The 55645-nt window shown below is 73.8% G+C and carries 48 protein-coding genes, 1 other RNA gene, 1 pseudogene and 1 riboswitch; of the genes and pseudogenes, 6 read left to right on the top strand and 44 right to left on the bottom strand.

From position 1 onward, the window contains the following. Positions 1 to 97: 97 nt before the first annotated feature. The 16 genes from ftsZ to rsmI form a co-directional block, all read right to left on the bottom strand. Complete coding sequence (gene ftsZ, locus ACFO3Q_RS14335; protein WP_377005425.1) at positions 98 to 1324, bottom strand: cell division protein FtsZ; 1227 nt, start codon at positions 1322 to 1324, stop codon at positions 98 to 100. A 121-nt stretch (positions 1325 to 1445) separates the two neighbouring features. Next, positions 1446 to 2681 (bottom strand): cell division protein FtsA, encoded by a 1236-nt coding sequence (ftsA, locus tag ACFO3Q_RS14330; protein ID WP_377005424.1) that lies wholly within the window; start codon positions 2679 to 2681, stop codon positions 1446 to 1448. Further along, complete coding sequence (locus ACFO3Q_RS14325) at positions 2678 to 3487, bottom strand: cell division protein FtsQ/DivIB (protein WP_377005423.1); 810 nt, start codon at positions 3485 to 3487, stop codon at positions 2678 to 2680. Before ACFO3Q_RS14325 ends, ftsA begins: the two co-directional genes overlap by 4 nt. Before the next feature lie 277 nt (positions 3488 to 3764). Further along, positions 3765 to 4718, bottom strand: a complete 954-nt coding sequence (locus ACFO3Q_RS14320; RefSeq protein ID WP_377005421.1) for a D-alanine--D-alanine ligase — start codon at positions 4716 to 4718, stop codon at positions 3765 to 3767. After that, positions 4715 to 6145: a UDP-N-acetylmuramate--L-alanine ligase gene (gene murC, locus ACFO3Q_RS14315; RefSeq protein ID WP_377005420.1), complete on the bottom strand. Its 1431-nt coding sequence runs from the start codon at positions 6143 to 6145 to the stop codon at positions 4715 to 4717. The genes ACFO3Q_RS14320 and murC overlap by 4 nt, the downstream gene beginning before the upstream one ends. Further along, positions 6142 to 7224, bottom strand: coding sequence for an undecaprenyldiphospho-muramoylpentapeptide beta-N-acetylglucosaminyltransferase (gene murG, locus ACFO3Q_RS14310; RefSeq protein ID WP_377005419.1), 1083 nt, complete (start codon positions 7222 to 7224; stop codon positions 6142 to 6144). Before murG ends, murC begins: the two co-directional genes overlap by 4 nt. Continuing rightward, complete coding sequence (ftsW, locus tag ACFO3Q_RS14305; RefSeq protein WP_377005418.1) at positions 7221 to 8498, bottom strand: putative lipid II flippase FtsW; 1278 nt, start codon at positions 8496 to 8498, stop codon at positions 7221 to 7223. Before ftsW ends, murG begins: the two co-directional genes overlap by 4 nt. Next, a complete protein-coding gene (gene mraY, locus ACFO3Q_RS14300) occupies positions 8498 to 9580 on the bottom strand; it encodes a phospho-N-acetylmuramoyl-pentapeptide-transferase (RefSeq protein WP_377005417.1) in 1083 nt (360 codons plus the stop codon). The genes ftsW and mraY overlap by 1 nt, the downstream gene beginning before the upstream one ends. Continuing rightward, complete coding sequence (locus tag ACFO3Q_RS14295; protein ID WP_377005416.1) at positions 9570 to 10943, bottom strand: UDP-N-acetylmuramoyl-tripeptide--D-alanyl-D-alanine ligase; 1374 nt, start codon at positions 10941 to 10943, stop codon at positions 9570 to 9572. The genes mraY and ACFO3Q_RS14295 overlap by 11 nt, the downstream gene beginning before the upstream one ends. Next, positions 10940 to 12412, bottom strand: coding sequence for a UDP-N-acetylmuramoyl-L-alanyl-D-glutamate--2,6-diaminopimelate ligase (locus ACFO3Q_RS14290; RefSeq protein WP_377005449.1), 1473 nt, complete (start codon positions 12410 to 12412; stop codon positions 10940 to 10942). Before ACFO3Q_RS14290 ends, ACFO3Q_RS14295 begins: the two co-directional genes overlap by 4 nt. An 8-nt stretch (positions 12413 to 12420) precedes the next feature. Beyond that, complete coding sequence (locus ACFO3Q_RS14285) at positions 12421 to 14310, bottom strand: peptidoglycan D,D-transpeptidase FtsI family protein (RefSeq protein WP_377005415.1); 1890 nt, start codon at positions 14308 to 14310, stop codon at positions 12421 to 12423. After that, on the bottom strand, positions 14307 to 14576 hold the full coding sequence (gene ftsL / locus ACFO3Q_RS14280; protein ID WP_377005414.1) for a cell division protein FtsL: 270 nt from the start codon (positions 14574 to 14576) through the stop codon (positions 14307 to 14309). The genes ACFO3Q_RS14285 and ftsL overlap by 4 nt, the downstream gene beginning before the upstream one ends. Beyond that, the gene (gene rsmH, locus ACFO3Q_RS14275; protein ID WP_377005413.1) at positions 14573 to 15508 is read right to left on the bottom strand and encodes a 16S rRNA (cytosine(1402)-N(4))-methyltransferase RsmH; all 936 of its coding nucleotides are present in this window, start codon (positions 15506 to 15508) and stop codon (positions 14573 to 14575) included. Before rsmH ends, ftsL begins: the two co-directional genes overlap by 4 nt. A 15-nt stretch (positions 15509 to 15523) precedes the next feature. After that, the gene (gene mraZ, locus ACFO3Q_RS14270) at positions 15524 to 15970 is read right to left on the bottom strand and encodes a division/cell wall cluster transcriptional repressor MraZ (protein WP_377005412.1); all 447 of its coding nucleotides are present in this window, start codon (positions 15968 to 15970) and stop codon (positions 15524 to 15526) included. A gap of 360 nt (positions 15971 to 16330) precedes the next feature. Beyond that, positions 16331 to 16696: RNase P RNA component class A (rnpB, locus tag ACFO3Q_RS14265), an RNA gene on the bottom strand. A 190-nt stretch (positions 16697 to 16886) separates the two neighbouring features. Next, positions 16887 to 17717: a 16S rRNA (cytidine(1402)-2'-O)-methyltransferase gene (rsmI, locus tag ACFO3Q_RS14260; protein WP_377005411.1), complete on the bottom strand. Its 831-nt coding sequence runs from the start codon at positions 17715 to 17717 to the stop codon at positions 16887 to 16889. Positions 17718 to 17877: 160 nt separating this feature from the next. On the opposite strand from rsmI, the gene ACFO3Q_RS14255 reads away from it, so the two are divergent. The 3 genes from ACFO3Q_RS14255 to ACFO3Q_RS14245 all read left to right on the top strand — a co-directional run bounded on the left by ACFO3Q_RS14255 (position 17878) and on the right by ACFO3Q_RS14245 (position 21512). Next, entirely contained in the window at positions 17878 to 19470 is a 1593-nt protein-coding gene (locus ACFO3Q_RS14255; protein ID WP_377005410.1) for a penicillin-binding protein activator, read from the top strand. Continuing rightward, the gene (locus tag ACFO3Q_RS14250; RefSeq protein WP_377005409.1) at positions 19448 to 19825 is read left to right on the top strand and encodes a YraN family protein; all 378 of its coding nucleotides are present in this window, start codon (positions 19448 to 19450) and stop codon (positions 19823 to 19825) included. The genes ACFO3Q_RS14255 and ACFO3Q_RS14250 overlap by 23 nt, the downstream gene beginning before the upstream one ends. 295 nt (positions 19826 to 20120) lie before the next feature. Further along, positions 20121 to 21512 carry an FAD-binding oxidoreductase gene (locus ACFO3Q_RS14245; protein WP_377005408.1) on the top strand — a complete coding sequence of 464 codons (1392 nt, stop codon included), beginning with the start codon at positions 20121 to 20123 and terminating at the stop codon, positions 21510 to 21512. A 21-nt stretch (positions 21513 to 21533) separates the two neighbouring features. On the opposite strand, the gene ACFO3Q_RS14240 is transcribed toward ACFO3Q_RS14245, so the two are convergent. From ACFO3Q_RS14240 to creD, 11 genes and pseudogenes are all read right to left on the bottom strand, one after another. Next, entirely contained in the window at positions 21534 to 22067 is a 534-nt protein-coding gene (locus ACFO3Q_RS14240; RefSeq protein WP_377005407.1) for a phosphatidylglycerophosphatase A family protein, read from the bottom strand. After that, positions 22064 to 23041 (bottom strand): thiamine-phosphate kinase, encoded by a 978-nt coding sequence (gene thiL / locus ACFO3Q_RS14235; RefSeq protein WP_377005406.1) that lies wholly within the window; start codon positions 23039 to 23041, stop codon positions 22064 to 22066. Before thiL ends, ACFO3Q_RS14240 begins: the two co-directional genes overlap by 4 nt. A gap of 124 nt (positions 23042 to 23165) precedes the next feature. Next, positions 23166 to 23624, bottom strand: a complete 459-nt coding sequence (gene nusB, locus ACFO3Q_RS14230) for a transcription antitermination factor NusB (protein WP_377005405.1) — start codon at positions 23622 to 23624, stop codon at positions 23166 to 23168. Then, positions 23621 to 24118, bottom strand: a complete 498-nt coding sequence (ribH, locus tag ACFO3Q_RS14225; protein WP_377005404.1) for a 6,7-dimethyl-8-ribityllumazine synthase — start codon at positions 24116 to 24118, stop codon at positions 23621 to 23623. The genes nusB and ribH overlap by 4 nt, the downstream gene beginning before the upstream one ends. Before the next feature lie 325 nt (positions 24119 to 24443). Further along, positions 24444 to 25562: a 3,4-dihydroxy-2-butanone-4-phosphate synthase gene (gene ribB, locus ACFO3Q_RS14220; RefSeq protein ID WP_377005402.1), complete on the bottom strand. Its 1119-nt coding sequence runs from the start codon at positions 25560 to 25562 to the stop codon at positions 24444 to 24446. Between the two features lie 35 nt (positions 25563 to 25597). Further along, positions 25598 to 26200 carry a riboflavin synthase gene (locus tag ACFO3Q_RS14215; RefSeq protein WP_377005401.1) on the bottom strand — a complete coding sequence of 201 codons (603 nt, stop codon included), beginning with the start codon at positions 26198 to 26200 and terminating at the stop codon, positions 25598 to 25600. 19 nt (positions 26201 to 26219) lie between these two features. After that, positions 26220 to 27339: pseudogene (gene ribD, locus ACFO3Q_RS14210) on the bottom strand (bifunctional diaminohydroxyphosphoribosylaminopyrimidine deaminase/5-amino-6-(5-phosphoribosylamino)uracil reductase RibD). A gap of 78 nt (positions 27340 to 27417) precedes the next feature. Further along, a riboswitch (FMN riboswitch) is annotated at positions 27418 to 27579 on the bottom strand. 109 nt (positions 27580 to 27688) lie between these two features. Next, on the bottom strand, positions 27689 to 28222 hold the full coding sequence (nrdR, locus tag ACFO3Q_RS14205; protein WP_377005400.1) for a transcriptional regulator NrdR: 534 nt from the start codon (positions 28220 to 28222) through the stop codon (positions 27689 to 27691). 45 nt (positions 28223 to 28267) lie between these two features. Further along, positions 28268 to 28633: a four helix bundle protein gene (locus ACFO3Q_RS14200; protein WP_377005399.1), complete on the bottom strand. Its 366-nt coding sequence runs from the start codon at positions 28631 to 28633 to the stop codon at positions 28268 to 28270. Positions 28634 to 28705: 72 nt separating this feature from the next. Further along, a complete protein-coding gene (gene glyA, locus ACFO3Q_RS14195) occupies positions 28706 to 29959 on the bottom strand; it encodes a serine hydroxymethyltransferase (protein WP_377005398.1) in 1254 nt (417 codons plus the stop codon). An 86-nt stretch (positions 29960 to 30045) separates the two neighbouring features. Continuing rightward, positions 30046 to 31368: a cell envelope integrity protein CreD gene (gene creD, locus ACFO3Q_RS14190; RefSeq protein ID WP_377005397.1), complete on the bottom strand. Its 1323-nt coding sequence runs from the start codon at positions 31366 to 31368 to the stop codon at positions 30046 to 30048. A 218-nt stretch (positions 31369 to 31586) separates the two neighbouring features. Here creD and ettA point away from each other — a divergent pair, with 218 nt between their 5' ends. Further along, a complete protein-coding gene (gene ettA, locus ACFO3Q_RS14185) occupies positions 31587 to 33248 on the top strand; it encodes an energy-dependent translational throttle protein EttA (protein WP_377005396.1) in 1662 nt (553 codons plus the stop codon). A gap of 134 nt (positions 33249 to 33382) precedes the next feature. Here the strand turns inward: ettA and pncB are convergent, their stop codons facing one another. Continuing rightward, the gene (gene pncB, locus ACFO3Q_RS14180; RefSeq protein ID WP_377005395.1) at positions 33383 to 34558 is read right to left on the bottom strand and encodes a nicotinate phosphoribosyltransferase; all 1176 of its coding nucleotides are present in this window, start codon (positions 34556 to 34558) and stop codon (positions 33383 to 33385) included. 284 nt (positions 34559 to 34842) lie between these two features. Between pncB and pyrF the strand changes: the two genes are divergently transcribed. Both pyrF and ACFO3Q_RS14170 read left to right on the top strand, forming a co-directional pair. After that, complete coding sequence (gene pyrF / locus ACFO3Q_RS14175; protein WP_377005394.1) at positions 34843 to 35670, top strand: orotidine-5'-phosphate decarboxylase; 828 nt, start codon at positions 34843 to 34845, stop codon at positions 35668 to 35670. After that, positions 35667 to 36419 (top strand): acid phosphatase, encoded by a 753-nt coding sequence (locus ACFO3Q_RS14170; protein ID WP_377005393.1) that lies wholly within the window; start codon positions 35667 to 35669, stop codon positions 36417 to 36419. The genes pyrF and ACFO3Q_RS14170 overlap by 4 nt, the downstream gene beginning before the upstream one ends. Before the next feature lie 13 nt (positions 36420 to 36432). On the opposite strand, the gene def is transcribed toward ACFO3Q_RS14170, so the two are convergent. The 16 genes from def to ACFO3Q_RS14090 all read right to left on the bottom strand — a co-directional run. Next, positions 36433 to 36957: a peptide deformylase gene (def, locus tag ACFO3Q_RS14165; RefSeq protein ID WP_377005391.1), complete on the bottom strand. Its 525-nt coding sequence runs from the start codon at positions 36955 to 36957 to the stop codon at positions 36433 to 36435. Positions 36958 to 37063: 106 nt separating this feature from the next. Further along, positions 37064 to 37936, bottom strand: a complete 873-nt coding sequence (locus ACFO3Q_RS14160) for a glycosyltransferase family 2 protein (RefSeq protein ID WP_377005390.1) — start codon at positions 37934 to 37936, stop codon at positions 37064 to 37066. After that, complete coding sequence (locus ACFO3Q_RS14155) at positions 37920 to 38804, bottom strand: glycosyltransferase family 2 protein (protein WP_377005389.1); 885 nt, start codon at positions 38802 to 38804, stop codon at positions 37920 to 37922. The genes ACFO3Q_RS14160 and ACFO3Q_RS14155 overlap by 17 nt, the downstream gene beginning before the upstream one ends. Before the next feature lie 7 nt (positions 38805 to 38811). Beyond that, the gene (gene gspD, locus ACFO3Q_RS14150; RefSeq protein ID WP_377005388.1) at positions 38812 to 40974 is read right to left on the bottom strand and encodes a type II secretion system secretin GspD; all 2163 of its coding nucleotides are present in this window, start codon (positions 40972 to 40974) and stop codon (positions 38812 to 38814) included. 9 nt (positions 40975 to 40983) lie between these two features. Continuing rightward, the gene (locus tag ACFO3Q_RS14145) at positions 40984 to 41802 is read right to left on the bottom strand and encodes a hypothetical protein (protein WP_377005387.1); all 819 of its coding nucleotides are present in this window, start codon (positions 41800 to 41802) and stop codon (positions 40984 to 40986) included. Further along, complete coding sequence (gene gspM / locus ACFO3Q_RS14140; protein WP_377005386.1) at positions 41792 to 42421, bottom strand: type II secretion system protein GspM; 630 nt, start codon at positions 42419 to 42421, stop codon at positions 41792 to 41794. Before gspM ends, ACFO3Q_RS14145 begins: the two co-directional genes overlap by 11 nt. Continuing rightward, the gene (locus ACFO3Q_RS14135) at positions 42402 to 43547 is read right to left on the bottom strand and encodes a PilN domain-containing protein (protein ID WP_377005385.1); all 1146 of its coding nucleotides are present in this window, start codon (positions 43545 to 43547) and stop codon (positions 42402 to 42404) included. Before ACFO3Q_RS14135 ends, gspM begins: the two co-directional genes overlap by 20 nt. 43 nt (positions 43548 to 43590) lie before the next feature. Then, complete coding sequence (locus ACFO3Q_RS14130) at positions 43591 to 44460, bottom strand: type II secretion system minor pseudopilin (protein ID WP_377005384.1); 870 nt, start codon at positions 44458 to 44460, stop codon at positions 43591 to 43593. Further along, positions 44457 to 45110 carry a prepilin-type N-terminal cleavage/methylation domain-containing protein gene (locus ACFO3Q_RS14125; protein WP_377005383.1) on the bottom strand — a complete coding sequence of 218 codons (654 nt, stop codon included), beginning with the start codon at positions 45108 to 45110 and terminating at the stop codon, positions 44457 to 44459. The genes ACFO3Q_RS14130 and ACFO3Q_RS14125 overlap by 4 nt, the downstream gene beginning before the upstream one ends. After that, positions 45107 to 45574, bottom strand: a complete 468-nt coding sequence (locus tag ACFO3Q_RS14120) for a type IV pilus modification PilV family protein (RefSeq protein WP_377005381.1) — start codon at positions 45572 to 45574, stop codon at positions 45107 to 45109. Before ACFO3Q_RS14120 ends, ACFO3Q_RS14125 begins: the two co-directional genes overlap by 4 nt. Continuing rightward, positions 45571 to 46053 carry a type II secretion system protein XpsH gene (gene xpsH, locus ACFO3Q_RS14115; protein WP_377005380.1) on the bottom strand — a complete coding sequence of 161 codons (483 nt, stop codon included), beginning with the start codon at positions 46051 to 46053 and terminating at the stop codon, positions 45571 to 45573. Before xpsH ends, ACFO3Q_RS14120 begins: the two co-directional genes overlap by 4 nt. A gap of 10 nt (positions 46054 to 46063) precedes the next feature. Further along, the gene (gspG, locus tag ACFO3Q_RS14110) at positions 46064 to 46486 is read right to left on the bottom strand and encodes a type II secretion system major pseudopilin GspG (protein WP_377005379.1); all 423 of its coding nucleotides are present in this window, start codon (positions 46484 to 46486) and stop codon (positions 46064 to 46066) included. A 5-nt stretch (positions 46487 to 46491) separates the two neighbouring features. Continuing rightward, entirely contained in the window at positions 46492 to 47709 is a 1218-nt protein-coding gene (gene gspF, locus ACFO3Q_RS14105; protein WP_377005378.1) for a type II secretion system inner membrane protein GspF, read from the bottom strand. Positions 47710 to 47869: 160 nt separating this feature from the next. Then, the gene (gene gspE / locus ACFO3Q_RS14100) at positions 47870 to 49579 is read right to left on the bottom strand and encodes a type II secretion system ATPase GspE (RefSeq protein ID WP_377005448.1); all 1710 of its coding nucleotides are present in this window, start codon (positions 49577 to 49579) and stop codon (positions 47870 to 47872) included. 149 nt (positions 49580 to 49728) lie between these two features. Further along, positions 49729 to 51627 carry a S8 family peptidase gene (locus ACFO3Q_RS14095; protein WP_377005377.1) on the bottom strand — a complete coding sequence of 633 codons (1899 nt, stop codon included), beginning with the start codon at positions 51625 to 51627 and terminating at the stop codon, positions 49729 to 49731. Positions 51628 to 51743: 116 nt separating this feature from the next. Then, on the bottom strand, positions 51744 to 55645 hold a 3902-nt coding region (locus ACFO3Q_RS14090), incomplete at its 5' end, for a YadA-like family protein (RefSeq protein WP_377005376.1).

The following is a 55645-nucleotide window of genomic DNA, read 5'->3' as shown; positions in this document are numbered from 1 at the left end:
CGACATCTCTTTCCTGCTGGGGACCGGATGTTACAAAAGAGTTAACCCTCCTGCCACCGTGCCGTACGTTGGCGTTCGGCACGGTTCAGGCGGTCGCTCAGTCGGCCTGGCGACGCAGGAACGCCGGGATGTCCAGGTAGGCGTGCTTGCTGTCGCTGCCGGTGTCGGCGCTGGCGGTGCTGCTGCCGGCGTCGGCGTCGGGCCGGGCGCGCAGGCCCATCGGTGCCGCCGGCTGGGCGTGGCCCATGGCCGGGTTGGCGCCCAGCGGGTACTCGACCATGCCGGTGGTGGCGTTGCGCACCAGCTTGACCTGCGCCCGCTGCGGCTCCTTCTCCGGGGTGCGGAGCGGCTGGCGGGCGGCGGCGCGGTTGAGGCCGGTGGCGACCACGGTGACGCGCACCTCGTCCTGCATGTCCGGGTCGAGCACGGTGCCGATGACCACGGTCGCGTCCTCGGCGGCGAACTCCTCCACCGTGCGGCCGACCTCGTCGAACTCGGACATGGTGAAGTCGGGGCCGGCGGTGATGTTGACGAGGATGCCGTTGGCGCCCTGCAGGTTGATGTCGTCCAGCAGCGGGTTCTGGATGGCGGCCTCGGCGGCGGCCTGCGCGCGGTCGTCGCCGCGGGCCGAGCCGGTGCCCATCATCGCCAGGCCCATCTCGCTCATGACGGTGCGCACGTCGGCGAAGTCGACGTTGATGAGGCCCGGCCGCACGATCAGGTCGGCGATGCCCTGCACCGCGCCGAGCAGTACGTCGTTGGCGGCGCGGAACGCCTGGATCATGGTGGCGTTGCGGCCGAGCACGGTGATGAGCTTCTCGTTCGGCACGGTGATGAGCGAGTCGCAGTGCTGCGACAGCTCCTCGATGCCCTTGAGCGCCACCTGCATGCGGCGGCGGCCCTCGAACGGGAAGGGCTTGGTGACGACGGCGACGGTGAGGATGCCCATCTCCTTGGCGAGCTGCGCCACCACCGGCGCCGCGCCGGTGCCGGTGCCGCCGCCCATGCCTGCGGTGATGAAGACCATGTCGGCGCCTTCCAGGGCGGCGATGATCTGCTCGCGATCCTCGAGCGCGGCCTGGCGGCCGACCTCCGGGTTGGCGCCGGCGCCCAGCCCCTTGGTGACGTTGCCGCCGAGCTGCAGCTGCAGCTTGCTGCCGCAGTTGCGGATCGCCTGCGAGTCGGTGTTGGCGGTGATGAACTCCACGCCCTCCACCGCGCTGTTGACCATGTGCGAGACGGCGTTGCCGCCGCCGCCGCCGACGCCGATGACCTTGATCACCGCGTTGGGGGCGATCTTCTCGACGAGTTCGAAGTGAGCCATGAGTTGTCCTCCAGAGTCCTAAAGCGCTGAGTCGATGTCTGTTGCCGGTGTTTCGTGTGTTGTTGTTCTTGGTGTTACAGCCCGCGGCTCCCACAACGCCGCGGACGCGTACCGCTAAAAATCAGAATTCCCCGCGATACCAATTCCGAAGCTTGTTCCAGAGCGTTCCCGCGCGACCCGCCGGCACGACCGGGCGGCGCGGATGCTCCATCTGCGATCCCCAGAGCAGCAGGCCGACGCCGGTGGCATGCACCGGGTTGCCCACCACTTCCCCGAGGCCGGTGACGTGCTGCGGAATGCCCACGCGGACGGGCATGTGCAGCATTTCCTCGGCCAGTTCGACGACGCCTTCCATCTTCGCGGCGCCGCCGGTGAGCACCAGGCCGGCCCGCACCAGCTCCTCGAAGCCGGAGCGGCGCAGTTCGGCCTGGACCATCTCGAAGATCTCCTCGTAGCGGTTCTGCACCGCCTCGGCGAGCGCCTGCCGGGCCAGGCGACGCGGCGCGCGGTCGCCCACGCTCGGCACCTGGATCGACTCCTCGGCGGTCGCCAGCTGCGCCAGCGCGCAGGCGTAGCGCACCTTGATCTGCTCGGCCTCGGGCGTCGGCGTGCGCAGCAGGTGGGCGATGTCGTTGGTGACCTGGTCGCCGGCGATCGGCAGCGAGGCGGAATGGCGGATCGCGCCCTGCACGAACACCGCGATGTCGGTGGTGCCGGCGCCGATGTCCACCAGCACCACGCCCAGTTCCTTCTCGTCGACCGTGAGCACCGCGGTCGAGGACGCGAGCGAGGCCAGGATCAGGTCGTCGACCTGCAGGCCGCAGCGCTGCACGCACTTGGAGACGTTCTGCGCCGCGCTCATCGCGCCGGTCACCAGGTGCGCCCGCACCTCCAGGCGCACGCCGGACATGCCGACCGGGTTGCGGATGCCCTCCTGCGAGTTGTCGACGATGTACTCCTGCGCGATGGCGTGGATGATCTTCTGGTCGGCCGGGATCGCCACGGCCTTGGCCGCCTCCAGCACCCGGTCCAGGTCCGCGTAGCTCACCTCGCCGTCGCGGATCGGGACGATGCCCGGGGAGTTGCGGCACTGGGTGTGGCTGCCCGACATCGAGGCGTAGACCGAACGGATCTCGCAGCCCGCCATCAGCTCCGCCTCCTCGACCGCACGCTGGATCGACTGCACGGTGGACTCGATGTCGACCACCACGCCGCGCTTGAGCCCGCGCGACTCGTGGCTGCCGATGCCGATCACCTCGATGGGGTTGCCCGGCGAGTACTCGCCCACCAGCGCCACCACCTTCGAGGTGCCGATGTCGAGCCCGACGATCAGCGACTTGTCGCCCTTGCGGTTCATGTGCGTGCCTGTGCCTGCATGGAGGTGACGCGCGCTGCGGCGGCGGCCACGCGCGACATCGGAGTGGAGCGGAGCGGCGCGCGGCCTGCGGCCGGCGCCTCGGGATCGGGCTCGCCCCAGACCAGGGCGAAGCCGTTGGTGTAGCGGAGGTCGGCGCGCAGCAGCGGGCGCTGCTCGGCGGCGATCACGTGCGGCAGGAGACGCGCGAAGCGCTCCATGCGCGGCTGCGGATCGGTCCGCCCGAGCACCACCTCGGTGCCGGTGTCGAGCGTGAGCGTCCAGCTGCCGCGCGGGCTCAGCAGGACGCCCTCGACACGCCGCCCGCTGACCGCGAACAGCGGCTGCGCGCTGCGGTAGAGCGCGACCACGTCGCTGATGCGCGACTGCGGCCCGAAGAGCTGCGGCAGGCCCTCGGGGATGGGCGTCTCGCCGGGCGTGCTGAACAGCCTGCCCTGCTCGGACAGCAACTGCTCCTCGCCCCAGCGCGCGAACGGGCGGTGCTCGCTGATGGCGACCTCGAGCACGTCGGGCCAGCGCTTGCGCACCTCGACCGTCTCGACCCAGGGCAGCGCCGCGACCGCCGCGCGCACCGCCGCCGGCTCGACCGCGAAGAACCCGCTGCGCGCATGCGGCAGCACCGCCGCCCGCACCTGCTCGTCGCTCACCCGCCCGAACTCGGCGGTCACCAGCAAGCGCCGCATCGGCCAGCGATCGCCCGCGACCCAGCCGTTGAGCACGGCGACCACCGGCAGCGCCACGAGCGCCAGCGCGATGGTCCAGGCGAGGATGCGGACGAGGGCGGTCATGGGGTGTTGCCGGGAATTGGGAAGAGGGAAGCGGGACCTGCCGGCTGCCGCAATCCGGTTGCGCGTGCGCTACCGCCGCTGCGCGCCGACAGCAGGCCAGGCCACCTTGTGGGGCGGCCGGGAATCGGGAGGCGGGAAGCGGGACCTGCGGGCTGCCGCAATCCGGTTGCGCGTGCGCTACCGCCGCTGCGCGCCGACAGCAGGCCAGGCCGCGATGTCATCCGGACCCACGGGTCCCGATTCCCGATTCCCGCTTCCCGCTTCATGAGAGCGACCATCACGACCGCCCCTCCGCCGCCAGCGACGTCTCCAGCACCGCCCAGCAGAGCGCCTCGAACTCGATCCCGACCGCACGGGCGGCCTTGGGGACAAGGGAGTGGCTGGTCATGCCGGGGGCGGTGTTCACCTCGAGGAGCCAGTCGCGTCCCTGGGCGTCGCGCATCAGGTCGACGCGGCCCCAGCCGGTGCAGCCCGCCGCATGGAATGCGGCCAGCGCCAGGGCGCGCATCGCCGCCTCCGCCTTGCCGTCCAGGCCGGGGCAGAGGTAGGTGGTGTCGTCGGCGACGTACTTGGCGTGGTAGTCGTAGTAGGCGCCGGCGGGGACGATGCGGATCGAGGGCAGCGCCTCCTCGCCCAGGATGCCGACGGTGTACTCGCCGGCGTCCGGACCGTCGGTCTCGATCAGCTGCTCCATGAGCAGCTCGCCCGGGTAGCGGGCGGCCAGCGCGACGGCGGCATCGAGGTCGGCGTCGTCGAACACGCGGCTCACGCCCACGCTCGACCCTTCGCAGGACGGCTTCACGATCACCGGCAGGCCCAGCGCACGCGCGGCCGCGTGCACGTCGTCGCCGGGCGCCAGGCGCACGTAGCGGGGGGTGCGCAGGCCCAGCGACAGCCACACCTGCTTGGTGCGGATCTTGTCCAGGGTCAGTGCCGAGCCCAGCACGCCGCTGCCGGTGAACGGCACGCCCAGCGCCTGCAGCGCGCCCTGCAGCACGCCGTTCTCGCCGTCTCCGCCGTGCAGGATGTTGAACACGCGGTCGACGCGACCGGCGCGGATCTCCTCCAGCAGTGCCGGGATGCCGTCCACCGCATGCGCGTCGACGCCGCGCGCCGCCAGCGCCGCGAGCACGCCGCGGCCCGATTCGAGCGAGACCTCGCGCTCGCTGGACGTCCCGCCCATGAGGACGGCGACGCGGCCGAAGGCGGCGGGATCGGTGACGCGACTCATCGCGAGACTCCTGGGAAACCGTTGACGCCCAGCTCGGGCGCGATCTGTCCGATGTCGCCCGCGCCCATGACCAGCAGCAGGTCGCCGTCGGCGAGGACGTCCACCAGCACCTGCGGCAGTTCGGCGGCGGCGCCGACCACCACCGGCTCCAGCCGTCCGCGCGAGCGGATCGCGCGCGCCAGCGCCCGGGCGTCTGCATTGGCGATGGGCGCTTCGCCGGCGGCGTAGACCTCGGTCAGCACCACCGCGTCCGCCTGCGAGAGCACGGCGGCGAAGTCGTCGAGGAGGTCGCGGGTGCGCGAGTAGCGGTGCGGCTGGAAGGCCACCACCAGGCGGCGCTCCGGCCAGCCGGCACGGGCGGCGGCGAAGACCGCGGCGAGCTCGCGCGGGTGGTGGCCGTAGTCGTCCACCACCAGGGCGCGACCGCGCCCGAACTCGATCTCGCCCAGCGCGTTGAAGCGGCGCCCGACGCCCTGGAAGGACTCCAGCGCGCGGCCGATGGCCGCGGCGTCCACGCCGAGCTGCCAGCCGATGGCGGCCGCGGCCAGCGCGTTCTGCACGTTGTGTTCGCCCGGCATGGCCAGCACCACCTCGGCGCACTCGCCCTCGGGCAGGCACAGGCGGAAGCGGGTGCGCCCGCCGGCCTGGCGCACGTCCTCGGCGCGCACGTCGGCCTCGGCGGCGAAGCCGTAGGTCATGGTGTGGCGCGGCATGGCCGCCGCCAGCGCTGCGACCTCGGGGTCGTCGATGCACAGCACCGCCAGCCCGTAGAACGGCAGGCGGTGCAGGAATTCCGAGAACGCCGCGCGGACCCGCGCGAAGTCGCCCCCGTAGTTCTCCAGGTGGTCGGCGTCAATGTTGGTGACGACGGCGATCAGCGGATTGAGGCGGAGGAAGCTGCCGTCGCTCTCGTCGGCCTCGGCGACCAGCCACTGGCCGGTACCGAGCCGGGCGTTGGCGCCGGCGGCGAGAAGCTGCCCGCCGATCACGAAGGTCGGATCCACCCCGCCCTCGGACAGCACGCTGGCGATGAGGCTGGTGGTGGTGGTCTTGCCGTGCGTGCCCGCCACCGCGATGCCGCGGCGAAAGCGCATCAGCTCGGCCAGCATCTCCGCGCGCGGCACCACGGGGATGCGCTGCGCACGGGCGGCGACCAGCTCGGGGTTGTCGTCCCGGATGGCGCTGGAGACCACGACCACGTCGGCCCCGGCGAGGTTGGCCGCGTCGTGGCCGCGGGCGACCCGCACGCCGAGGCTGGCGAGGCGCCGGGTCGCGCGGCTGTCGGCCATGTCCGAGCCGGACACGCTGTAGCCCAGGGTGCACAGCACCTCGGCGATGCCGCTCATGCCGGCGCCGCCGATGCCGATGAAATGCACGCGCGAGTGCGCGCGGGCGAGGTCGCCGGTCTGCTGCAGGCGGCGGCTCACGGGCGCGCCTCCTGGAGGATGCAGGCCACGACGTCGCCGGCCGCGTCCGGCCGCGCCAGCGCGCGCGCGGCCGAGGCCATGCGGCGCAGCGTGGTGCGGTCGCCCAGCACCTCCTCCAGCACAGCGGCCAGGCGCGCCTCGAACGCCGCGCCCTGCGGAAGCAGGCGGGCGGCGCCGCGGTCCACGAGGAACTCGGCGTTGCGGGTCTGGTGGTCGTCGGTGGCGGCGGGGAACGGCACCAGCACGCTGCCGACGCCGGCCGCGCACAGCTCGGCCAGGGTCAGCGCGCCGGCCCGGCAGACCACGAGATCGGCCCAGGCATAGGCTTCGGCCATATCGGCGATGAAGGGCTCGACCTGCACCGGACGGCCCGCCGCCGCGTAGGCGGCGCGCGCCTCCTCCACGAACTTCTCGCCGCACTGGTGGCGCACCTCCAGGTCCACCCGGCCGTCGAGGGCGGCGAGTGCGAGCGGGACGCCCTGGTTCAGCGCGCGCGCGCCCTGGCTGCCGCCGAGCACGAGCACGCGCAGCGGGCCGTCGCGGCCGACGAAGCGGTCCTCGGGCGGCGGCAGGGCGGCAATGGCGTCGCGCACGGGGTTGCCGACGACCACTTCCTCGCAGCGCCCGGCGAAGCTGTCGGGGAAGCCGGTCAGCACGCGACGCGCCAGGCGCGCGAGGACGCGGTTGGTGATGCCCGGCGCGCGGTTCTGCTCGTGCACGAGCAAGGGCCGGCGGAGCAGCCAGGCGGCGAGGCCACCGGGCCCCGCGGCGAAGCCGCCGAAGCTCACCACCGCGCGCGGGCGCAGGCTGCGGATCGCCGCCATCGCCTGCCAGACCGCGCGAGCGAGCCTGAACGGCGCCAGCAGCAGGGTCGCCGCGCCCTTGCCGCGGACGCCGGCGATCGAAATCGTGCGCAGCTCGATCCCGCGCGCCGGGACGAGCCGCGTCTCCATGGCGCCGGCGGCGCCGAGCCAGACCACCGGCACGTCGCGCGCGCGCAGGGCCTCGGCGACCGCGAGCCCGGGGAAGATGTGCCCGCCGGTACCGCCGGCGAGGATGAGCACGGGCGCGCCGCTCATGCGAGACCTCCCAGGGTCGGGGGCACGCGCTCGCGCAGGCCGCGCGCCGGTGCGGGTGCCGCGGTCGGTTCGGGGTCGGCGGCGGGCAGCTCCGGCTCGCCCTCCTCCCCGCGCGCCCGCGCCACCTGGCGCGCGGCGCGCTCGACCTCGTAGCTCACCCGCAGCAGCAGGCCGATGGCGGCGCAGGTCATCAGCACGCTGGAGCCGCCGGACGAGATCAGCGGCAGGGTGAAACCCTTGGTCGGCAGCAGGCCGAGGTTGACGCCCATCGAGACGAAGCTCTGCAGGCTCATCCACATCGCCACGCCGAACGCGCAGTAGCCAGCGAACCAGCGCCGCATCTCGATCGCGCGCAGGCCGATGGCGAAGGCGCGCCAGGTGAACAGGGCGAACAGCGCGACCACCAGCAGCACGCCGACGAAGCCCAGCTCCTCGGCGATCACCGCCATGATGAAGTCCGTGTGCGCCTCGGGCAGGTAGAACAGCTTCTGCACGCTGGCGCCCAGGCCGACGCCGAACCACTCGCCGCGGCCGACCGCGATCAGCGCCTGGGTGAGCTGGAAGCCGTCGCGGAAGGGGTCCTCCCACGGATTGAGGAAGGACGTCAGGCGCCGCACGCGGTAGGGCTCGGCCCAGGCCACGGCCGCCATGACCGGAATCACGATGGCGACCGGCGCCATCAGCCGCGGGATGCTCGCGCCGCCGAGCATCAGCATGCTGCCGACCACCGCGATCATCAGCACGGCCGAGCCGAAGTCCGGCTGCAGGAGCAGCAGGACGGCCAGGGCGCCGACCACGAGCACCGGCTTGAAGATCGCGCGCCACTGGTACTGCACCTGGTCGCGGTAGCGCACCAGGTAGCTCGCCAGCCAGACGATGAAGAGCAGCTTGGCCGCCTCGACCACCTGGAAGTTGGACACGCCCAGGGTGATCCAGCGCCGCGCGCCGTTCACGGTCTTGCCCAGGCCCGGCAGGAACACCAGCAGCAGGGCGACGAAGCACAGCAGCAGCGCGAGGTGGGCGTGCTTCTCGACGAACTTGAGCTCGGTGCGCATGAAGCAGATCGCCAGCGCCAGCCCGCCGCAGAGGAACATCAGGTGCCGGGTGAGGAAGTAGAACGGCCCGACCGACAGTCCCTCGGCGATGGCGATGGAGCTCGAGGCCACCATGACCACGCCCAGGCTCGCGATCGCGAGCACGATGGCGATCAGGCCCGGGTCGTACCGGCCCTGGATGGCGTCGAGGCGGAGCGCCTGGCTGGCGGCGTCGTGCATCAGCGCACCTTGAGCGTCGCCAGGCCCACGAGGACCAGCACCACGGTGATGATCCAGAAGCGGACGATCACGCGCGGCTCGGGCCAGCCCTTGAGCTCGAAGTGGTGGTGGATCGGCGCCATCCGGAAGATGCGCTTGCCGGTGAGCTTGAAGCTCGCCACCTGGGCCATGACCGAGAGCGTCTCGATCACGAAGATGCCGCCCATGATCACCAGCACCAGCTCCTGGCGGACGATGACGGCGATGGTGCCGATGGCCGCGCCCAGGGCGAGGGCGCCGATGTCGCCCATGAACACCTGTGCCGGATAGGTGTTGAACCACAGGAAGCCCAGGCCCGCCCCGGCGATGGCCGCGCAGAAGATGGCGAGCTCGCCGGCGCCGGGCACCTGCGGGATCTGCAGGTAGAGCGAGAACTCGGCGTGGCCCGAGAGGTAGGCGAACACGCCCAGCGCGCCGGCGACCAGGACGCTGGGCATGATCGCCAGCCCGTCGAGGCCGTCGGTGAGGTTCACCGCGTTGGAGAAGCCGACGATCCAGAAGTAGGCGACGACGATGAAGCCCAGCCCCAGCGGGAACACCGCGTCCTTGAGCAGGGGCAGGAAGAACTGCGTGTTGGAGGGTGCGTCCGCGCTCAGGAACAGGAACACCGCCGCGGCGAGGCCGAACAGCGACTGCAGCGCGTACTTGCTGCGCGAGCGCAGGCCGTTGGGGTCGCGCTTGGCGATCTTGATCCAGTCGTCCAGCCAGCCGATGGCGCCGAACGACACCAGCACCGCGAGCACGACCCACACGTAGCGGTTGTGCAGGTCGGCCCACAGCAGGGTCGACAGCGACACCGCCAGCAGGATCAGCGCGCCGCCCATGGTCGGCGTGCCCGCCTTGGAGAAGTGCGACTGCGGGCCGTCGGTGCGGATGGGCTGGCCGCCCTTGAACTGCGCGAGCCGGCGGATCACCGGCGGCCCGAGCCACAGCGACAGGCCGAGCGCGGTCAGCGCACCCAGGATCGCGCGCAGGGTGATGTAGTTGAACACCGTGAAGAAGCTGTCGAGCTCCTGCAGCCAGCGCGCCAGTTCAAGCAGCATGCGTCGCGTCCTCGGGTTGGGCCGCCGGCAGCAGCGCGGCGACGACGCGATCCATCGCGCTCGAGCGCGAGCCCTTGACCAGGACGCGCGGTGGGGTGGCGGCCGCGGCGAGGTCGGCGCGGAGCGCGGCGACCAGGCTCTCGCGGTCGTGGAAATGGCGCCCCTGCGGGCCGAAGGCGGCCACCGCGGCCGCCGAGAGCGCCCCGGTGGCGTAGAGGCGGGCGATGCGGCGCGCGCGGGCGCGGGCACCGCACTCGGCGTGCAGGGCCTCGGCCTCGGGACCGAGCTCCTTCATGTCGCCCAGCACCAGCCAGGCCTCGCCGCCCTGGTCGGCGAGGGTGTCGATGGCCGCGACCAGCGAGGCGGGGTTGGCGTTGTAGCTGTCGTCGACCAGCACCGCCCCGCCCGACAGCGCATGCGCGACCTGGCGCCCCGGCACCGGCGCCGCGCCGGCCAGGCCAGCGGCGACGTGGTCGAGTCCGGCGCCTGCCGCGAGCGCGCAGGCGGCCGCCGCGAGCGCGTTGCGTACGTTGTGGCGGCCCGGCAGCGGGAGGGCGATGGCGCGTTCGCCCTGTGGCGCGCGCAGCAGGAAGCGGCTGCCCTCGGCGCCGGGGACGATGTCCGTCGCCACGACGTCGGCGCTGGCCTCGATGCCGAAGCGCAGCACGGCATGCGCGCCGGCCTGCGTGGCGAACCAGGGCGCGAAGGCGTCGTCCGCGTTGATCACGGCGGTACCGCCCGGGCGCAGCGCCCTGTAGATAGCGGCCTTGGTGTCGGCGATGCCGAGCAGGGAGCCCATGCGCTCCAGGTGCGCCGCCGCAACGTTGTTCACCAGCGCGACGTCGGGCGCGACGATGTCGGTGAGGTAGGCGATGTCGCCCGGCTTGCCCGCGCCCATCTCGTAGACGGCGAAGTCGGCCTCGTCCGGGGCCTCCAGCACAGCCAGCGGCAGGCCGATCTCGTTGTTGCGGTTGCCGGGATTGGCGTAGGTGCGGCCGGCGTGGGCGAGGATGCCCGCGAGCAGGGTCTTGACGGTGGTCTTGCCGTTGCTGCCGGTCACCGCCAGCACGCGCGTGGCGCGGTCCGCCTGCACCCCGCGCGCGATGCGGCCGAGCGCGGCCTGGGTGTCGCCGACCACCAGCTGCGGCACGCCGGCCTCCACCACCCGCTCGACCAGGGCCGCGGCCGCGCCGGCGGAGGCCACGAAGTCGTGGCCGTCGGCGCGTTCGCCGCGCAGCGCCACGAACAGGCTGGCGGGACCGGCCGCGCGCGAGTCGATGGCGACGTCGCTCACCCGCACGTCCTCGCCGTGCAGACGGCCGCCGCACCAGGTCGCGAGCCGGGACAGGGACTGCGGCCTCATGCCGGCACCTCCAGCAGGCCGCGGGCGACCGCCGCGTCGTCGAAGCGGTGGCGCACGCCGCCGATCTCCTGGTAGGGCTCGTGCCCCTTGCCGGCGATGAGCACGGCATCGCCCTCGCCGCCCTCGGCGATGGCGGCGGCGATGGCGCGCGCCCGGTCGCGCTCGACCCGCACGTGCGCGGTCCCGGCGACGCCGGCGAGGATCTCGGCGACGATCAGGTCGCCGTCCTCCCCGCGCGGATTGTCGTCGGTGACGTAGACCAGGTCGGCGAGGCGTCCGGCGATGGCGCCCATCTGCGGGCGCTTGCCGCGGTCGCGCTCGCCGCCGCAGCCGAACACGCACAGCAGGCGGCCGCGGGTATGCGCCCGCATGCTGCGCAGCGCCTGCTCCAGCGCGTCCGGCGTGTGCGCGTAGTCGACCACCACCAGGGGGCGGCCCGCGGCGGCGTCCAGGCGCTGCATGCGCCCGCGCACCGGGCGCAGCCGGCCGAGGCGCTCGGCGATGCGCGGCAGCGGCCAGTCCAGCGCCAGCAGCACGCCCGCCACGAGGGCGAGGTTGTCCACGTTGAAGCGCCCGACCAGCGGCGAGCGCACGGGCGCGCGCGCCTGGCCGACGCAGAGGTCGAAGGCGATGCCGCCGGCGCCGAGCCGCGCGCCGTCGGCATGCACGGTGGCCGCATCCTCGCCGCGGCTGCTCACGCCGATCCGGCGCAGGCTGGCCGGCAGCGCCGCGTAGAGCCGGCGCCCGAACGGGTCGTCGAGGTTCACCACCGCGCACTCCAGCCCCGGCCACCGGAACAGGCGCGCCTTGGCGTCGCCGTAGCGGGCCATGTCGCCGTGGTAGTCGAGATGGTCGCGGCTGAGGTTGGTGAAGGCGGCCACGCGGAAGCGCACCGCGTCCACCCGGTTCTGCGCCAGCGCGTGGGAGCTGACCTCCATGGCGACGCTGCGCGCCCCGGCGTCGCGCATGCGCGCGAGCAGGCGGTGCACGGCGATCACGTCCGGCGTCGTGCGCTCGCTCTCGACCAGGGCGCCGTGGAGTCCGGCGCCGAGGGTGCCGATGCTGCCGGCGCGCCCGCCCTCGCCGTCGAGGGCCTGCGCGAGCAGCTGGACCGAGGAGGTCTTGCCGTTGGTGCCGGTGACGCCGATCACGTCCAGCGCCTGCGAGGGCGCCCGGTGGAAGCGGCTGGCGATGGGGCCGAGATGGCGCGCGAGCTCGGCCACCGCCACCGAGGGCACCGCCGCGGGCGGCGCGACCGGGGCCGGCGGCTGGTAGACGATGGCGGCCGCGCCGGCGGCCGCCGCGGTGTCGGCGAAGGCGAGGCCGTGGGTGCGCTCGCCGGGCAGCGCGACGAACACGTCGCCCGGGCGCACGCTCCGGCTGTCGAGCGTGAGGCCGCCCACCGCGATCCGCGGCGGCCGCGGTTCGCCGGCGGGCAGGTAGCCGTCGAGCAGGGCGTCGAGGGTCATCGGCGCGGTCACTGGCCCGCTCCCGCGCCGATGGTGGCGGGCAGCGCGGGTTCGCGGCTGGCCGCGACCGGCATCTCCTCGAGGGTGACCATCGCCGGCGGCGGCGCGTCGGCGACGTTCTGCATGTCGTCGGGATCGTCGCGCCCCGGCAGGTCGGACCCCACCGCCAGCCACTGCTCGACGCGGTCCGGCGGCACGTCCATCAGCCGCAGCGCCCCGTCCATCACGTCGTGGAATACGGGTGCGGCGACTAGGCCGCCGTAGTAGGCGCTCGTATCCGGATCCTGGATCGCCACCACCATCGCGAAGCGCGGCTCGCTGGCGGGCACCAGCCCGGCGAACATGGAGATGTAGCGGCGCTCGTAGCCGCCGCTGACCGCGCGCCGCGAGGTGCCGGTCTTGCCGGCGACGCGGTAGCCGGAGACGTTGGCGCGGCGCGCGCCGCCCTCCGGCCCGGTCACCGTCTCCATCATGTCGATGAGCTGGCGCGCGATGCGCGGGTCGATGACCTGGCGGCCTTCGTCGCGCGTGCCGCCCTTGATGAAGGTCGGGGTGTGCATGCGCCCGCCGTTGCCGATGGCGGCATAGGCCTGGGCGAGCTGCAGCGGCGTGGCGGACAGCCCGTAGCCGTAGGAGATGGTCGCCCGGTGCACCTGCCCCCAGGTGCGCGGGTTGGTCAGCACGCCTGCCGCCTCGCCGGGGAAGCCCGAGCCGGTCGGCTGGCCGAAGCCGAAGCGGCGCAGCACGTCGTGCTGGTGCTCGGCGGTCATCTCCAGCGCCAGCTTGGTGGTGCCGACGTTGGAGGACTTGGTGATGATGCCGGTGACGTCGATGTAGCCGAAGTTGCGGATGTCGCGCACGGTGGCGTTGCCCACGCGCATGTAGCCGGGGCTGGTCTCGATCATCCGGGCGGGCGTGGCGATGCCGGCCTCCAGCGCCGCGGCGACGGTCATCGTCTTCATCGTCGACCCCGGCTCCATGAGGTCGGTGACAGCACGGTTGCGCCGCGAGCCGGGCTCGCTGGGCGCGCGCAGGTTGGGGTTGTAGGACGGCAGGTTGGCCATGGCGAGGATCTCGCCGTTGCGCACGTCCAGCACCACCACCGAGCCCGAGCTGGCCTTGTTCTCCGCCAGGGCCTTGCCCAGCGCACTGTAGGCCAGGTACTGGATGCGGCGGTCGATGGACAGCGTCAGCTCCCGGCCCGGCTCGGCCGCGCGCACGAGGTCGACGTTCTCGACGAACTTGCCGCGGCGGTCGCGGATGACCTTCTTGGCGCCCGGCTTGCCGGTCAGCCACTCGTCGAAGGCCAGCTCCAGGCCCTCCTGGCCGCGGTCGTCGATGTTGGTGGTGCCCAGGATGTGGGACATCACCTCGCCGAGCGGATAGAAGCGGCGGAACTCGCGCTGCGCGAACACGCCCGGCACGCCGAGGTCGACGATGGCCTGGGCGTCGTCCGGGTTCATGTGCCGGCGCAGGTAGACGAACTCCTTGTCGCGGCGGGCCTCGATGCGCTCGCGCAGGGTCTCCAGCGGCGTGCCCAGGGCCTGCGCCAGCTCCGGCAGGCGGTCGGGATGGTTGACCAGCTCGCGCGGGTTGGCCCACAGCGACTCGACCGGCGACGACACCGCCAGCGGCTCGCCGTTGCGGTCGGTGATCATGCCGCGCGAGGTCGGGATGGGGATCTCGCGCAGGAACCGCGCATCGCCCTGCTGCTGGTAGAAGTCGTTCTCGATCACCTGCAGGTCGAGCGCGCGCACCACCACGGCGGCCGCGCACAGGCCGAGCACGCCCGCGACCACGCCCACCCGGCGGCGCACGTCGAAGCCGGAGCCCATGCGGGCCCCGCGGACCGGCGTTCCGCGCTGCGGCTGGCGCACGTTGCGCGCGGCGCCCCTCATGGCTTCACCACCACGATGTCGCCACCCTCGGGGAAGCGCATCTGCAGGCGCTCGCCGGCGATGCGCTGGATCTGGTGGGTCTCGCCAAGCGTCGCCTGCTCGAGCTGGAGGCGGCCGAACTCGATGTCGAGCTCGTCGCGCTCGTTCTCCAGCGCGTTGAGCTCGATGAAGCGCTGCCGGTGCTCGTGGCGCGCGTACACCACCCCGACCGCGCTGGCGAGGGCGGCGGCGAGCAGCAGCACGAAGGCGGCGACGCGGAAGGTCATGCCGCGACCTCCAGGCGTTCGGCCACGCGCAGCACCGCACTGCGCGCGCGGGGGTTGGCGGCGATCTCGCCGGCGTCGGCGCGCCGGGCGCCGCCGATGTCGCGCAGCGTCGGCGCGAACGCCTCCGCGACCGGCATGCGCCGGTTGCCCGGCGGCGCCTTGGCACGGGCGTTGATGAACTGCTTGACGATGCGGTCTTCCAGCGAGTGGAAGCTGATGACCACCAGCCGCCCGCCCGGCTTCAGCCGTGCGTGGGCCGCGGCGAGGCCGTCCTCGAGATCGGCCAGCTCGCGGTTCACGTGGATGCGGATGGCCTGGAAGCTGCGCGTGGCCGGATGGATGCCGGTGTCGCGGCGGCCGACGATGCCGGCGACGAGGTCGGCGAGCTCGGCGGTGCGGACCAGCGGCGCCTCCGCGCGGCGGGCCACGATGGCGCGCGCGATGCGGCGGCTCATGCGCTCCTCGCCGTAGGTCCACAGGACGTCGGCGATCTCGGCCTCGCCGGCGCGCGCCAGCCACTCGGCCGCGCTCTCGCCCGAGTCGGGGTCCATGCGCATGTCGAGCGGGCCGTCCTTGCCGAACGAGAACCCGCGCCGGGCCTCGTCGAGCTGCGGCGAGGACACGCCGAGATCGAACAGCACGCCGTCGAGGCCGGCCGTGGTCTCGTCCCAGACGCCGAGGTCGGCGAAGCTGCCGCGGTAGAGCGACACCCGTGCGTCGGCGCCGAAACCCGCCTGCGCCACCGCGATCGCCTCGGGGTCCTTGTCCATCAGCAGCAGTCGCCCTCCGTCACCCAGCCGCTCGAGCACGCCGCGTGCGTGCCCGCCGCGCCCGAAGGTGCCGTCGAGGTAGCGGCCATCCGGGCGGATGCGCAGGCCGTCGAGCACCTGCGCGTACATCACCGGGAGATGGCTCGGGGTGGTCGTCCCCATGCCGGCGCCCTCCCGTTACAGCCTGAGGTCGAGCATGTCGTCGCTGATCTCGTCCTCCGAGATCGTGCGACGGATCTGCGCCAGGTGCGCCTGCTCGCTCCACAGCTCGAACTTGTTGCCCATCCCCAGGAGGACGGCCTTCTTCTCGAGCCCGGCGGCATGGCGATGGCTCGAGGGCAGCAGCACGCGCCCGTTGCCGTCGGCCTCCACCGGGGTGGCCGCACCGACCAGCTTCAACTGCATGTTGCGGTGGGTCGCCTTGACGCTCGGCAGGCGCATGACCTGGTCGCGCACCGACTCCCATTCCGCCTGCGGGAACAGCCACAGGCAGCCGTGCTCGAAGGGGTTGTAGGTGACGATCAGGCGGCTGTTGCACTCGCGCGCGACCAGCTCCCGGAAGGCGGTGGGAATCGCCAGACGACCCTTGTCGTCGATGGTGATGGCGGTCTCGCCCTGGAACATCGTCTACGCCTGGAAGCCCTGCCCACCCACGCCGCACCGAGGCACGACACTAAAAACCACAAAATTCCCGAATTTCCCTCGGTTGCCCACCTTAGTCTCAGGTCCTGAGACTGTCAACACGGTTCGGGAGGGAATCGCCTGCGGGATCAAGGGCTTAACGCGAACTTGACACTCAGGTTCAAGAAGTGGCCCGCAGGCACTGTTTTCATTCAGAAAGGCGTGGCGACAGACGGCGCCCGCGATGTCGTTTTCCCGTGAAATTCAGGCAGCTAGCGCCCGAACCTGCCCGGGCGCGCGAGGAGCGGCCCCCAAGTCGGGCACGCCGGCGCCGCCGGAACCGGCGATGCGAGAAGGAAGAAGGGGCGGAGCCGGCCGATAAGCCGGGTTCTGTCGTGGACAGTCATTCCTCTAGGCGCTGCGTCGCCGCAGCGCTCGAGCGACCTACCCGGACCCGACGCGAGCAACGTCGTGAGGTCCCTATTCGGTCTTGCTCCGGGTGGGGTTTGCCGTGCCGGTCCGTTGCCGGACTCGCGGTGCGCTCTTACCGCACCGTTTCACCCTTGCCTGATCCGACCGCCACCGAAGCGGCGGACGGCCATCGGCGGTCTGCTCTCTGTTGCACTTTCCGTCGGCTCGCGCCGCCCAGGCGTTACCTGGCACCCTGCTCTGTGGAGCCCGGACTTTCCTCGGCATCCCGAAGGATGACGCGACTGCCTGGTCGACTCCGCCGGACGGGATTGTGGCATGGGTTGGGGGGATGAAGCGGGAATGGGGAATCGGGAATCGGGAATTGGGAATGGTTGGGTCGCTTGGCTTCGGGGAGGAACGCTCCGTCTGAAGGCGTCGCCGGGTGGCGCAGCAGCAGGCCGTACCTCGCCCCAGGTCCCGATTCCCGATTCCCCATTCCCGCTTCTCCTCACCCCCCATACAACCCCTTCCTCGGCGCCCCGGTGATCTCGGCCGCGAGGCGGGCGGCCTGGGACGGCGGGAGGTGGGCGCTCAGCAGGGCGTAGACCCGCCTGCCCTCGGCGAGGGCCGCGTCGGCATCCTCGCCGGCGCCCTGCACCACCACGACGAACTCCCCGCGGCGCTGGTCGGGATCGGTGGCGACGCGCGCGGCGAGATCGCCCAGCGGGCCGTCCAGCACCGTCTCGAACAGCTTGGTGAGCTCGCGGGCGATGGCCGCAGGGCGGTCGGGCCCGAGCAGGGCCGCCATGTCGGCCAGGGAGGCCTCGATGCGGTGCGCGCTCTCGTAGAACACCAGGGTGCGCGGCTCTCCGGCCAGGGCCTGCAGGCGCTCGCGCCGCAGTCCCGCCTTGGCGGGCAGGAAGCCCTCGAAGGCGAAGCGGTCGCTGGGGATGCCGGCGACGGAGAGGGCGGCCACCGCGGCGCAGGCGCCCGGCACCGGACTGACCCGGATGCCCGCCGCGCGCGCCGCCCGGACCAGCACGAAACCGGGATCGCTCACCAGCGGCGTGCCGGCGTCGCTCACCAGGGCGAGCGAGGCGCCGCCGGCCAGCCGCGCCACCAGGGCATCCGCCTGCGCCGTCTCGTTGTGCTCGTGCAGGGCCAGGAGCGGCCGCTCGATGCCGAAGTGGGCCAGCAGGCGGCGGGTGTGGCGGGTGTCCTCGGCGCAGACCGCGTCCGCCCGTCGCAGGGTCTCCAGGGCGCGCGGCGCGATGTCGTCGAGGTTGCCGATGGGGGTGGCGACGACGAAGAGCGTGCCTGGCGTGGGGGAAGCGGTCATGGCGATGGGAGACTGGAGAGGACGGGAGGGCCGCGGGCGGGGCCTGCGCCGGAGGAGCCCGGGGAGGCGGCAGCGGCACAGGGCGTACAGCGCTCACCCGGCGCACGCGAACGCAGCGGGTATCATCCCACCCCCGCCCGATGAACGGACCTGCGTCTCGATGAAACGCCTCCTCGTGCTGTGTGTCGCCAGCCTCCTCGCCGGTGGCTGCGCCAACGTGATGGTCGAACGCGGGCCGGCGCGAACGCAGGATGCCGGCCGCGCCGGGCAGCAGCTCGACCAGGCGCGGGCCTCGGCCGCCCTGGGCGAATCCGAGGCCGCCCTCGCCAGCCTCGACCTCGAGGCCGACCAGGTGCCGGACTCGCTCCGCGCCCGTTGGCACCCGCTCCGCGCCGACCTGCTGGAGCGCACCGGCGACGACTTCGGCGCCGCCGCCGAACTCGCCTACCTGCAGCCGATCCTGCCGCCGGACGCCGCCGGCGCGAACCAGCGCCGCATCGACGCGCTGCTGTCCCGCCTGCCGGACCGCACCCTCTCGGATGCCGCCGCCACCCTGCCCGAGGGCCATCCGCTCTATCCCTCCGCCGCGCGTGCACTCACCCGCCGCGGCCTGGCCCTGCCGCGCGCGCTGCCGCCCGAGCTCCAGCTCGCCGGCGGCATCGAGGCGGGAGACTGGCCGACCGCCGAGGCCGACGGCTACCGCCCGCCGGAGCGCGTCGCGGTGCTGCTGCCGCTGAGCGGGCGTCTCGCCCCGGCCGGCAACGCGGTGCGCGACGGCTACCTCACCGCCTGGTACGGCGAGCGCCGCAGGCGCCCGGACGTGCGCTTCTACGATTCCGAGGCCGCGGGCGCCCTCGCCGCCTACCAGCGCGCCGTGGCCGAGGGCGCGCAGCTGGTCGTGGGCCCGCTGTCGCAGGAGTCGGTGGCGCAGCTCTTCGCCGGCGACCTGCCGGTGCCGCTGCTGGCGCTGAACCGCGTCCAGGCCCCGCCCCCGCCGGGCAGCGCGAGCTTCTCCCTGGCGCCGGAGGACGAGGGCGTGGCCGCCGCCGACCGCCTGCTGCAGCGCGGGCTGCGCCGCGTGGTGTCGGTCTTCGGCAGCGACGACAACGGCCGCCGCAGCGCCGCCGCCTTCCGCGAGCGGGTGGCCGCCGAGGGCGGCGACGTGGTGGCGGAGATCGCGCTGGCCGGCCCGGGCCCGGACTACAGCGAACAGCTCCGCATGAGCGGCGTCGGGGCCGACTTCGATGCGGTGTTCATGGCGCTGCGCGCGCCGGAGGCGCGCCTGCTGGTCCCGCAGTTGACCGCGGTGGGCATGGGCGGCCGCCCGGTCATGGCGACCTCCCTCGTCCTCTCGGGCGGCGGCAACCCGCAGCTGGACCGCGAGCTGGACGGCATCGAATACCCCGAGCTGCCGTGGATGCTGCGCGCCACGCCGGGCCTGCCGACGGCCGAGACGCTGTCGGGCCGCCTGCCCTCCGCCCGCGGCAATGGCGCGCGCCTGTTCGCCTTCGGCGCCGACGCCTGGCTGCTGACGGCCTACCTCGACCACCTCGGCCGCAGCGCAGAGCGCGGCGTGCCCGGCGCCACCGGCGAGCTGCGTCTCGACGGCTTCGGCAACGTCGTGCGCGACCCGGCCTGGGCCATGTTCAGCGGCGGCCGCACCCGCTCGGCGCTGGACGGCGCACTGATCCCGCAGGACGTGGAGACGCTCGCGCCAGGGCAGGACGCCCGTGACGACATCCCCTACGAGTGAGGGCACGCGCGCCGAGGCCGCGGCCCGGCGCCACCTGGAAGCCGCCGGCCTGCGCACCCTGGCGACCAACTTCGGGGTGCGCGGCGGCGAGATCGACCTGGTGATGCGCGACGGCGACACCGTGGTGTTCGTCGAGGTGCGCTACCGCCGCGGCAGCGCCTTCGGCGGCGCCGCCGCCTCGATCGACCTGCGCAAGCGGCGCCGCATCGCCCTCGCCGCACGCCATTTCCTCGCCGCGGACCGCCGCCTCGCCGAAGCCCCCTGCCGCTTCGACGTCCTCGCCCTGGAGGGCGCCCCCGACGCACCCCAGGTGCGCTGGCTGCGGGATGCCTTCCGGATGGACGAGCTCTTCTAGTTGGTGGGCCTGGGGCTGGGCTTGGGGCTTGGGGCTTGGGGCTTGGGGCTTGGGGCTCGGGGCTCGGGGCTTTGGGCTTTGGGCTTTGGGCCTGGGGCCTGGGGCCTGGGGCTCGGGGCTCGGGGCTCGGGGCTCGGGGCCGACGCTACGCCCCCTGCCCCAAGCCCTCTGCCCTCTGCCCTCTGCCCCTGCCCCTGCCCCTGCCCTCTGCCCCAAGCCCTGCGCCCCAAGCCCTGGGCCCGCGCCCGGCGCCCCTGCCCCATACTTCCCCACCTCCCAATCCCACCCCTGCCCCATGCCCAGCCTCCTCCCGCCCGCCCTCGCCCACGCGCTCGCCGCGCTGCTCGGGGACGGGTGGCGGGTGGATGCGGAGACGCTTCGGCGCTACGGGGAGGACGCCTCGCGGCGGGGCGTGCCGGCTGCGGGGGTGGCGCTGCCGGAGCGTCGCGAACAGGTGGTCGCGCTGGTCCACGCGTGCCGGACGCACCGGGTGCCGGTGGTCGCGCGCGGCAGCGGGACCAGCAGCACCGGCGCGGCGATTCCCGGCGGTGGCGCCGTGGTGGTCGGCTTCGAGCGCATGGCGCGCATCCTTGCCATCGACCCTGCGGACCGCATCGCCGTGGTCGAGCCCGGCGTGCTCAACGGCGACCTGCAGCGCGCGCTCGCCGCGCACGGCCTGTTCTGGCCGCCGGACCCGGCCAGCGCGGACACCTGCACGGTCGGCGGCAACCTCGCCTGCAATGCCGGCGGGCCGCGCACCGTGAAGTACGGCGCCACCCGCGACAACGTGCTCGGCCTCGCCGCCGTGACCGGCACCGGGGACCTGGTCACCTGCGGCAGCCGCACCACCAAGGACGCGACCGGCTACGACCTCACCCACCTGCTGGTCGGCAGCGAGGGCACGCTCGGGCTGATCGTCGAGGCGACGCTGAAGCTCGCGCCGCTGCCGTCGGCGCGACGCAGCCTGCGCGCACTCTATGCCGACGTGGCCGCCGCGGCCGCGGCGGTCGCGCGCCTCATGCGCCAGCCGGTGGCCCCGGCCATGCTGGAGTTCATGGACCGGCACTGCATCCGGCTGGCACGCGAGGTCGGCGGCGCGGACATTCCCGACGCCGGCGCACTGCTGATGATCGAGGCCGACGGCGATGCGGCGACCGTGGAACTGGCGACGCGCGCGCTGGCCGACGCCGCGCGCGGCCCTGGGCTGCTCGCCCTCGACGCCGCGCCCGACGCCGCCGCCAGCGAGGCGCTGTGGGCGGCCCGCCGCGCGCTCTCGCCGGCGCTGCGCACCATCGCGGCCGGCAAGATCAACGAGGACGTGGTGGTGCCGGTCTCGCGCATCCCCGACCTGGTGACGGGCGTCGAGGCGCTGGCGGCGGAGTTCGACCTGCGCATCGTCGCCTTCGGGCACGCCGGCAACGGCAACCTGCACGTCAACATCCTGTTCGACCCGGACGACGCGGCCGAGTCCGCCCGGGCGCGCAGCGCGCTGCCGCGCCTGTTCGCGCTGACTCTGTCCCTGGGCGGCACCCTGTCCGGCGAGCACGGCATCGGCACCGCCAAGCGCGACTTCATGGCGCAGGCCTTCGACGCACCGACCCTCGCCCTGATGCGCACGGTCAAGCAGGCCTTCGACCCCGACGGCATCCTCAACCCGGGCAAGGTGCTGCCCCCCGCGGCGGCGTGACCGCGTCCGCGGCACCCACCCTCAGCCCGGGAGGATGCCGCCGTGGCCGAGCCACCACGCGGCCAGCTGCAGCACCCCGAAGGCGTACAGGCCGGCGAGCGCGTCGTCGAACATGGCGCCGAAGCCGCCCTTGATGCGGCGGTCGGCCCAGGAGACCGGCCAGGGCTTGGCGATGTCGAACACCCGGAACAGCAGCAGCCCCGCCAGCATCCAGCCCCAGCCCGGCGGCGCCAGCGCCAGCGCGATCCACAGCCCGACGAACTCGTCGAGCACGACCACGCCGGGATCCTCCACACCGGTCCGCGCGATCACCCAGTTCGACGCCCACACGCCGAGGGCGAAGGTCACCGCCACCGCGGCCAGGTAGCCCGCGAACGGCAGTTCGCGCAGCAGCAGCCAGGGCGCCAGCGCCGCGATGCTGCCGAAGGTGCCGGGCGCGCGCGCGGCCATGCCGACCCCGAGCCCGGTGGCGAGCCAGCCGGCGGGATGCCGGAGCAGGATGCGGGCGCGCAGCAGGCTGCGGTCCTGGCCGGTGGGCGATGCGGGTTGGCTCATGCGCGGAAGTGATCGAAGCCGCGATGCGGCGGAACCCGCCATTCTCCATCCTCCCCGCGCACGCGCACATCCCGCCCAGGCACCATGCGGCCGATGCGGGTCGCCGGCAGCCCGACGCCGGCCAGCGCGGCCCGCACCGCCGCATCGGCGTCCGCGGGCGCGGTGAAGCACAGTTCGTAGTCGTCGCCGCCGGCGAGCTGCGCGTCGCGGCGCAGCGGCGGCGGCAGCGCCGCGAGCGCCGGCGGCACCGGCAGGGCGACGGGATCGAGCTCGGCGCCGAGTCCGCTGGCGGTCGCGATGTGGCCGAGGTCGGCGAGCAGGCCGTCGGACACGTCGAGGCAGGCCGTGGCGAGGCCCCGGAGTGCGCATCCGGCGGCGACGCGGGGCTGCGGGCGCTGCAGGCGCCCGACCAGCTGCGCGCGGACGTCGGGCGCGAGGGCCAGGGCCCGCCCCTCGCGCTCCGCCCGCAGCACCGCCAGCCCCGCCGCGGCCTCGCCGGGAACGCCGGTCACCCACACCGCGTCGCCGGCCCGCGCGCCGTCGCGGCGCAGCGCGGTGCCGGCCTCCACCAGGCCGTGCGCGGTGACGTTGATCGACAGCGGCCCGCGGGTGGTGTCGCCGCCGACCAGGGCCACGTCGTGGTCCGCCGCCAGCGCGAGCAGGCCGCCGACGAAGGCATCGAGCCAGGCGGCATCCGGCGCCGCCAACGACAGCGCGAGCGTGCACCAGGCCGGCCTCGCGCCCATGGCCGCGAGGTCGGACAGGTTCACCGCGAGGGCCTTCCAGCCGAGGTCGAAGGGCGGCACGTCCTCGAAGAAGTGCACGCCCGCGTTGAGCGTGTCGCTGGTGACGACCAGCTCGCACCCCGGCGGAACGCGCAGCACGGCCGCGTCGTCGCCTATGCCGAGCGCCACGTCGGGACGGAGGGCGGCGCGGCTGCGGATGCGGGCGATCAGGTCGAATTCGGACGGCATCAGTAGCGGACCCGGTAGGAGCGGCTTCAGCCGCGACCGGCGGCGGCCGCGATCCGCGGCATCATGGGTCATGCACGCCTGCACTGTCCTGCCGGTCGCGGCTGAAGCCGCTCCTACGGGGACATCAGCGCCTGCGCGCGGCACCGGCCTCGGCGGCGCGCCATTCGAGCGCGGCGCGGTCGAGCACGCCGTTGACGTAGGTGTGGCCGTGCTCGGCGCCGAAGCGCTTCACGCTCTCGATGGCTTCGTTGATGACCACGCGGTAGGGCACGTCGATGCGGTGCACGAGTTCGTAGGCGGCGATGCGCAGCGCGGCCCGCTCGATGGGGTCGACCTGCGGCAGCGGGCGGTCGACGAAGCGCGCGAGGCCCTCGTCCAGGTCGCCGCAATGGGTCACCACCCCGCGCACGAGGTCCTCGAAGTACTCCGCGTCGGCGATCTCCATGTCCTGCTCGTGCCGGAACTGGGCCAGCACCTCCACCACCGGCGTGCCGGACAGCTGCCAGGCGTAGACCGCCTGCAGGGCGCGGCGGCGGGCGCGCGAGCGCGCGGCGGGATCGATGCCTTCGGGACGACGGTTCATGCAGGACCACTCGGGGACAGGGAGAACAGGTGGGCGAGTTCGAGCGCGGCCAGCGCCGCCTCCTCGCCCTTGTTGCCGTGGCTGCCGCCGGCGCGCGCCTCGGCGTCGGCGCGGCGCTCGACCGCGAGCACGCCGTTGGCGACCGGCAGGGCGTGGTCGAGGGCGACGCGCATCAGCCCGCGCGCGCACTCGTCGGCGACGTGCTCGTAGTGGCGGGTGTCGCCACGGACCACGCAGCCCAGCGCCACGACGGCGGCATGCCCGCCGGCCCGCGCGATGCGCTCGGCCATGATCGGCAGCTCCCACGCCCCGGGCACGCGGATCACGTCGATGGCGGCGTCCGCCACCCCGCGCGCGCGCAGCGCCGCCACCGCGCCCGCGACCAGCGGCTCGACGATCTCGGGATTCCAGCGCGTGGAGAGGACGGCGAAGCGCGCGCCGTCCGGAGCACGGACGTCGCCCGCGACGGGGCTGGTGGCGGAGGGATGGGACATGGGGGCGGGGAGTTTACGGGATGGGGGATGAAGCGGGAAAAGCGGGAATGGGGAATCGGGAATGGGGACCTGGAGGGCGGGACGGACTGGCAAGGTGGGGCAGAGTGAGGGCGACGGAGAGGCACGAAGCGGAACGGAGAGAGGGAGAGGCACGCACGCCGCGCCCCGTTCTCGACCCCGGCACCCGAAGCTCGAACTCCGACCGCGAGCCGACCGTGAGGCCCTATTCCCGAGCCCCTTCCACTCCTGCCCTACCCGCTGCAGGGCGCCGAGGGCGTGGAGGCCGCCAGCGCGAGGCCCCAATCACGCGCCGACTTCCAGGTCCCTATTCCCGATTCCCCATTCCCGCATTTTCCAGCTCCACATACTCCACCACCTCCAGCCCGAACCCCGCCAACCCGACCTGCCGGCGGGGGGTGCCGAGGACGCGGAGGGGGCCGAGGCCGAGTTCGGCGAGGATCTGGGCGCCGGCGCCGTTGCGTCGCCATTCGCCGACGTCGCGGCGGTCCGCGGGGGCGGGTTCGGCGCGCAGGCGGGCCAGCAGGGCGTCGGGATCGCGCGGCGCGGACAGCACCACCATCACGCCGCTGCCGGCCTCGGCGATGGCGCGCAGCGCGTCGGTGCCGGCGACGCCGAAGTCCTCGCGGCGCCAGTGCAGCAGGTCGGCGAGCGGGTTCTCCACCTGCACGCGCACCAGGGTCGGGGTCGTGGCGTCCGGCGCGCCGCGCACCAGGGCGAAGTGCAGGTCGTGAGCGATGCGGTCGCGGTAGGTGACGAGGGTGAAGGGGCCGAATTCGGTCTCGATCCCGCGCGCATCGATGCGCTCCACGGTGTGCTCGGTGGCGAGCCGGTAGGCGATCAGGTCCTCGATCGAGCCGATCTTGAGCCCGTGCTCGCGTGCGAAGGCCTCCAGCTCCGGCCGCCGGGCCATGGAGCCGTCGGGATTGAGCACCTCGACCAGGACGCCGGCGGGCTCCAGCCCGGCGAGCATGGCGAGATCGACCGCCGCCTCGGTGTGCCCCGCCCTGCTGAGCACGCCGCCCGGATGCGCGGCGAGCGGGAAGATGTGGCCGGGCTGCACCAGGTCGGACGGCCTGGCATCGGGTCGCACCGAGGTGCGGATGGTGTGCGCGCGGTCGTAGGCGGAGATGCCGGTGGTGACGCCCTCGGCGGCCTCGATGGAGACGGTGAAGGCGGTCTGGTACTGCGCGGTGTTGTCGCGGACCATCGGCCCCAGCCCCAGCTGCGCGCAGCGCTCGCGGGTCAGCGCCAGGCACACCAGCCCGCGCGCGTGGGTGACCATGAAGTTCACGTCCTGCGGGCGCACCAGCTCCGCGGCCATGATGAGGTCGCCCTCGTTCTCGCGGTCCTCGTCGTCGACGACGACGACCATGCGGCCGGCGCGGATTTCCTCGAGCAGTTCGGGTACGGGTGCGAAGGGCATGTCGGGTCCTGTGGAAGTCGTGGGGAGCGCGTCGGTCAGCGGGGCGCGGCGGCGCCGAGCAGGCGCTCGACGTAGCGGGCGACGAGGTCGATCTCGAGGTTGACCGGATCGCCCGCAGCGAGACGGTGGAAGGCGGTGTGCGCGAGGGTGTGCGGCACCAGGGCGACCTCGAAGCCGTCTCCGGTCAGCGACGCCACGGTGAGGCTGACGCCGTCGACGCAGACGGAGCCCTTCTCGGCGATGTAGCGCCGCAACGCCTCCGGCGCCCGGAAGCGCCAGCGCTGGCCGCGGCCGTCCTCGGCGATGGCCACGACCTCGCCGATCCCGTCGACGTGGCCGGCGACGAGGTGGCCGCCGAGGCGCGCGTCCGCGCGCAGCGCGCGTTCGAGATTGACCGCGCGGCCGGGCCCCAGCGTGCCGAGCGTGGTGCGGTCCAGGGTCTCGACCGAGATGTCGGCGGCGAAGCCGGCGGCATCGGTCCCGACCACGGTCAGGCACACGCCGTTGACCGCGACGCTCTCGCCCAGGACGAGCTCCGCGACGGGCAGCGTGCCGGTGTCGATCCAGGCGCGCAGGTCGCCGCCGCGCGGCTCCGCCTCGCGCCAGGCGCCGACGGCTTCGATCAGTCCGGTGAACATGGGTGGGTCTCCTTCGGAGTCAGGGCGCGCCGGCGAGGCGCAGGCGCAGATCGGGTCCGACCTGCCGGGTTTCCAGCAGGCGCAGGCCGAGGCGGGAGGCCATGTCGGGCGGGTCGATGCCCTCCGCGAGCGGCCGCCCGCCGGCGCCGAGCAGGACCGGCGCGACGTACAGCACCAGTTCGTCGACCAGGCGCTGCGCCAGGAAGGCACCGGCCAGGCGCGGGCCGCACTCGACCAGCAGGTCGTTGACGCGCCGGCGCCCCAGCGCGTCGAGCACGGACGGGAGGTCGAGCCCGCCCTCGACCGCCCGCGGCACGGCCTCGGCCTCCAGGTCAGGGCTCGGCACGGGCGCGGCGTCCGGCGCGTGCAGCAGCAGGGTCGGCGCGGCACCGTCGCGCAGCGCGGCGCTCCCGGGCAGGCGGGCGCGCGAATCGAGCACCACCCGCAGCGGCGGCACGAAGGCCGGGGCGTCCGGCGGCAGGCGCACGGTCAGCCGCGAGTCGTCGGCGAGCACGCTGCCGATGCCGGTGAGGATGGCGCCGTGCGCCGCGCGCAGGCGGTGCACGTCGGCGCGCGCGGCCTCGGAGGTGATCCAGCGCGCGCTGCCGTCGGCGAGCGCTGTGCGCCCGTCCAGGCTCATGGCGAGCTTGAGCGCGACCCAGGGCCGCCCGGCCTCCACGCGGCGGAAGAAGCCGCGGTTGAGCGCCCGCGCCTGCGTCCGCATGAGCCCCGACTCGACCACGATGCCCGCGGCGCGCATGCGTGCGACGCCGTGCCCGGCGTGCTGGTCGGGGTCCTCGGTGGCCATCACCACCCGCGCCACGCCCGCCGCGACCAGGGCGTCGGCACAGGGCGGCGTGCGCCGGTGCAGCCCGCAGGGCTCGAGGGTGACGTAGGCGGTGGCGCCGCGCGCGCGCGCCGGCCATGCGCAGTGCGTGCACCTCGGCATGCGCCTCGCCCGCGCGTACGTGCCAGCCCTCGCCGACCACCTCGTCGCCGTGGGCGAGGACGCAGCCGACCATGGGATTGGGGCGGGTGGTCCAGGCCGCGCGCGCGGCGAGCGCCAGCGCGCGCGCCATGTGCGCGTGGTCGCGACGATCGAAGGCGGCGGTGGAGCTGGATTCTGCGGGGCTGGGCATGGCGTCGGTCCGCTCGGGGGCGAACGACGCCTCCAGAGGCGTCGGAACGGCCGCGCCTCCCGCGAGGGATGCGCGCCGTGCCGTCTTCTTTCATCCGGACTGTGACCGTCGGCTCCGGCTTCGGACCGGATCTGCTGACCCTCCGGCGTGGCCGGAGGCGCTCGCGGGCTCGTCGTCGCGCGTCGCCGCGCCGATCGACCTACCGCCGGTGGGGAATCGCACCCCGCCCTGAAGACGTGTTCATCGTGGTCGCCCGGCCGATGGACGGCCGGAGCGCGCGCAGCCTAGCACGCGGCGCCCGTGCGGTCCGTCGGCGGCGCGGTCGCGGCCCGGGATGCAGCGTTGCGGTTCAGCCGCGGCCGCGCCTGCCCGCGGGCGGCGGCACCGCGGCCTCGCCCAGCAGGGACAGCTGGGCCGCCTCGAGCCCCGGCATGTCGCGCTCGAGCTTCTCGATCTCCTCGCGGAAGGCCTGCACGTCCTCGAAGCGCCGGTAGACCGAGGCGAAGCGCACGTAGGCGACCTGGTCGAGCTTCTTGAGCTCGCGCATCACCAGCTCGCCCACGTGGCGCGAGGGCACCTCGCGCTCGGTCGCCTTGCGCAGGTCGGCCACCACGTTGCGCAGGGCCTGCTCCACGGCATCGGCCGCCACCGGTCGCTTCTGCAGCGCGCGCTCGAAGCTGGTGCGCAGCTTGCGCTCGTCGAAGGCCTCCCGCCGCTCCCCGCTCTTCACGATGGCCGGCAGCTTGAGCTCGGCCGTCTCGAACGTATTGAAGCGCTCCCCGCACTGCGGGCACTCCCGCCGCCGCCGCACCGTCGTGCCGTCGTCGGTCAGCCGCGAGTCGATGACCCGGGTGTCCTCGTGCTGGCAGAAGGGGCAGTGCATGGGGGCTGTCGGGAATCGGGAAGGGGGAATCGGGAATGGCGGGGATTATGCGGTCTTGGAGGCCAGGGCTCGTCGAAGGCCGGTGAGCAGCATGCCGACCGTGCGCGCCTGCGCAAGGGCGGCATCGACATCATCCGGAGACAGGAAGCCCAGGCGCCCCGCGAGAAGCAGCTGTGTCTGGACCTCCGACAGGGAGCCGCGTGCCATGGAAAGGAAGCGAAGATAGTCGGCCAGCGAGGATCTGCCATTGCCTTCCGCAATGCACGAAGGCACGGAAACCGCCGCCTTGCGCATCTGCATCGACAGGCCGAAGCGCTCCTCCCGCGGAAGGCGCCCGGCGAGCGCGTATACGCGCTCGGCCAGCTGCATCGCCTCCTCCCACACCCGCAGATCCCTGAAATCCTGCGCCATCCCGCCCTCCATGGCGAGCCCTCCGACCTTCAAACGCCCACAGGTCCCGATTCCCGAGTCCCCATTCCCGCGTCACCCGTAGACCGGATACCTCCTGCACTGCGCCACCACCTTCTCGCGCACCGCGGCGATGACGCTCTCGTCCGCCGGGGCGTCGAGGACGTCGCAGATCCAGTGGGCGAGGTCGATGCAGTCCTGCTCGACGTAGCCGCGGGTGGTGACGGCGGGGGTGCCGAGGCGCAGGCCGGAGGTGACGAAAGGCTTTTGCGGGTCGTTGGGGACGCTGTTCTTGTTGACCGTGATGTGGGCGCGGCCGAGGGCGGCCTCGGCGTCCTTGCCGGTGATGCCCTTGCCGATCATGTCGACCAGCATGAGGTGATTCTCGGTACCGCCGGAGACGATCCGGTAGCCGCGCTCGACGATGGTCCGCGCCATGGCCTGGGCGTTCTTCACCACCTGCTGCTGGTAGGCCTTGAACGCCGGCTCCAGCGCCTCCTTGAAGGCGACCGCCTTGGCCGCGATCACGTGCATCAGCGGGCCGCCCTGGATGCCGGGGAAGACGATGGACTGCAACTTCCTGGTCAGTTCCTCGTCCGCACCCTTGGCGAGGATGATGCCGCCGCGCGGACCGCGCAGGGTCTTGTGGGTGGTCGAGGTGACCACATGGGCGTGCGGCAGCGGGTTCGGGTAGACGCCCGCGGCGACCAGGCCGGCCACGTGCGCCATGTCCACGAACAGGTAGGCGCCGACCTTGTCGGCGATGGCGCGGAAGCGCGCCCAGTCGATCACCCGCGAATAGGCGCTGAAGCCGGCGACGATCATCTTCGGCTTGTGCTCGACGGCGAGGCGCTCGACCTCGTCGTAGTCGATCAGGCCCTGGTCGTTCACGCCGTACTGGACCGCGTCGAACAGCTTGCCCGAAGCGTTGACCTTGGCGCCGTGGGTGAGGTGCCCGCCGTGGGCCAGCGACATGCCGAGGATGGTGTCGCCCGGCTGCAGCAGCGCGAAGTACACGGCCTGGTTGGCCTGCGAGCCCGAGTGCGGCTGCACGTTGGCGTAGTCCGCGTCGAACAGCTGCTTCAGGCGGTCGATGGCGAGCCGCTCGGCCACGTCGACGTACTCGCAGCCGCCGTAGTAGCGCTTGCCCGGATAGCCCTCGGCGTACTTGTTGGTCAGCGCGCTGCCCTGGGCCTCCATCACGCGGGGGCTGGCGTAGTTCTCGGAGGCGATGAGCTCGACATGGTCCTCCTGGCGGCGACGCTCGTCGGCGATGGCCTGGGCAAGCTCGGGGTCGTAGCCTTCGATACGCATGCTGCTGGGGAACATGGGGCGCGCCTTGGTCTGCGGAAAGCCCGGAATTGTAGACCCGGCGCGGGGTTGCGGCCACGCCGCGCCCCGCGCCGGGCGCGGCCTCAGGCGCCCTCCGGCCGCCCCACGCGGCTCCAGTCGAGCCGCCGCGTCGCGAGCATGACCGTCGCCAGCAGGGCGAACAGCACGACGCTGCCGACCAGCAGGGCGTAGGTCTCGGCGCTCAGCAGCCCGTAGAGCAGGCCGTACAGGAGGGCCAGCAGCCCGGCGAAGGCCAGCCCGCGGCGGCGCCCGCCGAGCACGCCGCCCATGTAGGCGGCGATCAGCCCCACGCAGGCGGTCGCGGCGAGGAGGTAGGCCGCGCCGAAGCCGATGTGCTCGGCCAGGGCCAGCAGCAGGAGGAAGAACAGGGCGAGGGCCAGGCCGGTCAGCCCGTACTGCACCGGGTGCACCTCCACCCCGCGCAGCGCCTCCACGAAGAACACCGCGCCGAACACCAGCACCAGGAACAGCAGGCCGAACTTCATGGCGCGGTCGGTCATCAGGTAGCGGTCCACCGGATCGACCAGGCGCAGCCCGAACACGACCTCGTCCAGCCCGTGGCAGCCGCCCTGACGGACCTCCGCGCACTGCGCCAGGACCTGCTGGGCGTTGCTGGCGAGGCGCGAGACCCGCCATTCCGCCTCGAACCCGTCGTCGCCGACGCGGCGGGTGTCGGGCAGGTAGTTGCCGTCGAAGCCGGGATGCGGCCAGTCGCCGCGGACGGCGACGCGGGTGTCGCTCGCGGCGGGCACGAAGCGCAGCGATCCGGTGCCGAGGAGGTCGGCGCTGAGGGCGACCCGCAGGACGCCGCCGTCCAGCGCCGCGGGTTCCAGCCGCGCATGCACGCCGTCCATCAGCCAGGCCTGCTCGCTGCCGGGCTCGACCTGCAGCGCCCGCCCGTCGACGCGCAGGTCGATGCTGCGGATGCCGCGCGTGTCGCCCAGGCCGAGGCCGAGCACGGCGCCGGTACGGCGGTAGCTCAGCACCTCGCCCTGCGGCACGGGCGGCGGCGGCACGACGAAGCGCGCCTGCAGGTCGAGCGCGTCGCGGTAGAGCGGCACGCCGAACAGGCCGCGGCGCCGGACCTCCGTGGTGAGCGTGCTGTCGGCGACCAGGGTCTCGGGGAGGACCAGCTCGCGGACGGTCTCCCGCACGGGCGCGTCGCCGGCGGCGGCGCCCCGCGGGACGCGCACCACGCGCTCGGCCTCGATCAGGAGATAGGGCCCGACCACCCGCTGCGCCCGGCTGGACGCCCGCGCGATCTCCGCGGCGGCCTCCGCACCGCGCGCCTGGCGCTCGTGCACCAGGCCCCGCATCAGCAGCAGGGGGAGGGTCAGGACCAGGATCAGGCTTCCGATCACCAGCAGTTTCAGCATCGCGCGCATGGCCGCGTCGTCCTCGGGGTGGGACGCGCATTGCAGCCGGCGGCGCGGCGGCCCCGCGGGCGGATGCTGGCGCCGCGCGGGCGGATTGTGGCGAAACCCGGGCGGACCGCGGTGTCCCGGGGCGGCGCGATGCGCGATAATGGCCGGCCCCTTATCGCGGACCGTCGGCGCGTCGCACGCACCGGCCTCCCGTCCCTGCGCACCGGCCCGGAGCCCCCATGTCGCAATACATCTACACCATGAACGGCGTGTCCAAGACGGTCCCGCCGAAGCGCCAGATCATCAAGGACATCTCGCTGTCGTTCTTCCCCGGCGCCAAGATCGGCCTGCTGGGCCTGAACGGCGCCGGCAAGTCCACCGTGCTCAGGATCATGGCCGGCGTCGACAAGGACTTCTCCGGCGAGGCCCGCCCGCAGCCCGGCATCAAGGTCGGCTACCTGGAGCAGGAGCCCACCCTCAACCCCGAGCACACCGTCCGCCAGGCGGTCGAGGAAGGCGTCGGCGAGGTGCTGAGCGCCCAGGCCGAGCTGGACAAGGTCTACGCGGCCTACGCCGAGGAGGACGCGGACTTCGACAAGCTCGCCGCCGAGCAGGCGCGCCTGGAGGCCATCCTCGCCGCCGGCGACGCGCACCTGATCGAGCAGCAGCTCGAGGTCGCCGCCGACGCCCTGCGCCTGCCGCCGTGGGACGCCAGGATCGGCACCCTCTCCGGCGGCGAGAAGCGCCGCGTGGCGCTGTGCCGCCTGCTGCTGTCCAAGCCCGACATGCTGCTGCTCGACGAGCCCACCAACCATCTCGACGCCGAGTCGGTCGAGTGGCTGGAGCAGTTCCTGACCCGCTACGCCGGCACCGTGGTGGCCGTCACCCACGACCGCTACTTCCTCGACAACGCCGCCGAGTGGATCCTCGAACTCGACCGCGGCCGCGGCATCCCGTGGAAGGGCAACTACACCCAGTGGCTCGAACAGAAGGAAGAGCGCCTCAAGCAGGAAGAGAGCCAGGAGAAGGCCCGCCAGAAGGCGATCCAGAAGGAGCTGGAGTGGGCGCGCTCGAACGCCAAGGGCGGCCGCACCAAGGGCAAGGCGCGCCTGGCGCGGCTGGAGGAGCTCCAGTCGGTCGAGTACCAGAAGCGCAACGAGACCAACGAGATCTTCATCCCGCCGGGCGAGCGCCTCGGCAACTCGGTGATCGAGTTCCGCAACGTCACCAAGAGCTTCGGCGACCGCGTGCTGATCGAGGACCTGTCCTTCATCATGCCGCCCGGCGCCATCGTCGGCATCATCGGCCCGAACGGCGCCGGCAAGTCGACCTTCTTCAAGATGATCACGGGCAAGGAGAAGCCGGATGCCGGCGAGATCGTGATCGGCCCGACCGTGAAGCTGGCCTACGTGGACCAGAGCCGCGAGAAGCTCGAGGGCAACCACAACGTGTTCCAGGAGGTCTCCGGCGGCTCGGACATCCTCAACATCAACGGGGTGGAGATCCAGTCGCGCGCCTACATCGGCCGCTTCAACTTCAAGGGCCAGGACCAGCAGAAGATCGTCAGCACGCTCTCGGGCGGCGAGCGCGGCCGCCTGCACCTGGCCAAGACCCTGCTGCAGGGCGGCAACGTGCTGCTGCTCGACGAGCCGTCCAACGACCTCGACGTCGAGACGCTGCGCGCGCTCGAGGACGCGCTGCTGGAGTTCCCGGGCTGCGCGATGGTGATCTCGCACGACCGCTGGTTCCTGGACCGCATCGCCACCCACATCCTCGCCTTCGAGGGCGACTCGCATGTGGAGTTCTTCCAGGGCAACTACCGCGAGTACGAGGAGGACAAGAAGCGCCGCCTCGGCGCGGACGCCGGTCCCAAGCGCATCCGCTTCAAGGCGCTGAAGTAAGGCGCACGGCGGACGCCGGCGACACGGGAACGGGCGCAGCGATGCGCCCGTTCCTCGTTCCAGGGGCACGGCGAGCGCGGGCGGCAGAACGTCCGGGGCGTCGCGGCCCGGGCGCCTTCCGCCGCCCGCGCGCCCTAGCCTTCGGCGACGCCGAACACCTGCCGCAGGTAGGCGACGTAGCCCGGGTCCTCGCACATGGTCTTGCCCGGCGAGTCGCTCAGCTTGGCCACCGGCTGACCGTTGCAGCGGGTCATCTTGATCACCAGCGACAGCGGCCGGGGGCCGACGTCGTTGGTGAGGTTGGTGCCGATGCCGAAGGCCACGCGCGCGCGGCCGCGGAAGTAGTCCTGCAGCGCCAGCACGCGCTCGACGTCGAGCGCGTCGCTGAACACCAGGGTCTTGGTGCGCGGGTCCACGCGGTTGGCGGCGAGGTGGGCGACGACCCGGTCGCCCCAGGCGAAGGGATCGCCCGAGTCCTGCCGCATGCCGTCGAACAGCTTGCAGAAGTACATGTCGAAGTCGCGCAGGAAGGCGTCGATCCCGACCACGTCCGACAGCGCGATGCCGAGGTCGCCCCGGTACTCCTGCGCCCAGGCCTCGAACGCCGCCTTCTGCGAGTCGCGCAGGCGCGGACCCAGCGCCTGGAAGGCCTGCAGCCACTCGTGCGCCATGGTGCCCAGCGGCGTCATGCCCAGCTCGCGCGCGTACATCACGTTGCTGGTGCCGACGAAGCGCGGCCCCAGCCCCTCGCGCAGGCGCAGCAGCACCTGGCGCTGCCAGTCGCGCGAGAAGCGCCGCCGGGTGCCGTAGTCGGCGATGGCGAGCCGGCCCTCGGGATCGGCCGCCACCAGGCGCTCGATCTTGGCGTCGAGCCGGCGCAGCCCCTCGGCCGGGTCGAGCACGTGCGTCGCGCGCGACCAGACCTCGCTGACGAGGGCCAGCAGCGGCACCTCGAACAGGATGGTGTGCAGCCACGGCCCGCGGATCGTCAGGTCGATCTCCCCCGGCACCGACGCCGACGGCGCGAGATGCACGTACTTGCGGTCGAGGCGGAACAGGCCGAGGAAGTCGACGAAGTCCGAGCGGATGAAGCGCAGCCCCCGCAGCCAGTCCAGCTCGTCCTCCCGGAAGCGCAGCGCGCACAGCGCGTCGATCCCCTCGGAGATCGCATCCACGTGCCGCGCCAGATCCACGCCCGGCGTCCGGCACTTGAAGCGGTACTCCACCTGCGCCGCCGGATGCTGGTGCAGCACCGCCTGCATCATCGTGAACTTGTAGAGGTCGGTGTCGAGGAGGGAGGGGATGGGCATGGCTTTTTTTGGTGAAGCGGGAATGGGGAGTCGGGAATCGGGACCTGGGGGCGGGTGAGGCGGGGATGCCGCGCTCTGTATGTCCCGAAGGGGCCAGTATGGCGTTGGGTGAAGCGGAAATCGGGAATGGGGATCGGGACCTGGAGGTTGGTGAGGTGGGGATGCGGAGCTCCGTCGCTCACTCCGCTGCCGCCTCCCATTCCCGATTCCCGATTCCCCATTCCCGATTCCCGCTTCTACCTCACCACGGCACACTACCCACCCTCCCCTCCACCCCACCCAGCATGTCCTTCATCGCCGCCCTCCGCGCCCGCTGGCGCGATCACGACACTCTGCTCTGCGTCGGGCTCGACCCCGAGCCGGAGCGGTTTCCGGCGCACCTGCGCGATACGCCCGATGCGGTGTTCGCGTTCTGCCGGGAGATCGTGGATGCGACGGCGGACGCGGTCTGCGCGTTCAAGCCGCAGATCGGGCACTTCGCGGCGCTGGGCGCGGAGGACGCGCTGGCGCGGCTGGTGGCGCACATCCACGCGGCGCACCCCGGCGTGCCGGTGATCCTCGACTCCAAGCGCGGCGACATCGGCAGCACCGCCCGCCACTACGCGACCGAAGCCTTCGACCGCTACGGCGCGGACGCGGTCACCATCAATCCCTACATGGGCCGCGACAGCGCCCAGCCCTTCCTCGACCGCGCCGACAAGGGCGTGGTAGTGCTCTGCCGCACCTCGAACCCGGGCTCCGGCGAGTTCCAGGACCTGCCGGTGGAGGGCCGTCCGCTCTACCAGCACGTCGCGGCGCGGGTCGCGCGCGAGTGGAACGCCAACGGCAACTGCCTGCTGGTGATGGGCGCCACCTGGCCCGAGGAGCTCGCGCAGGTGCGCGCCCTCGTCGGCGACCTGCCCTTCCTCGTTCCCGGCATCGGCGCCCAGGGCGGCGACGTGGCGGCGGTGATGCGCAGCGCCGCCACCGCCGACGGCAGCGGACTGGTGATCAGTTCCTCGCGCGCCATCCTCTACGCCGGCGACGGCGCGGACTTCGCCGATGCGGCGCGCGCCGCCGCGCGCGCGCAGCGCGACGCCATCAACCGCCATCGCGGGGGCCAGGGCGCATGACGGTGCGGACGGCACTGCCCCGCTCCGCCCGCGTGGCCTGCGGCCTGCTGCTGGCCGCGGCCTTCGCCGGCGCGCAGGCGACCGGACGCCCGGGCGGCTATCTCGGCGGCGACCTGCCGCCCCTGGCCGAGCTGCTGGCGCCGCCGCCGGCCGCCGGCTCCGCCGAGGCGCGCGCCGACCTGGAGGCGGTCCTGGCGCTGCAGCGGTCGCGCACGCCCGCGGAGAGCGCGGAGGCGGTCGCGGACGTGGAGATCTCGCCCTTCCGCTTCGCCGACGCCATCGGCCCCGGCTTCGATCCGGCGCGCACGCCGCGGGTGGCCGCCCTGCTCGACGGCACCGCGGACGACCTGCGCGGCGGCACGCGCGCGGCCAAGGCGCGCTGGGAACGGCCGCGGCCGGCCGAGGCGAGCGATGCCGTCGCGCCACTGGTCGAGGCCCACGGGGCGTCCTATCCGAGCGGGCACGCGACCTACGCCTACGTCGCCGCCATCGTGCTCGCGCGCATGCTGCCCGAGCGCAGCGAGGCGATCTTCGCCCGCGCCGGGCGCTACGCGCGCAACCGCGTGGTGGCGGGCGTGCACTATCCGAGCGACGTCGACGCCGGACGCATCGCGGGCACGGTGCTCGCCGACCGCCTGTTCCGGCAGCCGGCCTTCCGGCGGGACTTCGAGGCCGCGCGCGAGGAACTGCGCGCCGCCCTGGGCCTTCCTGACGCCGCGACGAGCGCGCCGTCGGCGACCGCGCACTGAGCCGCGCGGCGCCTCAGGCGTCGGGCCCCTGCTCCGGGAACAGCACGTCGTTGAAGCCGAAGCGGCTGAAGTCGCGGATGCGCGAGGGATACAGCCGCCCGACGAGGTGGTCGTGTTCGTGCTGGACCACCCGGGCGTGGAAGCCGTCCGCCTCCCGCACGAGCGTCTCGCCGTCCGGTGTCAGCCCGCGGTAGCGGATGCGCGCATGGCGGGGCACCAGGCCGCGCATGCCGGGAATCGACAGGCAGCCCTCCCAGCCGTCCTCCGTCCGCGCATCGAGCGGCTCGAACTGCGGATTGCACAGCGCGGTCCGCGGCACCGGCGGTGCGTCCGGATAGCGCGCGCTGCGCTCGAAGCCGAACACCATCAGCTGAAGGTCCACGCCGATCTGCGGCGCCGCCAGGCCCACGCCGCCTGCCGCGTCCATGGTCTCGAACATGTCCGCCACCAGCGTCGCCAGCGCGGGACCGAAGTCGGCGACGGGCCGGGCGACGCGATGCAGGCGCGGGTCGCCCATGCGGAGGATGGGATGGATCATGGCGGATCGCCTCGCTGGACCGCCCGCATTCTGCGTCGCCCCGGCACCGGCGGGCCAGCCTGCCGGCGCGGTCCGGCGCCCGCCCGCTCCGGCCGCGACCGCGCGCCTACGCGCCGTTGCGGGCGCGCAGCTGGCGCCAGAGGAGGCGGGGCAGGATGAGCGCGAAGTGCCCCCAGATCGCCGCGCGCGCGAACAGCCGCTTGGCGGGCCCTGCGCTGCGGCCCTCGAAACGCGCGAAGTAGCGCCACAGGCCCCGGTGCTTGTGCCACTCGACGAACACCGGCCGGCTGCGGCTCGAGACCCCGCGCAGGTGCACGACGCGCACGTCGTTGGCGACCGCGACGACACGCCCGGCCTCGCGCACGCGCCGGCACAGGTCGAGGTCCTCGGCATGCAGCCGGTAGCCCTCGTCGAAGCCACCGAGCTGCGCGTACAGCGCGCGCGGGATCAGCATCAGGGCGCCCGAGCAGGCGTCGACGCGCTGCAGCGTCGCGCCGGCATCGACCGGCAGGGCGAGCGCCGCGCCGCCGCCGAGCATGGCCGCCAGCGTCGGCTCGCGCCGGCGCGCCGCGCCGTCCCGTACGCCGGCGGCGTCCACCAGGTCCGCGCCGAGCAGGCCGATGTCCGGGTCCGCCCCGGCATGCGCGCGCAGGCGCGACAGGGTGTCCGGGGCGACCACGCAGTCCGGGTTGACCAGCGCCACCCAGGCGGCCCCGCCGCGCGCCGCGCCCTGGTTGCATGCGGTGCCGAAGCCGGGATTGCCCCCGTTGGCGATCAGGCGCAGGCGTGCGTCGCGGGCCTGCACCGCCTCGACCCGCGCGCGGGTGCCGTCGTCGGAGGCGTTGTCCACCACGGTCACGCTGGCCACGCCGTCGGCGGCGAGCAGGGCGTCGAGGCAGGCTTCGATGGTCGAGGCGCTGCGGTAGGTCACGACCACCGCGTCGATGTCGCGCACGGCGGAGTCAGGCGAAGAGATCACGCTGGCCTCCCGGGGGCGGCTGGCGCTGCAGGGCGTCCGCCAGCGCCGCGCGCGCGTCGCGCAGCGGATCGTCCATGAGGAAGCGCGCGACGGCCGGCGTCAGTCCGGGCCAGCGTGCGGCCAGGGCCACGGCGTCGCCCTCGGCCATGCCGCTCTCGCGCCCGCGCACCACCAGGGCGTCGTCGCAGAGCACGTTGCGCCAGCCGAGGCCGGCCAGGCGCTGCGAGAGATCCGCCAGCGCCGCGGCGAGGGAGCCGAAGGTCTCGGCATCCAGGCCGCCGGCCTGGGCGACCGCCGCATGCCGCAGCGCCACCGCATGCGGCACCGCGCCGGGCAGCGCGGGATAGCGCGGCGCGCGTGCGGCCGCGGCCTCCGCGAGCGCGTCGGCGTCGTCCGGCGGCGGGTTGATCTCGCCGATGCGCGGCCAGGCCGCGACCTCGCCGGCGTTGCACCACGCCGTGGCCGTGCCGATGCCGCGGTCGGCCGCCAGCGCGGCGGCCAGGCGCGGCACCGCCTGTCCGGCGACGCAGACGTCGCAGTCGATCAGGACGACGTCGTCGGCGCAGGCGGCCATGGCCTCGGCGATCAGGCGCACCGGCCCGCAGGGCCGGGCGCGCCGGCTGTAGTCGGCCGACAGCGGCGTGCGCGCCAGCCAGGCGTCGATCACCGCGCGCAGGCGCGGCTCGGCGCGGGCATCGTCCACCAGCCACACCCGCGCGTCGCGCGGCAGGCCGCGGTCCAGCGCGGCGAGGCAGGCATCGAGTTCGTCGAGGGTGTTGTCGACGGGGACCAGGACGACCGGCAGCGCCGCTGCGGCGGCACCCGCGCGTTCCGTCGCATCCGCCCCCTGCGCGGATGGCTCGCTCATCGTCCGCTCACGGCTCCTGCACCGCCGCCGGCTCGCGCAGCGGCTCCAGCGCGCGGAAGCGCGCGCCGTACTGGTCGGTGAAGTCCCGCGCCTCCTGGGCGCTGCGGATCACGCGCGGGGTGATGAGGATGACGACCTCCTGGCGCACGCTGTTCCGTCGCTGCTGGCCGAAGAGGCCACCGACGACAGGGAGGCGACTGAGGCCCGGCAGTCCACGCCGTCCGGCATCCACGCTGTCGGAAATGAGTCCCGCGAGCATGATCGTCTCGCCGCTGCGGATCGCGGCTTCGGTCTGCAGCTTGCGCGTGTTGATCTGCGGATTCGGGTTCGTGTCGGTGACCGAGCCGAGCACGGGCGTGGTGATCTCCTGGATGATCTCCATGAAGACCATGCCATCGCCGCTGACCCGCGGCCGAACCTTGAGAATGGTGCCGGTCTCCAGGTACTGCACGTTCGTGATCTCGCCGGTGCCGCCGAGGATCGGATTGAACGAGGTCGTGGAGATGGGGATGTCGGAGCCGACGGTGAGGTTGGCCTCGGCGTTGTTGCGGACGGTGACCGACGGCGTCGACAGCACGCGGAGGTCGGTGACCGCATCCAGTGCACGCAGGACCGCCGCGGCGTTGTCTCCGGCGAACACCCAGTTCGCGCCTCCGATGCCGATGGCCCCGCCCCAGGTGCCAAGGCTGCCGCGCGCGGCGGCGAGCGCCGTGATCCCGGGATAGGCCTCCTCCTGCGATGCCACCGCGTTCTCGAAGAACCAGTTCACGCCGTACTCGAGATCCCCCGTCAGCGCCACCTCCACGATCTGCGCCTCGATGTGCACCTGGGTCGGCATCACGTCGAGCTGCTCGATGACGCGGCGGATCGCCTCCCAGCGCGAGCGGTTGGCGCGGATCAGCAGCGCGTTGCTCTCGTCCACCGCGGCCACGCCGACCTCCTGGCCCTCGATCTCGAAGGTCACGCTGCCGCTCTGCGCGCCCGGGTCGTTGCCGAGGAACTGCATCTCGCCGCCCGCGCCGCCGCCGAGGCCGCCGGCCCCGGCGCGGCGGTTCGAGGCGCGCCCGCCGAGCTCGCTGCCGGAACTGACCTGCACGCCCCGCATGCCGGGCGCCAGCGACGGCGCGCTGCGCCCGCCGCCCGAGCCGCCGTAGACCTCCGACAGGCGCTGCGCCAGGTCGTAGGCCTTCACGTACTTGAGCTGGTAGGTGAACAGCTCGGCGCCGCTGCCGGCGTCCATGCGCTTGAGCCACTGCTCGACGTGGCCGAGATAGCGCGCCTGCGGAGTGATCACCATGATCGAGTTGGTGCCCGCCAGCGGCATGAAGCGGAACATGCCGGCGACCGGGGTATCGCTGTCGGGCCCGAACACCTGGTTGAGCTGGTTCACCGTGTCCTCGGCGTTGGCCGAGTCCAGCGGGAAGATGCCGACCGACATGCCGGCCAGCCAGTCCACGTCGAAGATCTCGATGGTGCGCAGGTAGTTCGCCAGCTCGCTGCCGGTGCCCGCCAGGGTGATGACGTTGCGGCCGTTGTCCACGTTCACGATGGCGCCGGGGCGCGCGTAGGGCGCCAGCACCTTCTCCATCTCCAGCGCGGAGATGAAGCGCAGCGGCACCACCCGCGTCTCGAAGCCGCGCGCGGGGTTGCCCGCGGCGCGCGGCGCGAGGTTGCCGGCGACCGCCTGGTCGGCCGGCACCACGTTGTAGCGGCCGTCGGCCCAGATCAGGCGCGCGTTGTTCCAGGCCAGGGCCGTTTCCAGCAGGCCGAGCGCCTGGCTGGCATTGACCGGCTGGGTCACCGACAGCGTGACCGTGCCCTGCACGCCCGGCGCGATGACGTAGTTCTGCTGCAGCAGGTCGCCGAGGATGGCCTTGACCACCGCGTGCACCGACTCGCCCTCGAAGTTGAAGGTGGCGTCGCCGTCGTTGGCGAAGGTCGGCGGCGGCACCGCCGCGGCGCCGCGGTCGATCAGCTCGCCGGTGCCGGGCAGCAGCGTGGCCTGGGGCGGCGGCGCGGCCTCGTCCAGGACCGGGTCCGCGCCGGTCTGGATGACCGGCGTCGGGCTGCGCTGGATGGTCGGCGACGGCATCGTGGCGCAGCCGCCGAGCACCACCAGCAGGGCCGCGATCGCCAGCGGACGCAGGCCGCGTCGGAATGTGTGGGTCATGCGTTCACTCTATCTCTGTGCGTTCGTGTTGCGGCCACCGTTGACTGCGTCCTGCTGCTGCCGGCGCAGCTGCTCGCGGCGCTCCTGGATGCGCTGGCGGATGCGCTCGGCCTGCTCCTGCGGATCGGGCATGGCCTCGACGTCGGGCGCCACCACCGGCGTGGCCGGACGCGAGCCGGGCACCACGCCGGCCGGCGCGGCGTCGGCCGCCTGCTGGGCCGCCTCGTTCGCCTCCCGCTCCGCGCGCGCGCGGGCCAGCGCCTCGCGCCGCGCCCGGCGGGCGTCGCCCATAGCGTCGACCTGGGCCGTGGGCATCGTCATCGGTGTCGGCGGATCGCCGCCCTGCCCCTCGTAGATCCGCAGTTCGAGCTCGCTGCGCCCCTCCGGTCCCAGCAGCACGGCGTTGCGCGGCCCCAGTTCGACCAGGCGCCAGTCGGGCGCGCCGGCCAGCGGCTGGTCCACGCGCACCCGCCAGCTGCGGGTGTGGTCCTGGGCGTCGGTGAGGATGGCCAGGCGGGTGTCGCCGCTCAGGATGACGCCGCTCAGGCGCAGGTCCAGCGGCGGCGCGGCCTCCGCCACCGGCGCGTCCACCACCGTGGGGCGCCGGTCCGGCGCGAACAGCGGACGTGCCGCGATCTCGCTGCGGTCCACCAGTTCCGGCTCGGCCTGGGCCACGCGCCGCGCCTGGGGCAACGGCGGCACCAGCGCGGGATCGTCCGGCGCCAGCGCGATGCGGCCGCCGACGCCGGCCAGCGCCGCCGCCACCGCGACCAGCGACCAGCCGGCCACCGCCGCGAGCAGCCAGAGTCCGCGGCTCTCAGTCTGCATCGCCGGGCTCCGCCTGCCGCCGCAGGAATCCGTAGAGATCGAAGGTGATGTCGAGCGCGCCGGGCTGCGCCGGTGCCGCGCTGCGCGCGTTGCGGAGCGTGCGCCGGGCCTGCACGTTGAGGTTGTCCACGAACAGCTGCGGGCGCCCGCTCTCCAGCTCGGCGAGCACGGCGGCGAAGCCGTCGATGCCGCAGGCCAGGCGGACCTGCAGCACCACGCGGGCATAGCGTTCGCCGCCGCGCTGCGCGGCCGGTGCGGGCGTGCGGTTGGTGACCTCGCAGCCGCTGGGCGCGGCGCTGCGGACGACGCCGTCGAGACGCTGGATCAGGCCCGCGGCCGCCAGCTGCGCGCTGGCCTCGGGCAGGAAGCCCGGGTCGCCCTGCTCGGTCTCGCGCACCTCGGCGAGCGCCGCCTCGATGGCCGGCCGCTGCCCGGCGATCATGCGCATGCGCTGCTCCTGCGCGCGCAGGTCCTGCACGTCGCGGTCCAGTGCGAGCAGCGGCGCGGTCCACCACCAGTGCACGAGCACGAGGTAGGCCAGGGCCAGCACGGCCAGGAGGAGGCCGACGGCGAGCCAGCGCTCGCGCACGGGGCTGCGTTCAAGGCGCAGGCGCGGCATCGCCCACCTCCGTCGCCGCCGGCGCGACCAGCCCCGCCACCAGGGTGAAGCGCTCGCGCCCGCTGCGCGCGTCGTTCTGCACCGAGCCCGACAGCGCCGGCGCGTCCAGCAGGGGCGATGCCTGCAGGCCCGCCACCAGGGCCGAGGCCTGGTCGCTCAGGCCGATCATGCTGACCCGGTCGCCGTTCACCACCAGCCGCTCCAGCGAGGTGCCGTCGGGGATGCGCCGGGTGAGGTCGTCGAGCAGGGCCACCATGCCGGGCCGCGCGTTGCGCTGCTCGGCGAGGAAGCTCGCGCCGCCGGCGGAATCCTCCAGCCGGGTGCGCAGCGCCTGCACCTGCTGGGCCTCGGCGCGGCGTTCGGCGACGGCCGCGCGCAGCGCCTCGACGGCGTCGCGGCGGTTCTCGAGCGTCTGCCACAGGGCGAAGCCGGTGGCGAGCACCGCGGTCAGGCCCAGCACGGCCTTCAGCGGCCGCGCCGGATCGCGACGCTGCGCGCGCCTGTCCGACGGCAGCAGATTGAGGCCGAGCCGGCCCTGCGGCGCGTCCGCGGCCTCCACGTCCACGCCGTCGAGGTCGGCGGCCATGGCGCCCATCCGCGCGAGCGCGGCGTCCAGCGCCGCCCGCGGCAGCACGACCAGCTCCACGTCGAGCTGGCGCCGCTCCACGTCGCGACCGAGCAGGCGGAAATCGAAGTGCACCTGGTCGGCGCGGAACGGGGTCTGCCGGTCGAGCTCGAAGCCGAGGACCTCGCGCAGGCGTTCGCCCGCGGCGAGCGGCAGGCTCATGCGGCGCCGCAGGACCTGCGCGGCCGGCAGCAGCAGCCAGCGCGGCCGGCGCTCGCGGCGCCAGGCGGCCTCCAGCGCCGGACGCACGCCCTCCAGCGCGTCGGCGGGGATGCGCAGGCGCTCGCCGGCCGCGGCATCGTCGCTCCACAGCGCCAGGGCGTCGGGCTCGACCCGGCAGAACACCCGCGTGGGGCCGCGGCCCAGCAGGCCGCGCCAGCGCGCCGGCAGGCACTCGGCCAGCCGCTGGCGCCACCAGACGAAGAAATCGGGGGCACGGCTCGTCGCGTAGCGGGTACGCAGCCGCGCCAGCGGATCGCGCAGTCGTTCGACGGCCTGCATCAGGAAGCGCGCCGTCCGTGGCAGGGATGATGCCGAGCAACCATCAGAACACCTCTCCGAGCCGCCAGTTCAAGGGGACGTAGATCCGGCCTCCCGGCCCGCCGCCTGCCCGCACCGTCGCCGAGACGTGTGCGGTGGCCCCGTCGGCGAGCGTGGCGGTGCTCTCGATACTATACGAGCCGGTTCCGAAGGCGGCCACGCCGAGCCCGGGATCGACCGCGTCCGCCGCCTCGCGCGCGGCCAGGATCTCCTCGCGCTGCAGCGGGTCCAGCCCCAGCGCCTCCAGCACCGGGCCCTGGGCGAACTGCGGGTTCGGCAGCGCCAGCCCGGAGAACACGGTCAGATGGGGCGCGGCGGCGCGGTAGAACGCGGGCGTCATGCCGAGCACGAGCTGCAGCTCGGCCACGCTGTCGAAGGGCGCGTTGCGCGCGCCGTAGGGCCGTCCCGCCGCGGCGTACTGGGCGGACTCCGCGCCGCCCACGGGCTGGAGCAGGTCGTCCGCGTCGCGCCAGTCGAGGATCGCCCCCGCAAGGCCGCGCGCGGTGTCCTCGTCGATCTCCAGCGCCATGAACAGCCGCGCGAGGATCTCCGCGTCGGCGGCGTTGAGATCCACCTTGCCGGACTCGTCCACGATGCGGATCTCCACCTCGGCGCCGTCGAACGGCAGCCGGTAGGCGCGCCCGTCCGCATGCCAGCGGCGTTCGACGAGCGGGTCCTGCACGCGCGCCATGGCGTAGTCGATGCCGGCCTCCGCCGCGTAGCGGGCCTGTGTCCCGCTGCGGGCGGCGCGGCCCTGCAGCGCCTCGGTGCGGGAGACCAGGACGAAGCCGCCGACCACGACGGTCAGCAGGCCGAGCAGCCAGAGCACCATCAGCAGGGCCGCGCCCCGGCGGCCGTTGCGGGCGCGGTTCATGGCGGCGGCTCCAGCGGCACGGAAGGCCCGTCGGCGCCGTGCGTGCCCATCATCAACGGCACCTCGAACAGCGGCCAGCGCGAGCCGTCCGCGAGGACCAGCCGGAGCGCCACCGCCACCGGGAGCCGCTCCGGCGTCTGCCACGGACCGCGTTCCCAGTCGCCCACGCTGCCGTCGTCCTCGACGCCGCGGAACTCGAAGGCCGCCTCGGCGATGCCCCGCAGCAGCACCTCCGGCGGACGCGGCTCCGGATCCTCGATCGGCGTCTCGTCCAGCATCAGGCGATGCTCGAACCGCAGCAGCAGCGCATCGCCCTCGCGCACCAGCACGAGTTCCTGCAGGTGGCGGCCGCCGCGGGCGAGGTAGCCGGGCATCGGTCCCACGAAGCGGACGCCGCCGGCGTCCCCCTGGAAGACGATGCCGGGCCCGCCCACCTCGCGCTCGAAGGCGACCGGCTGCGCGACCTGCAACTGGCGGCGCAGGAAGCCCTGCACGGCGCGCAGGCGGTCGGTGCGCACGGCGATGTCCTCCGCGCGCTGCACCAAGCCGGTGGCCGTGCGCAGGGTGGCGTAGGCCAGCACCAGCCCTGCCGCCAGCAGGGCCGTCGCCAGGACGATCTCGATGAGGGTGAAGCCCGCCGCCCGCCTCATCGGCCGCCGTCCGGGTCGAGCATCGCCGGCGGCGCCAGCGCCCCGGGATCGATGCCGGCATGCAGCGTGCTGAGGCGCAGCCGTTCGCGCGGACCGCCTTCGCCCCAGTGCACCTCCAGCACGAGGTGGCGCAGGCGCGCGGGCGAGGCGGAGACGACGGGCCCCGCGTCGCCCGCGAGGGGATCGACGTAGTCCTCCACGCTCAGCGTCCAGCGGTAGCGCCCCTCGGCCCATTCGCCGCGCCGCACGCCGGGTTCGAGCGCCCCGAGCGCACGCTCGCCGTCGAGCAGGGACTCGGCGTACAGCGCCGCCTCGCTGGTGGCCTGCGCATCGCGCACCTGGCGGACGCCGCCGGCGAGGATGCCGAGCAGGATGCCGAGCCCGACCGCCAGCAGCGCGAAGGCCACCATCACCTCGAGCAGGGTGTAGCCGGCGGCACGGCGCCGCGGGGCGGGGCGGCTCATGGCGCTTCGTCCCCGCGCGCGAGCCTGACCTCGCCGGTCAGCCAGGCCACGTCCACCTGCCAGCGGGCCGCGCCGCGCGCCATCTCGATGCGGCCGCCGGTGGCCGAGCCGTCGGGGAAGAAGCGGATGGCGATCACGCCCTCCGCCGGCTGCACCTCCTCGGCGCCGTAGGCGCTGAGCTCGAAGCCCTCCGGCAGCGTGCCCTCGCGTCCTTCCGCGCCGCGCCAGCGCCGCGCCGCCGGCTCGACCAGGAAGTCCTGCGGCTGCCCGCCGACGATGGCGCGGGCGCGCGCGAAGCGCAGCTGCGCGGCCACGTCCTTCACCGCGTTGCGCATGCGCACGCCGTCGAGCCCGCCGGACAGCGACACCGCGAGCGTCGCCGTCAGCACCGCCACCAGGGCGATGACGACGACGATCTCGATCAGGCTGAAGCCGTTCGCCGGTGGCGCCTGCCGCGGTGCGCGGACGCGGGTGCGCATGGCACCGCGGTCAGTCGTTGCGGATGTCGGCGTTGACGCTCTCGCCGCCCGGGCGCCGGTCGGCGCCGTAGCTGATGAGGTCGTACGGCCGGTTCTCGCCCGGCACGCGGTACTCGAAGGGCGTGTTCCACGGGTCGCGGAACTCCTCCGGGCGCGCGTAGGGGCCCAGCCACCCGCTGGCGTTCGAAGGCGCGGTGGCCAGCTCGTCCAGGGTCTGCGGCAGGCGCCCGACGTCCATCTCGAACTGGTCGATCTTGGACGCCAGCGTGGTGATCTGGCTCTGGGCCAGGCGCACGTTGGCGCGGTCCGAGCCGCCGAGGATGCGGCTGCCCGCGAAGGCGACGATGCCGCCGATCAGCACCACCACCACGATGATCTCGACCAGGCTGAAACCGCGCTGGGCGCGGGGCGGAACGGCGTAGCTGTTCTTCATGCGGGTCATCCTATGGATTGCGTCATGTCGTAGAGGGGAACCAGGATCGCGAACACGATCATCCCGACGACCAGGGCCATCACGATGGTCAGTGCGGGCACCAGGGCGGCGAGGAAGCGGTTGATGGCCTGCGCCGTCTCGCGGTCGAAGGTGGTCGCGACCTTGGTCAGCATGGCGTCGAGCTCCCCGGTCTCCTCGCCCACCTGGACCATCTGGACCGCAAGGCGCGGCAGGAGTTTCGAGCGCGCCAGCGCATGCGCGAGGCCGCCGCCGGTCTTCACCTCCTCGGCGGCCGCGTCCAGCGCCTGCACCAGGGCGCGGTTGCCGATCACGTTGCGCGCGACGTTGAGCGCGGTCAGCAGCGGCACGCCGTTGCCGACCAGTGTCGAGAGCGTGTGCGCCAGCCGCGCCGTCTCCAGCCGCGCGACGAGGTCGCCCACCAGCCGGCGCCGCAGCAGCCAGCGGTCGAAGCGCAGGCGCCAGTCCGGGTCCCGCCGGCGCCGGTCGAACCACAGCGCCGCCGCCACGAGCAGGGCGAGGGCGAGCCACCAGTAGCCGGCGGCCAGCTCGCCGAGGCCGAGCACGGCCCGCGTGAGCAGCGGCAGCTCCGCGTCCATGCCCTCGAACATGGCCTGGAACTGGGGCACCACGTAGGCGAGCATCGCGACCACCGACAGGCCCACCATGGCCATCAGGATCGCCGGATAGATCAGCGCGTTGATCACGCTGCCGCGCAGCGCCTTGCTGCGCTCGAGGTAGTCGGCGAGGCGTGCCAGCGTCTCGTGCAGGCTGCCGCCGGCCTCGCCGGCGCGCACCATGTTGACGTAGAGCCGCGAGAACAGGCCGTGCTGCTGTTCGAGCGCCGCCGACAGCGGCGTGCCGCCGCGCACCGCGTCGCGCACGCGCTCGATCACGCGGCGCGCCTGCGGCGTCTCGGGCAGGTCGAGCAGGATCGCGAGCGCCCGGTCCAGCGGCTGCCCCGCGCCGAGCAGGGTCGCGAGCTGCTGGGTGAACTGCAGCACCTGGTCCTGGCTCAGGGCGCGGCGCCGGAACAGGCTGCCCAGCCCCGCGCCGCCGTCGAGCGCATCCGCGCTGCGGGCCTCGATGGGGATGTGCCCGGCGTCCTGCAGCCGCACGATCACCTCGTCCGCGCTCGCCGCCTCCATCTGCCCGTCGAGCGTCTCCCCGCTGGCGCTCAGCGCCCGGTAACGGAACTGGGGCATGGGGGTCAGGAGCCGGGAAGCGGAAAACGGGAAGCGGGACCTGGAGCGTGGCGCATGCCTCGCCGCCGCCTTCCGGAAGCGGCCACCGGAAGAAGACTGCGCGCGGTCCTGGCGATGGCCGGCAGGTCCCGATTCCCGGCTCCCGATTCCCGCTTCACTGCTAGCCCTCCTGCGTCACCCGCAGGACCTCCTCGATGGTGGTGATGCCCTGCATGGCCTTGATCAGGCCGTCCTCGTACATGGTACGCATGCCGTCGCTGCGGGCGGCGGCCTCGATCTCGCCCATGCCGGCGTGCTGCATCACCAGCCGGCGCAGGCCGTCGTTCATCACCAGGAACTCCATGATGGTGGTGCGGCCGAGGTAGCCGGTGGGGGTCAGCGCCGACGGGACCGGGCGGTAGAGGTGGATCGGGCCCTCGGGCTGCAGGCTGCGCAGGCCGAACTCCTCGATCACCTCGGGCGAGGGCTGGTAGCGCTCGGCGTGGGTCGGCTCGATCCTGCGCACCAGGCGCTGGGCCAGGATGCCGTTGACGGTGGAGGTGAGCAGGTAGTCCTCGACCCCCATGTCGAGCATGCGCGTGATGCCGCCGGCGGCGTTGTTGGTGTGCAGGGTGGACAGCACCAGGTGGCCGGTGAGCGCGGACTGGATCGCGATGCGCGCGGTCTCCAGGTCGCGCATCTCGCCGATCATGATGACGTCCGGGTCCTGGCGCACGATGGAGCGCAGCGCGTGCGCGAAGTCGAGGCCGATCTGCGGCTTGGCCTGGATCTGGTTGACGCCCTCGAGCTGGTACTCGACCGGGTCTTCGACCGTGATGATCTTGACGTCCGGCGTGTTGAGCTGCGACAGCGCGGTGTAGAGCGTGGTGGTCTTGCCCGAGCCGGTCGGGCCGGTGACCAGCAGGATGCCGTGCGGCTGCTCGAGCACGCGCAGGAACTTCTGCAGGAAGGCGTCGGTGAAGCCCAGCGACTGGAAGTCGAACACGATCGACTCGCGGTCGAGCAGGCGCATGACCACGCTCTCGCCGTGCGCGGTGGGCACCGTCGAGACGCGCAGGTCCAGCTCCTTGCCCTGCACGCGGACCATGATGCGGCCGTCCTGCGGCAGGCGGCGCTCGGCGATGTTGAGCTTGGCCATGATCTTGATGCGCGAGATCACCGCCGCGGTGAGGTTGGCCGGCGGCGATTCGACCTCCTCGAGCACGCCGTCGATGCGGTAGCGCACCTTGAGCCGGTTCTCGAACGGCTCGATGTGGATGTCCGAGGCGCGGTTCTCGACCGCGCGCTGGATGACCAGGTTGACCAGCCGGATGACCGGCGCCTCGGAGGCGAGGTCGCGCAGATGCTCGACGTCGTCCTCGTCGCGCGCGCCCTCGTCGCCGAGGTTCTCGACGATGGTGCCCATCGCGGAACGGCCCTGGCCGTAGTAGCGCTCGATCAGGTCGGCGATCTCGGAGCGCAGGCCGACGTGCACCCGCACCCGGCGGCCCGTGGCCAGCGCCACCGCATCGACCGCGTAGGCGTCCTGGGCATCGGCGACCAGCAGGTCGACGTGGCCGGCGTCCTCGCCGATCGGGCAGACCGCGTACTGCTTGAGGAAGCGCACCGACAGCGCGAGGTCGGCGGGCGGCGTGTCCGGACAGTCCTTGGCCGGAAGCAGGGGCAGGCCGAGCACCTCGCTGCTGGTCTCGGCGAGGTCGCGTTCGGAGATGAGCCCGAGCCGGGCCAGCAGGGGCACCAGCGGTGCGCCCGCGGGCGATTCCTCGTGCAGGCGCCGTGCGCGGGCGAGATCGCCCTCCTTCAGCCGCCCGCGCGCCAGCAGGGCCTCCACGATGCGGACGTCCGCATCGCGCTCGACCGGGGTCTCGATCGGGTTCGAAAGCGCATTCACTGCCGAGGCACCGGGGGGACGAAGGACGGCACGCGGACTCTACAGCAAGCGCGGGCCGTCCTGTCCCCACGGCGCCGGGGCGACCGCGCCGCCCACGGGAGGCGGCGCGGCATGCCGGGCGGGGCCGGTCAGCGACGCGCCTGCAGGCTCACCCTGGAGAAGGGCGCGACGCCGATCACCTTGACGTAGTAGGTGCCGGCCGCGGGATTGGCCACGCGCACCGTCTCGTTGGTGCCGGGCCGGACCGAGCGGTGGTCGTGGCTGTCGGCGCTGGGCTCCGTGCCGCGGCTGACGTAGAGCGACACGTCGCCGGTACCGCCGTAGGTCAGCACGTTCAGGCTCGCCGTCCCGGCCGGCACCTCGATGGAGAAGAGGTGCTCGGCACCCGCGCCCCCGGCGAGGTTGGCGACCACCTCGCCCGCGGCGATCGGGGTGGCGTCGATGGGCGTGCCGCCGCCGCAGTCCGGATCCGTGGCCGGGTCGCAGGGACCTTCGTCGTCGAGCGCCGCCTCGACCACGGCGAGCGGGTCCACGATGCCGGCGCCGATGGGGGTGGCGGCCGGCGGCGCGACCGGGAAGGGCCGCACGGTGGAGACCAGCAGGTCGCGCAGCTCGCTCCAGGTCAGCGGGGTCTCGACCGCGCTCTGCACCAGCGCCGCCACCGCCGCCACGTGCGGCGACGCCATCGAGGTGCCGCTCATCCCGCGCAGGATCCAGTTGCCCGCCACCGGCCCCTGGGTGCCGCCGTTGGTCACCTGCCACACGAAGCCGGAGGGGTTGCCGTCCACCTGGCCGCCGCCGCCCGGCGCGGAGAGGTCGACCTTGGCGCCCCAGCTCGAGTAGCCCGCCTTGCCGCCGGCGATGCCGGTCGCGCCCACGCTGATGACGCCGTCGCAGCTGCTCATCGTGTAGGTGCCGGCGTCGGCGTTGGAATTGCCGGCCGCCACGACGATGGCGGCGCCGCGCGCGTTCACCTCGTCGATGGCGTCCTGGTAGTAGGCCGGGCAGGCGGCCGGGCCGCTGCTGCCCAGGCTCATGTTGAGGATCTCGGCCGGGTTGGCGTTGTCGGGCACGCCGGGCACGCTGCCGCCGGCCGCCCAGATCATCGCGTCGGCGATGTCGCTGCCGAAGCCGCCGCACGAGCCGAGCACGCGCACCGGCATCACCCTGGCGTCGGGCGCGGCGCCGGCCAGGCCGATGCCGTTGTTGGTCTCCTGCGCGATCGTGCCGGCGACGTGGGTGCCGTGCCAGCTGCTGGTGCGCGCCGGATGCGGCAGCGCGCCGAGCTGCACGCAGTAGTTCTCCTCGGTCCACGAGCCGATGTCCCAGCCGCCCGGTACCCGCCCGTCCTCCGCGCGCCGGGAGACGCGCCGGTCGCTGATGAAGTCGTAGCCCGGGATCACGTTGGCCTGGAGGTCGAGCGTGTTCTCGGTGATGCCGGTATCGAGCACGGCGACGACCACGCCCTGCCCGGTCGAGAGGTCCCAGGCCGCGTGGGGCGCGATGCCGCCGACCGGGTTGCCGAAGTTCCACTGGTACTGCGCGTAGTTCGGGTCGCTGGGCGGCGACGCGGTCGGCCCCTCGATGCCCATGTGCTGGTAGAGCCTGTCGATCTCGATGCTGGCGATGCCGGCGTCGGCGCGGGCCGCGCGCAGGAAGGACTCGGCCTCGGTCGCGTCGAGCGGGCGGGAGGTGGTCACCACGTGCCAGCCGTCCGCCGCCATCGCGCGTCGGTGCTGGACGCGCAGCGGCGTCGCGTTGCGCGCGGCCGCCGGCGCCCGGTCCAGCCCGGCGCGGGCGATCGCCGCCTCGAGCGTCGATTCGAGCGCGCGCGCGATGCCGGGCGCCGCGTCGCCGCCGGCGGCGTACTTCACGACGAAGCGCTGCGGCGCCTGCACGACGTGGACCGGGGCCTCGCCCGGGCCCCGCACCTCGGCGACCTGCGCGATGGCGCTGCCGGACGCGGCGGCGGCCACCAGCACGCTCAGGAGGGTCCGGCGCAGCAGGGGGTGGGATGGCGTATTCATGTCGATCACCTCTGGGTATGGCCACGGCATCCGCGGCCGGACGGACCCGGCCGCGCCCCGTGGCGGGAGGAAGCCGCCGCCGGGCCTCGCCGGCCCGGCGGCACGGTGCAGCGGCGCTACCAGCCGAAGCCGAGGCCCACGCCGGCCGAACTCTCGTCGCCGCTGAAGGCGCCGCCGAGGGTCAGGGTCGCGCGCTCGTTCAGGGCGCGCTGGTAGCCGACGGACAGGGCCTGCTCGCTGCCGGAGAAGCCGGCGCCCACGGCGAGGCGGTTGGGCGTGTTGATGCCCGCGGCGCTGGCGGCCATGTTCACCATCGCCGCGTTCATCGCGCTCATCTTGTCCATGCGGATGTCGGTGCGGCGGAAGCGCTCGCTGGTCTCGTTGCGCAGGTCGTCGATGGCGGCCATCGGCAGCGCGAGCGCCTCGGTGACGCGCTGGTCCGTATAGACGCGGGCGCTGTTGAGGGTCTCGATGTTCCCCTGCCGCACCTGCGCCAGGTTCGCCGCATCGGTGTCGGCCGTACCGGCCGCGACGTTGGTGACCTGGCGCTCGGCCCCGGCCGCGCCCACCGAGACCGCGTTCTCGCGGTCGGCGACCGAACCCTGGCCCAGCGCGACGGCATTGGCCGCGGTGGCCTGCGCGCCCTGGCCCAGGGCGGTGCCGCTGGCCGCGGTCACGCTCGCGCTTTCGCCCACCGCGACGGCGTCGGTGCCGGCCGCGCTGATCGAGGCGTTGGCGCCCACCGCCGTGCTCTGGTCCGCGCCCACGTAGGTGTTGGCGCCGACCGCCGTGTCCCCCGGGCCGTGTGCGTAGGTGCCCTGTCCGAGCGCGGTGCCCGAGGCGTCGTTGGCCACGGCGCCCGCACCGAAGCTCGCGCCCGCGCCAGCGTCCGAGGCCGGCACGGGCACGTTGCCGCCAAGCTGGCCGACGCGCGCGTCGAGCCGGGTCACGCTCTGGTCGAGCGCGGCGATGGCGGCGCCCACGCTGCTGTAGCTGCTGCCCTGGACCAGGAAGGTCGGCGGGATCAGCCCGCCCGCGGCGTTGACGCCCGCGCCGCCGCCCAGCATCTCGGCCACGCTGACGTGGGTCTGGTGGAGCTGCCCGCCGGTCACGGCCTGGGTGCTGCCGCTGGCCACGATGCCCGCGCGCAGGTTGCTGATGGTGGTGCCGTTCTCCCCGGCCAGGGAGATGTCGCCACGCTCCGGACCGTCGTAGGCGACCGCGTTCAGCGCGGCGCCCTCGATGCCGCCGATGCGGTCGTCGATGGCGTCCACGCGCGTCTCCACCGCGCCGACGCGCTGGTTGGTCTGGTGGAGCTGCCCACCGGTGACCGCGTCGGTGCTGCCCGCGGACACGTTGCCCGGCGCCACGTTGACGATGCGCCGCGTCGCTGGGCCGCCGACGCCGTCGCCGCTGCCGACCGAGACCACGTTCGTCTGCTCCGCCGTGGCGCCCGCGCCGAGGGCCACGCTGCCCGCCGCGGCGACGCGGCTGCCCTCGCCGAGCGCGCGGCCGTAGCTGCCGGCCTCGGCGACCGTCGCGCCGGCGCCGAAGGCCGCGCTGTTGCCCGCCGCCGCCACCGCCCGGCTGCCGCAGGCGGCGCTGCCCGCACCCGACGCGACCGCGCCGGCACCCACCGCCGCGGCGTCGCCGCCCGACGCGGAGGCGGCCTCGTCGCCGTCGACCGCGACGTAGCGCCCGCTCTCTTCCACCGCGCTGGCGATGGCATCGAGCTGGGCCTTGTTCACCGCGTCGGTCGCCTCGGTGCCGGCCGCCACGTTGACGATCTGGCGCTCCGCGCCCGCAGCACCCACCGAGACCGTGTTCGCGCGGTCCGCCTCCGACCCCGCGCCCAGCGCCACGCTGTTGATCGCCGAGGCGTACGCCCCGTAGCCCAGCGCCGTTGCGTTCACCGCGTCCGCCCACGACAGCCCACCCACCGCCGTGGCCTGGTCGTCCGTCGCGCCTGCGCCCTGGCCCACCGCCGTCGACGCGACGCCCGTCGCCTCCGTCGGGATCAGCCCCGCGTAGGAGCCGCCCACCGCCACGCCGCCTTCGCCCGTGGCCGTCGCGCTCTCGCCCACCGCCACCGCGCTCGCGCCCGAGGCGTTCGCCAGCGAGCCCACCGCCGTCGCCAGGTTCCCCGACGCCACCGTCTCCGTGCCCGCCGCGAACGCGCCCAGCCCGCTCGACTGCGCCGCATAGCCGATCGCCGAGGAGAACTGGCCGCTCGCGTCGCTGTAGCCGCCCACCGCCGTCGTGTACGCCTCGCTGGCGCTGCTGTTCAGCCCCACCGCCACCGCCTGGTTGCCGCCCGCGTCGGCGCCGTAGCCCGCCGCCGTCGCGTAGGCACCGGCCGCCGCGCCCGTGCCGGTCGCGGTGCCGCCTTCCTCCGCGCTGCTGTTGGCGCCCACCGCGGTGGCCTCGTCGGCGTACGCCTGCGCGCCCGCGCCCAGTGCCGTGCTCTCGGCGCCGAACGCGGCGCTGCCGGCGCCGTAGGCGGCGCTGTTGTCACCCTCCGCGATCGCGCTCACGCCCGTGGCCGTGCTCGCCTCGCCGGTCGCCCAGGCGCCGGCGCCGGTCGCGGTCGCCGCATCCGCCATCGCGCTGGCGTTGAAGCCGGTCGCCGTGCTGTGCTCGCCCAGCGCGAATGCGCCGCTGCCCAGCGCCGTCGCGCCCTGCGCCAGCGCCAGCGCGCTCGAACCCACCGCGGTCGCGTAGTCGCCCTCGGCCTCTGCATGGGCGCCGAGCGCGGTGGCCGCGTCGCCCGCCGCCACCGCGCCCTCGCCGCCGGCGGTGGCGAGTTCGCCCGAGGCGTCCGCCCCGTCGCCCACCGCGCCCTCGGCCGGCGTGGCCGAGAAGTAGCGGTTGCCCTCGGCATCGACGTCGGCGATGGCCGCGGCGAGCTGGGCCACGTTGACCGCGTCGGTGCCGGCGGTGCCGGCAGCGACGTTGGTGATCTGGCGTTCGTTGCCCGCGCTGCCGACCGAGACCGTGTCCGCACGGTCGGCCACGGCGTTCGCGCCCAGCGCCACGCTGTTGGCCGCGGTGACGGTGCTGGCGTGGCCGACGGCGACGCTGTCCTCGCCGGTGGCCCAGGCGCCGGCACCGAGGGCGGTGCCGCCTGCGCCGGAGGCCAGGCTGCCCGCACCCAGCGCGGTCGCCGCGTCCCCGTCCGCCGCCGCGGCCGTGCCGACGGCGGTGCTGCCCGCGCCCGCGGCGACGCTGTCGGCGCCCACCGCCGTGGCGTCTTCGTCGAGCGCGGCGGCGGCGTTGCCGACCGCGGTGCTGTTTGCGCCCTCCGCCTGGGCGAGGCCGCCGAGCGCGGTCGCGAAGTGGGCGCCCGCCGTGGCGGCGATGCCCGCGGCCAGGGCGAGGTCGCCGGTGGCGACGCTCTCGGCGCCGAGTGCGGTCGCCCCCACGCCGGAGGCGGTGGCGAAGTAGCCGACGGCCGTGGCCTCGATGCCCGAGGCCTCCGCCAGCGCGCCGGTCGCGACGGCGCCGTCGCCGCTCGCCACGGCCGCCGCGCCCGTCGCCGTGCTCTGTTCGCCGGTGGCCTCGCTCTCCGCGCCGAGCGCGGTGGCGTATTCGGCGGTGGCCTGCGCGCCGGCCCCGTAGGCCGCCGTGTTGTCGCCCGCCGCCGTGGCGCCGTAGCCGGACGCCATGGCGAAGTCGCCGATCGCCGCGGCACCGCTGCCGAAGGCCGAGGCGCCGGTGCCGATGGCATTGGTCGCCTCGCCCGCGGCGGTGGCGTAGTCGCCTTCGGCGTAGGCGCCGGCCTCGCTCTCCTCGCCGCCGGTGGCGGTGAAGTAGCGGCCGGTCCGCTCCGCCGTCTCCGCGACCGCATCGAGCTGGGCCTTGTTCACCGCATCGGTGTCCTCGGTGCCCGCGGCCACGTTGACGATCTGGCGCTCCGCACCCGCAGCGCCCACCGACACCGTGTCCGCGCGGTCCGCTACCGAGTTCGCACCCAGCGCCACGCTGTTGGCCGCGCCCGCATCCGCCAGGAAGCCGACCG

It is taken from the genome of Coralloluteibacterium thermophilum (assembly GCF_042654365.1).
Lineage (GTDB): Bacteria > Pseudomonadota > Gammaproteobacteria > Xanthomonadales > Xanthomonadaceae > Coralloluteibacterium > Coralloluteibacterium thermophilum.
Note: the sequence above shows the minus strand (reverse complement) of the source record. Positions and strands in the feature narration are given on the sequence as shown.

What these genes read in the sequence shown, in the direction of transcription:
- ribH (WP_377005404.1), bottom strand. Translation starts at nt 24,118, where the DNA reads ATGTCCCATCCCTCCGCCACCAGCCCCGTCGCGGGCGACGTCCGTGCT.
- ACFO3Q_RS14240 (WP_377005407.1), bottom strand. Translation starts at nt 22,067, where the DNA reads ATGAGCCAACCCGCATCGCCCACCGGCCAGGACCGCAGCCTGCTGCGC.
- xpsH (WP_377005380.1), bottom strand. Translation starts at nt 46,053, where the DNA reads ATGCGCACCCGCGTCCGCGCACCGCGGCAGGCGCCACCGGCGAACGGC.
- ACFO3Q_RS14200 (WP_377005399.1), bottom strand. Translation starts at nt 28,633, where the DNA reads ATGGCGCAGGATTTCAGGGATCTGCGGGTGTGGGAGGAGGCGATGCAG.
- gspD (WP_377005388.1), bottom strand. Translation starts at nt 40,974, where the DNA reads ATGACCCACACATTCCGACGCGGCCTGCGTCCGCTGGCGATCGCGGCC.
- ACFO3Q_RS14155 (WP_377005389.1), bottom strand. Translation starts at nt 38,804, where the DNA reads ATGAGCGAGCCATCCGCGCAGGGGGCGGATGCGACGGAACGCGCGGGT.
- thiL (WP_377005406.1), bottom strand. Translation starts at nt 23,041, where the DNA reads ATGCCGTCCGAATTCGACCTGATCGCCCGCATCCGCAGCCGCGCCGCC.
- ettA (WP_377005396.1), top strand. Translation starts at nt 31,587, where the DNA reads ATGTCGCAATACATCTACACCATGAACGGCGTGTCCAAGACGGTCCCG.
- ACFO3Q_RS14320 (WP_377005421.1), bottom strand. Translation starts at nt 4,718, where the DNA reads ATGAGTCGCGTCACCGATCCCGCCGCCTTCGGCCGCGTCGCCGTCCTC.
- rsmH (WP_377005413.1), bottom strand. Translation starts at nt 15,508, where the DNA reads ATGGGGACGACCACCCCGAGCCATCTCCCGGTGATGTACGCGCAGGTG.
- def (WP_377005391.1), bottom strand. Translation starts at nt 36,957, where the DNA reads ATGATCCATCCCATCCTCCGCATGGGCGACCCGCGCCTGCATCGCGTC.
- ACFO3Q_RS14290 (WP_377005449.1), bottom strand. Translation starts at nt 12,412, where the DNA reads ATGACCCTCGACGCCCTGCTCGACGGCTACCTGCCCGCCGGCGAACCG.
- pyrF (WP_377005394.1), top strand. Translation starts at nt 34,843, where the DNA reads ATGTCCTTCATCGCCGCCCTCCGCGCCCGCTGGCGCGATCACGACACT.
- ACFO3Q_RS14245 (WP_377005408.1), top strand. Translation starts at nt 20,121, where the DNA reads ATGCCCAGCCTCCTCCCGCCCGCCCTCGCCCACGCGCTCGCCGCGCTG.
- mraY (WP_377005417.1), bottom strand. Translation starts at nt 9,580, where the DNA reads ATGCTGCTTGAACTGGCGCGCTGGCTGCAGGAGCTCGACAGCTTCTTC.
- rsmI (WP_377005411.1), bottom strand. Translation starts at nt 17,717, where the DNA reads ATGACCGCTTCCCCCACGCCAGGCACGCTCTTCGTCGTCGCCACCCCC.
- ACFO3Q_RS14285 (WP_377005415.1), bottom strand. Translation starts at nt 14,310, where the DNA reads ATGAGGGGCGCCGCGCGCAACGTGCGCCAGCCGCAGCGCGGAACGCCG.
- pncB (WP_377005395.1), bottom strand. Translation starts at nt 34,558, where the DNA reads ATGCCCATCCCCTCCCTCCTCGACACCGACCTCTACAAGTTCACGATG.
- ribB (WP_377005402.1), bottom strand. Translation starts at nt 25,562, where the DNA reads ATGCCCTTCGCACCCGTACCCGAACTGCTCGAGGAAATCCGCGCCGGC.
- ACFO3Q_RS14135 (WP_377005385.1), bottom strand. Translation starts at nt 43,547, where the DNA reads ATGCAGGCCGTCGAACGACTGCGCGATCCGCTGGCGCGGCTGCGTACC.
- ACFO3Q_RS14295 (WP_377005416.1), bottom strand. Translation starts at nt 10,943, where the DNA reads ATGAGGCCGCAGTCCCTGTCCCGGCTCGCGACCTGGTGCGGCGGCCGT.
- ACFO3Q_RS14095 (WP_377005377.1), bottom strand. Translation starts at nt 51,627, where the DNA reads ATGAATACGCCATCCCACCCCCTGCTGCGCCGGACCCTCCTGAGCGTG.
- ftsA (WP_377005424.1), bottom strand. Translation starts at nt 2,681, where the DNA reads ATGAACCGCAAGGGCGACAAGTCGCTGATCGTCGGGCTCGACATCGGC.
- creD (WP_377005397.1), bottom strand. Translation starts at nt 31,368, where the DNA reads ATGCGCGCGATGCTGAAACTGCTGGTGATCGGAAGCCTGATCCTGGTC.
- ACFO3Q_RS14145 (WP_377005387.1), bottom strand. Translation starts at nt 41,802, where the DNA reads ATGCAGACTGAGAGCCGCGGACTCTGGCTGCTCGCGGCGGTGGCCGGC.
- ACFO3Q_RS14170 (WP_377005393.1), top strand. Translation starts at nt 35,667, where the DNA reads ATGACGGTGCGGACGGCACTGCCCCGCTCCGCCCGCGTGGCCTGCGGC.
- nusB (WP_377005405.1), bottom strand. Translation starts at nt 23,624, where the DNA reads ATGAACCGTCGTCCCGAAGGCATCGATCCCGCCGCGCGCTCGCGCGCC.
- ACFO3Q_RS14120 (WP_377005381.1), bottom strand. Translation starts at nt 45,574, where the DNA reads ATGAGCCGCCCCGCCCCGCGGCGCCGTGCCGCCGGCTACACCCTGCTC.
- ACFO3Q_RS14215 (WP_377005401.1), bottom strand. Translation starts at nt 26,200, where the DNA reads ATGTTCACCGGACTGATCGAAGCCGTCGGCGCCTGGCGCGAGGCGGAG.
- glyA (WP_377005398.1), bottom strand. Translation starts at nt 29,959, where the DNA reads ATGTTCCCCAGCAGCATGCGTATCGAAGGCTACGACCCCGAGCTTGCC.
- ACFO3Q_RS14130 (WP_377005384.1), bottom strand. Translation starts at nt 44,460, where the DNA reads ATGAACCGCGCCCGCAACGGCCGCCGGGGCGCGGCCCTGCTGATGGTG.
- gspG (WP_377005379.1), bottom strand. Translation starts at nt 46,486, where the DNA reads ATGAAGAACAGCTACGCCGTTCCGCCCCGCGCCCAGCGCGGTTTCAGC.
- ftsW (WP_377005418.1), bottom strand. Translation starts at nt 8,498, where the DNA reads ATGCACGACGCCGCCAGCCAGGCGCTCCGCCTCGACGCCATCCAGGGC.
- ftsZ (WP_377005425.1), bottom strand. Translation starts at nt 1,324, where the DNA reads ATGGCTCACTTCGAACTCGTCGAGAAGATCGCCCCCAACGCGGTGATC.
- ACFO3Q_RS14325 (WP_377005423.1), bottom strand. Translation starts at nt 3,487, where the DNA reads ATGACCGCCCTCGTCCGCATCCTCGCCTGGACCATCGCGCTGGCGCTC.
- gspM (WP_377005386.1), bottom strand. Translation starts at nt 42,421, where the DNA reads ATGCCGCGCCTGCGCCTTGAACGCAGCCCCGTGCGCGAGCGCTGGCTC.
- ACFO3Q_RS14255 (WP_377005410.1), top strand. Translation starts at nt 17,878, where the DNA reads ATGAAACGCCTCCTCGTGCTGTGTGTCGCCAGCCTCCTCGCCGGTGGC.
- ACFO3Q_RS14125 (WP_377005383.1), bottom strand. Translation starts at nt 45,110, where the DNA reads ATGAGGCGGGCGGCGGGCTTCACCCTCATCGAGATCGTCCTGGCGACG.
- murG (WP_377005419.1), bottom strand. Translation starts at nt 7,224, where the DNA reads ATGAGCGGCGCGCCCGTGCTCATCCTCGCCGGCGGTACCGGCGGGCAC.
- ftsL (WP_377005414.1), bottom strand. Translation starts at nt 14,576, where the DNA reads ATGACCTTCCGCGTCGCCGCCTTCGTGCTGCTGCTCGCCGCCGCCCTC.
- nrdR (WP_377005400.1), bottom strand. Translation starts at nt 28,222, where the DNA reads ATGCACTGCCCCTTCTGCCAGCACGAGGACACCCGGGTCATCGACTCG.
- mraZ (WP_377005412.1), bottom strand. Translation starts at nt 15,970, where the DNA reads ATGTTCCAGGGCGAGACCGCCATCACCATCGACGACAAGGGTCGTCTG.
- gspF (WP_377005378.1), bottom strand. Translation starts at nt 47,709, where the DNA reads ATGCCCCAGTTCCGTTACCGGGCGCTGAGCGCCAGCGGGGAGACGCTC.